The organism is Marinobacter manganoxydans MnI7-9, assembly GCF_000235625.1.
Taxonomy (GTDB): Bacteria; Pseudomonadota; Gammaproteobacteria; order Pseudomonadales; family Oleiphilaceae; genus Marinobacter; species Marinobacter manganoxydans.
Window position 1 is genome coordinate 1 of sequence record NZ_AGTR01000041.1, and the last position, 50,176, is coordinate 50,176.

At 58.1% G+C, this 50,176-nt stretch carries 40 protein-coding genes and 3 pseudogenes; 24 read left to right on the forward strand and 19 right to left on the reverse strand.

Annotated features, from left to right (window positions below; genetic code table 11):
- Positions 1-130: 130 nt before the first annotated feature.
- Positions 131-427, forward strand: a complete 297-nt coding sequence (locus KYE_RS10875; RefSeq protein ID WP_008173189.1) for a hypothetical protein — start codon at positions 131-133, stop codon at positions 425-427.
- 123 nt (positions 428-550) lie between these two features.
- Positions 551-1,120, forward strand: a complete 570-nt coding sequence (locus KYE_RS10880) for a hypothetical protein (protein ID WP_008173190.1) — start codon at positions 551-553, stop codon at positions 1,118-1,120.
- A gap of 139 nt (positions 1,121-1,259) precedes the next feature.
- On the opposite strand, the pseudogene KYE_RS10885 reads toward KYE_RS10880, so the two are convergent.
- From KYE_RS10885 to KYE_RS10905, 4 genes and pseudogenes are all read right to left on the reverse strand, one after another.
- A pseudogene (locus KYE_RS10885) lies at positions 1,260-2,830 on the reverse strand (IS3 family transposase).
- Positions 2,831-2,949: 119 nt separating this feature from the next.
- Positions 2,950-3,318 carry a hypothetical protein gene (locus tag KYE_RS21665; protein WP_193364074.1) on the reverse strand — a complete coding sequence of 123 codons (369 nt, stop codon included), beginning with the start codon at positions 3,316-3,318 and terminating at the stop codon, positions 2,950-2,952.
- A 162-nt stretch (positions 3,319-3,480) separates the two neighbouring features.
- On the reverse strand, positions 3,481-4,413 hold the full coding sequence (locus tag KYE_RS10900; protein WP_008173194.1) for a hypothetical protein: 933 nt from the start codon (positions 4,411-4,413) through the stop codon (positions 3,481-3,483).
- Positions 4,406-5,128, reverse strand: a complete 723-nt coding sequence (locus KYE_RS10905) for a TerB family tellurite resistance protein (RefSeq protein ID WP_008173197.1) — start codon at positions 5,126-5,128, stop codon at positions 4,406-4,408. Before KYE_RS10905 ends, KYE_RS10900 begins: the two co-directional genes overlap by 8 nt.
- Before the next feature lie 656 nt (positions 5,129-5,784).
- Here KYE_RS10905 and argH point away from each other — a divergent pair.
- Positions 5,785-7,194, forward strand: coding sequence for an argininosuccinate lyase (argH, locus tag KYE_RS10910; RefSeq protein WP_008173200.1), 1,410 nt, complete (start codon positions 5,785-5,787; stop codon positions 7,192-7,194).
- A gap of 27 nt (positions 7,195-7,221) precedes the next feature.
- Here argH and KYE_RS10915 read toward each other — a convergent pair whose 3' ends face one another.
- Complete coding sequence (locus KYE_RS10915) at positions 7,222-9,666, reverse strand: EAL domain-containing protein (protein ID WP_008173202.1); 2,445 nt, start codon at positions 9,664-9,666, stop codon at positions 7,222-7,224.
- A gap of 108 nt (positions 9,667-9,774) precedes the next feature.
- On the opposite strand from KYE_RS10915, the gene KYE_RS10920 reads away from it, so the two are divergent.
- The 7 genes from KYE_RS10920 (at position 9,775) to KYE_RS10945 (ending at position 18,368) form a co-directional block, all read left to right on the forward strand.
- Positions 9,775-12,633 carry a class I adenylate cyclase gene (locus KYE_RS10920; protein ID WP_008173203.1) on the forward strand — a complete coding sequence of 953 codons (2,859 nt, stop codon included), beginning with the start codon at positions 9,775-9,777 and terminating at the stop codon, positions 12,631-12,633.
- A gap of 66 nt (positions 12,634-12,699) precedes the next feature.
- Entirely contained in the window at positions 12,700-12,861 is a 162-nt protein-coding gene (gene lptM, locus KYE_RS21145; RefSeq protein WP_227497818.1) for an LPS translocon maturation chaperone LptM, read from the forward strand.
- A 41-nt stretch (positions 12,862-12,902) separates the two neighbouring features.
- A complete protein-coding gene (lysA, locus tag KYE_RS10925) occupies positions 12,903-14,153 on the forward strand; it encodes a diaminopimelate decarboxylase (protein WP_008173209.1) in 1,251 nt (416 codons plus the stop codon).
- Between the two features lie 14 nt (positions 14,154-14,167).
- The gene (gene dapF / locus KYE_RS10930; protein ID WP_008173211.1) at positions 14,168-15,082 is read left to right on the forward strand and encodes a diaminopimelate epimerase; all 915 of its coding nucleotides are present in this window, start codon (positions 14,168-14,170) and stop codon (positions 15,080-15,082) included.
- A gap of 16 nt (positions 15,083-15,098) precedes the next feature.
- Positions 15,099-15,845, forward strand: coding sequence for a DUF484 family protein (locus KYE_RS10935; RefSeq protein WP_008173212.1), 747 nt, complete (start codon positions 15,099-15,101; stop codon positions 15,843-15,845).
- Between the two features lie 28 nt (positions 15,846-15,873).
- The gene (gene xerC, locus KYE_RS10940) at positions 15,874-16,806 is read left to right on the forward strand and encodes a tyrosine recombinase XerC (RefSeq protein WP_008173215.1); all 933 of its coding nucleotides are present in this window, start codon (positions 15,874-15,876) and stop codon (positions 16,804-16,806) included.
- 68 nt (positions 16,807-16,874) lie between these two features.
- Complete coding sequence (locus KYE_RS10945) at positions 16,875-18,368, forward strand: GGDEF domain-containing protein (RefSeq protein WP_008173222.1); 1,494 nt, start codon at positions 16,875-16,877, stop codon at positions 18,366-18,368.
- Here the strand turns inward: KYE_RS10945 and KYE_RS10950 are convergent.
- Positions 18,362-18,595: a DUF2789 domain-containing protein gene (locus tag KYE_RS10950; RefSeq protein WP_008173223.1), complete on the reverse strand. Its 234-nt coding sequence runs from the start codon at positions 18,593-18,595 to the stop codon at positions 18,362-18,364. The two genes, KYE_RS10945 and KYE_RS10950, sit on opposite strands and share 7 nt — an antisense overlap.
- 96 nt (positions 18,596-18,691) lie before the next feature.
- Between KYE_RS10950 and KYE_RS10955 the strand changes: the two genes are divergently transcribed.
- Positions 18,692-21,493: an ATP-binding protein gene (locus tag KYE_RS10955; protein WP_008173225.1), complete on the forward strand. Its 2,802-nt coding sequence runs from the start codon at positions 18,692-18,694 to the stop codon at positions 21,491-21,493.
- Between the two features lie 12 nt (positions 21,494-21,505).
- Here KYE_RS10955 and KYE_RS10960 read toward each other — a convergent pair whose 3' ends face one another.
- Positions 21,506-21,871: a hypothetical protein gene (locus KYE_RS10960; protein ID WP_008173227.1), complete on the reverse strand. Its 366-nt coding sequence runs from the start codon at positions 21,869-21,871 to the stop codon at positions 21,506-21,508.
- A gap of 218 nt (positions 21,872-22,089) precedes the next feature.
- Here KYE_RS10960 and KYE_RS10965 point away from each other — a divergent pair, with 218 nt between their 5' ends.
- A complete protein-coding gene (locus KYE_RS10965; RefSeq protein WP_008173230.1) occupies positions 22,090-22,692 on the forward strand; it encodes a hypothetical protein in 603 nt (200 codons plus the stop codon).
- Between the two features lie 7 nt (positions 22,693-22,699).
- Positions 22,700-24,916, forward strand: a complete 2,217-nt coding sequence (locus tag KYE_RS10970; RefSeq protein WP_008173233.1) for a patatin-like phospholipase family protein — start codon at positions 22,700-22,702, stop codon at positions 24,914-24,916.
- Between the two features lie 6 nt (positions 24,917-24,922).
- Here KYE_RS10970 and KYE_RS10975 read toward each other — a convergent pair whose 3' ends face one another.
- From KYE_RS10975 to KYE_RS10985, 3 genes are all read right to left on the reverse strand, one after another.
- Positions 24,923-25,600, reverse strand: coding sequence for a GntR family transcriptional regulator (locus KYE_RS10975; protein WP_008173234.1), 678 nt, complete (start codon positions 25,598-25,600; stop codon positions 24,923-24,925).
- 83 nt (positions 25,601-25,683) lie between these two features.
- Complete coding sequence (gene cls / locus KYE_RS10980) at positions 25,684-27,114, reverse strand: cardiolipin synthase (protein ID WP_008173235.1); 1,431 nt, start codon at positions 27,112-27,114, stop codon at positions 25,684-25,686.
- A complete protein-coding gene (locus KYE_RS10985) occupies positions 27,114-28,190 on the reverse strand; it encodes an AraC family transcriptional regulator (protein WP_008173236.1) in 1,077 nt (358 codons plus the stop codon). Before KYE_RS10985 ends, cls begins: the two co-directional genes overlap by 1 nt.
- A 389-nt stretch (positions 28,191-28,579) precedes the next feature.
- Here KYE_RS10985 and KYE_RS10990 point away from each other — a divergent pair, with 389 nt between their 5' ends.
- From KYE_RS10990 to KYE_RS11005, 4 genes are all read left to right on the forward strand, one after another.
- Positions 28,580-29,377, forward strand: coding sequence for an alpha/beta fold hydrolase (locus KYE_RS10990; protein ID WP_008173240.1), 798 nt, complete (start codon positions 28,580-28,582; stop codon positions 29,375-29,377).
- 101 nt (positions 29,378-29,478) lie between these two features.
- Positions 29,479-30,564: an SMP-30/gluconolactonase/LRE family protein gene (locus KYE_RS10995; protein ID WP_008173243.1), complete on the forward strand. Its 1,086-nt coding sequence runs from the start codon at positions 29,479-29,481 to the stop codon at positions 30,562-30,564.
- Positions 30,564-31,025 carry an acyl-CoA thioesterase gene (locus KYE_RS11000; RefSeq protein WP_008173245.1) on the forward strand — a complete coding sequence of 154 codons (462 nt, stop codon included), beginning with the start codon at positions 30,564-30,566 and terminating at the stop codon, positions 31,023-31,025. Before KYE_RS10995 ends, KYE_RS11000 begins: the two co-directional genes overlap by 1 nt.
- A gap of 81 nt (positions 31,026-31,106) precedes the next feature.
- Positions 31,107-32,090 carry an NADP-dependent oxidoreductase gene (locus KYE_RS11005; protein ID WP_008173247.1) on the forward strand — a complete coding sequence of 328 codons (984 nt, stop codon included), beginning with the start codon at positions 31,107-31,109 and terminating at the stop codon, positions 32,088-32,090.
- On the opposite strand, the gene KYE_RS11010 is transcribed toward KYE_RS11005, so the two are convergent.
- The 3 genes from KYE_RS11010 to KYE_RS11020 form a co-directional block, all read right to left on the reverse strand.
- Entirely contained in the window at positions 32,076-33,953 is a 1,878-nt protein-coding gene (locus KYE_RS11010; protein ID WP_008173249.1) for a cation:proton antiporter, read from the reverse strand. The genes KYE_RS11005 and KYE_RS11010 overlap by 15 nt on opposite strands.
- A gap of 21 nt (positions 33,954-33,974) precedes the next feature.
- Positions 33,975-34,766 carry a tRNA cyclic N6-threonylcarbamoyladenosine(37) synthase TcdA gene (gene tcdA, locus KYE_RS11015; RefSeq protein WP_169702126.1) on the reverse strand — a complete coding sequence of 264 codons (792 nt, stop codon included), beginning with the start codon at positions 34,764-34,766 and terminating at the stop codon, positions 33,975-33,977.
- Positions 34,767-35,038: 272 nt separating this feature from the next.
- Positions 35,039-36,814 (reverse strand): acyl-CoA dehydrogenase C-terminal domain-containing protein, encoded by a 1,776-nt coding sequence (locus KYE_RS11020; protein ID WP_008173252.1) that lies wholly within the window; start codon positions 36,812-36,814, stop codon positions 35,039-35,041.
- 171 nt (positions 36,815-36,985) lie between these two features.
- Between KYE_RS11020 and KYE_RS11025 the strand changes: the two genes are divergently transcribed.
- Positions 36,986-37,729: an SDR family oxidoreductase gene (locus KYE_RS11025; RefSeq protein ID WP_008173254.1), complete on the forward strand. Its 744-nt coding sequence runs from the start codon at positions 36,986-36,988 to the stop codon at positions 37,727-37,729.
- Positions 37,730-37,808: 79 nt separating this feature from the next.
- Here KYE_RS11025 and KYE_RS11030 read toward each other — a convergent pair whose 3' ends face one another.
- Entirely contained in the window at positions 37,809-38,447 is a 639-nt protein-coding gene (locus tag KYE_RS11030; RefSeq protein ID WP_008173256.1) for a ChrR family anti-sigma-E factor, read from the reverse strand.
- Positions 38,444-39,043, reverse strand: coding sequence for a sigma-70 family RNA polymerase sigma factor (locus tag KYE_RS11035; protein ID WP_039881993.1), 600 nt, complete (start codon positions 39,041-39,043; stop codon positions 38,444-38,446). The genes KYE_RS11030 and KYE_RS11035 overlap by 4 nt, the downstream gene beginning before the upstream one ends.
- Positions 39,044-39,282: 239 nt before the next feature.
- On the opposite strand from KYE_RS11035, the gene KYE_RS11040 reads away from it, so the two are divergent.
- A complete protein-coding gene (locus KYE_RS11040; protein ID WP_008173262.1) occupies positions 39,283-40,314 on the forward strand; it encodes an AraC family transcriptional regulator in 1,032 nt (343 codons plus the stop codon).
- A gap of 12 nt (positions 40,315-40,326) precedes the next feature.
- On the opposite strand, the gene speA is transcribed toward KYE_RS11040, so the two are convergent.
- Positions 40,327-42,237 carry a biosynthetic arginine decarboxylase gene (gene speA, locus KYE_RS11045; RefSeq protein WP_008173263.1) on the reverse strand — a complete coding sequence of 637 codons (1,911 nt, stop codon included), beginning with the start codon at positions 42,235-42,237 and terminating at the stop codon, positions 40,327-40,329.
- Positions 42,238-42,415: 178 nt separating this feature from the next.
- On the opposite strand from speA, the gene speE reads away from it, so the two are divergent.
- Positions 42,416-43,297 (forward strand): polyamine aminopropyltransferase, encoded by an 882-nt coding sequence (speE, locus tag KYE_RS11050; protein WP_008173265.1) that lies wholly within the window; start codon positions 42,416-42,418, stop codon positions 43,295-43,297.
- Positions 43,298-43,371: 74 nt separating this feature from the next.
- On the opposite strand, the gene KYE_RS11055 is transcribed toward speE, so the two are convergent.
- On the reverse strand, positions 43,372-44,655 hold the full coding sequence (locus KYE_RS11055) for an ammonium transporter (protein WP_008173267.1): 1,284 nt from the start codon (positions 44,653-44,655) through the stop codon (positions 43,372-43,374).
- Between the two features lie 73 nt (positions 44,656-44,728).
- Positions 44,729-45,067 carry a P-II family nitrogen regulator gene (gene glnK, locus KYE_RS11060; RefSeq protein ID WP_008173268.1) on the reverse strand — a complete coding sequence of 113 codons (339 nt, stop codon included), beginning with the start codon at positions 45,065-45,067 and terminating at the stop codon, positions 44,729-44,731.
- A gap of 381 nt (positions 45,068-45,448) precedes the next feature.
- On the opposite strand from glnK, the gene KYE_RS11065 reads away from it, so the two are divergent.
- From KYE_RS11065 to KYE_RS11075, 3 genes and pseudogenes are all read left to right on the forward strand, one after another.
- Positions 45,449-45,703: an accessory factor UbiK family protein gene (locus KYE_RS11065; protein WP_008173270.1), complete on the forward strand. Its 255-nt coding sequence runs from the start codon at positions 45,449-45,451 to the stop codon at positions 45,701-45,703.
- A gap of 63 nt (positions 45,704-45,766) precedes the next feature.
- Positions 45,767-46,627, forward strand: a pseudogene (locus KYE_RS11070) (YifB family Mg chelatase-like AAA ATPase); the annotation flags it as partial.
- A 71-nt stretch (positions 46,628-46,698) separates the two neighbouring features.
- Positions 46,699-48,564: a hypothetical protein gene (locus KYE_RS11075; RefSeq protein ID WP_008173274.1), complete on the forward strand. Its 1,866-nt coding sequence runs from the start codon at positions 46,699-46,701 to the stop codon at positions 48,562-48,564.
- Positions 48,565-49,242: 678 nt separating this feature from the next.
- Here the strand turns inward: KYE_RS11075 and KYE_RS11080 are convergent.
- Positions 49,243-49,464, reverse strand: a complete 222-nt coding sequence (locus tag KYE_RS11080; protein ID WP_008173276.1) for a hypothetical protein — start codon at positions 49,462-49,464, stop codon at positions 49,243-49,245.
- Between KYE_RS11080 and KYE_RS11085 the strand changes: the two are divergent.
- Positions 49,463-50,176: pseudogene (locus tag KYE_RS11085) on the forward strand (hypothetical protein); the annotation flags it as partial. The gene KYE_RS11080 and the pseudogene KYE_RS11085 sit on opposite strands and share 2 nt — an antisense overlap.

Sequence of the window (50,176 nt, forward strand, 5' to 3'; positions counted from 1 at the left end):
TGACACATAGGGTTGGACATCAATCATCAGAGTTTTCCCCGCTGAGGGGAGAACGAATGCAGGGAAAATTGTGCGTGGTTATTATCCGGAGGTGTCCGGTGAGGGAACCCTCATAATTCGAGGGCCATCGATGGATGAGCGTATATATGAGGCAGCACTGGAAAAGTTCGAAGCAGTGGGAACAAGAGTAGGTGTGGAAAGGATTGAGCGCGGGGATTACCTTCTGGAAAGAGATGCGTTCCGGCTTCATGAAAAGGCCTCTCTCCGAGATGGCGGAACGATAAAAATTGAGGGTTTGGAATCACTCAACTCAGAGCCCGGCAGTATCGAAGAGAGGCTGCAAGCCCTTGAGGATCTGCGTTCTAAGAATCTGATCACCGAGGATGAGTATAAAAATGCTAGAAGCCAAATTTTGGAGGATATCTAATCATCGCAGGCACAGCGACGCCTATTACATTGCGCCTTCGGCTCCATTTCTTGGGCGCGCATACTGCAAGGGTAAGAAGTTTTGGCGTCAATGTCTGAGCTGGCCCTTTGAAGTAGAGGGACGATGAAAGAGGGGATTTCTAGGTTTGATGATTTTTGGGCACTCCACGTAAATGGGTATATTTTTCTACTCTCGGGAAAAGACTTTTCTGAAGCTACCCAGAGCGCCAAGAAAAAGTGCGGAGAGACTCTGTGGGCGCAATTTCTCGTGGCAGTTTCAAGCTATTCAAGACTGGCGGATGTGAAGCGCCATGCCAGCATTGAACGTGACGCCGTTAGAGCCATTCAAAACTTCTTTCAACAGAATCCAAGATCGATCCCGCAATACGAGTTCGTGGGCAAAGAGGCTGCAACCGTCGCATCCACATTCATCGAGGCTTGCACCAGATGTCCCGCATCCAACGGCTTGTTTACATGGGAAGAAATCCAGATCGATGGTAAAAACCAATGGATTCTCCGCGAATATTATTCGCAAGGCCTTGTTGAGCGCTTAAGCAACAAAAAAAGATTAGCGAAGACGGTGTCTATCACTCCATCAAAGATTGAAGAGCTGACCGGTAACTCAACTGATTTCAAAATCCGCGTAGCTGGGGATTGGCTCCGGATATGTCACGAAGGGGTTCGTGCTCCATGAGTAGACGCGTCAGTCGAGAGGATCAGAAGAGGTCTAACCAAGCCAGGAACCGGATGTCAAAACCTCCGCTTCGCTGCGGCTTCGTCACCGGTGATGGCGGGCGCGGCGATTTTCAACCTAGTTGTCCAAATGACCGCTTTTAAGCGGCCAGTTTATTGCGCTCAACTTCCTGCAATTTGCCAGGGTTGAGCGATACCGGTCCGGTCACTTCCCAGTTTCGGGTGGGGCCAGACCAGCGCCGCGGATTCCGGCGCTTTGCTCTTTCATAAACCATTTTCCGGTGTGCCAGGTGCTCATGATCAACACCACGGTGGCGATCCGCCGGTGTCACGAACCGGATACCGCTGTGCAGGTGCTGTTCGTTGTAGGCGTACTCGAACGCCAGCATCCAGTCACGCACAGCCGTGAGCGATTTAAAGCCTTTTGACGGCCACTCCGGACAGTATTTGACGGTCCGGAACAGCGACTCCGAGTAAGGATTATCGTTGCTGACTCTCGGCCGGCTGTGGGACATCAGCATGCCCAGATCGGCCAGCCTGGCTTTGAGCGTGTAAGACGTCATCGGCGCGCCATTGTCGGAGTGCAGTACCGGCGGATTGTGCCAGCAGCCCTCGCGCAGCAATGCACGCTCAACCAGCTTCTTGGCCAGTTCACCGGATTCTGCTTCATGGATTTCCCAGGCCACGATCTTGCGGCTATAAATGTCCATGATCAGGTACAGATACCAATGCTGGCCACGCACCGCTGACGGGCAATAGCTGATGTCCCAACTCCACACCTGGTTCGGGCCTGTCGCGGTAAAGCTGGTTGGCTCCGGCACCTTGCGAGGCGGCTTCATACGCCCTCTGTGGTTCTGTTGCTGATGCTTCTTCAGCACCCGGTAAAACGACGACTCAGAGGCCAGATAGACGCCTTTGTCAGCCAGCGACGGCACGATCTGCGACGGTGGCGAACTCCGATACTGAGGTTGATTACACGCACTCAGAATGGCCAGCTCCTCGGCTTGTGTGAGTTTATGGGGCTGCTCGATCGGCTCTGACTCAGGGCGCTGATCTTCAGCAACCAAACCGTCAACGCCTCGCCAGCGCTTCAATGTGCGCTCGCTGATATCGATGATCTGGGCCACCTTGTACCGGGCAGCACCACCGCTAACGGCTTCATCAAACAGCTCCAGAAGCCTTGCACGTTCGTCCAGTGGCGTTAGTTGTCCTCGCCGCTGTCCGGATCCTCGCCGTACAAGGCTTCGAGCTTTTTTGACAGCACCAGCAGCGAGGTGGTCTCAGCCAGAGCCTTGTCTTTGCGGCGCACTTCCGCTTTCAGTTTTTTGATGGTTTTTCGGGACTCTCGTTTCTCCTTCTGAGCCGCTTTATCCAGGCCTTCCTGCATGCCAGCGCCCTGGAGGCAGGCTTCTTTCCAGCGCTGTACCTGTTCTGGATACAAGCCTTTCTCGCGGCAATAAGCGCTGAGTTCAGCTTCAGACATAGAGGCCGTTTCCACTACAACGGCCAGCTTGGCTTCGGGGGACCAGTCTTCCCCGGTATTACGATTACCTGGCACGGGCATTCCTTGTTGTCGACACTGTTTCAACCAACTATACAGAGTCACATCGGATATGCCTTCCTCCACCGACACTGACAAGACACTGCGGTTCTGCGGTGGCAACAGCTTCTTCAGCACGGCAGCTTTTCGTTCTTCGGAATAACGTGGCATGAATGCTCCCATGCCGCCCCTGAATTATTAATTCAGGCTAAATCGCCAACTGGACAACTAGGCTGACAGAGGGGGGGCGTTAGGACGATATGGATTTTTTCTCACTAGTAGTCGGATTTTTAGTTGGCACTGCTACTGGCGCAGCCGGCAACTACATGGCTGATCGATTCACTGACTCGCGTCGCGAGAAAAAGCAGGTCAAGGAGAACGAAAGATTGTGGCGGGAGGTAGAGACCCGGTTTCCTGATCTCATCGAAGAGATGAAAGAGGATTTCTCCAACCCTGAGCACCGAGACACTCGGGCTTTTTTCGTCAAATCCAGCAAGACTTCGATTGGTTTCCTCACAGAGCCTTGTTTTCAATACCACACGGATAAGCTTCCGAATTTGCAGCCAGCAGTATTGTTTCTCGAAAGAGAGGGTTTCATTTCGGATATAACGCCCGGCAACTGTCCTATGTATCGAATGCACGAACACTTTGTCGATCATCTGATTAAGTCCTAACAAATTGTTCCACTACATCCAGGGCCTAGCGGCCGTCTACCGGACGCCCTAGTCGGGCGCGGCTTTAGCAGTTCGGTTTTTTCGAATTCAGGAGTTATCTTGGAGAAAAGCTACGCTGTGCTCCTGAGAGGGTGCTTTCGGAAGCAATCAGAACTGACCTGGATTAATCTTACTTGTCTGCAGATTGCCTCCCTGTACCTGATACAGAGTGACCGTGTAACCTCTGACTTGCTGTCCTTCGATGAAGAATCGGAAAGCAGTGTCGGCTTTGCTGTAGGTCGTTTCAGGTCCAAATAGGTGGGGCATTCCATACCATTTTTGGCCGGCAGCATACTTCAGTTCAAATGTTCCAAGAGGGACCTCGACCTCTACCGTCGTCCCGCCTCGCACGAAAATATCCATCACGTTTTCCCCTGAACTCATATCCTCAAGCCGAACAAGATAGTTCGCTCCGGAGCTGGTTTTGATCTGCAGAGGGGCCTCCCCCAATTGCCCGGTGTACCTTTCCATAGCACCAGTCTGTGGCAGCGGCATAACAGGCTCATTGAACTCGGGATATGAATTGCTGCTGTTAGTGTTCGAACTATTTTGATAAGGCGTTGTGGTGCTGCTTCCGGTTTGCTGTGTCGACTCTTCATAAGATCTGTCGGTGCCGGGCGAGTTGTCATTCGAAACAAGGATGAAAAAAACACCCACAGCGAGCGGAGCAATTATGAAAGGGGCCAGCGCCGATCCGAGCCGGCGAGTCAGGGACTGCTTTTGGGCTTTGATTGCACGATCGCGGAGTTTATTCTCCAGTGTCAGGCTGGCAGAGGATGGCGATTCGGCATGGTTGTTGAAATCTCCATTGCCGGAATCCCGCCAATTGTCTCCGCTACTTAGTCTGAGCTTCGCCCGGAGTTTGCCAATGTCTGACAGGGTAGAGTGCACCTGATCATAGGTTTTGCGCCTTCCTTCATTGAGCAAAGCTTCTGTCACATCGGCTTTAAGCTTTGTTTCCCCGATCGATTTTAGCGCTTTCTGGATTTCATCTGATGATGCTGTTGGCTTGATTCCGAGTCGACGATAGAGATCACGCATACTTCACCAAATACTCATACGCTTCGCGAATGCGAACAAAAGTTTGAGATGCAGCAGCGACAGATTCTTCACCAAGTGCGGTGAATCGGTCAGGGTGATGTATTTGCGCGAGTCTCCGATAGGATTGTTTTATGGCTTCTTTGCTAGCACCAGGCTCAAGCCCGAGCGTCGCATAGGCTGCAATTGCCTTACTGGGGTGGTCGGCTTTATCACTGGTGGAATGGTCCGACCTTCGATTGCCATTGTCGCGTTCACGCCAATACTCAGCTGAGCTTACATCGGATGGAAAGGGAATTGCCCGGCCAGTCACATTGATGAATATCTCATTCAAGCTACTATTGCTCACTCCAAGCAAATCGGCAAGGAACCGTAAAATGTGGTTTTCGCTGGGTAGCAATCGTCCATCCGCTATGGCCATACCAATAGCCATTTCCAGAAACCGGAGGGCTTTCTCATCAACAAAGTCTGAGGCAACGATTTCGCATGCAAGCTGTAATGCTTCGATGTCACGTTTCTGGGCAAGACGGATGATGGGCTGGACCGAGATGCCATGTTTGGATGCTGCAGAGATCTCAGATAGTTGTTTGGCTTCTTGTGTATCAATATGCCCGTCACTGGATGCAATCCAGGCAAGTACCAATAGAATTGATGTGCCGAGTTGATTCTTGCTGTTAAGAATCAGTTGTTCGAAATCCGTAAAAGCGTGATCCGTCACAAGTCGTCCCTTTTGCCCTTAAAGAAAACTACTGCCATTCGTTTGTCGCGGCCTTTTCGAGTATGGCACGTATCGCTAATTTTTCGACTGGAGACAATTTCAAAAGGTGCTTTGGCGGTAGGGTTGATTGGCGGTAGGGTTGACCGGGAATGGTAATGTTTGCCTGTCTAGCGCTGCCCGATCCATTCCCCATCAACATTGATGATTTTGCGAGGAAATTCTGCTTTGTGTTTTTTGTTTTGTTTCTGGCAGTCTGTTGAAGCGTTCCCGATCGCGTACTCTCTTGAGGTCCGATTAGATTTCTAGGGCTACGCACCACTATCAGTGGACTTACTCGGATACACATTAAACGCCCGATTCCAAAACGGAGGCCATTGCATAGGCCTTGACCGCCTTGCCCGAATGTTCGCTTTGCGACCTTTACGAACGATTTTAGGCTTTAGGAAAATTTTCCCCATGCCGAGTTCGAACAGCAACCACCCAAGATATGTTTGGCAACCCCCAGCCGTCCTACGATATTTAGCGCGATTCCAGAATCTTGAAGCGTTACAATGAGGACAAAATTACCCGAAAAATAGCAAAAAGTGTCACTTTTACAATTCCACGTGAAAACAGACGCTTAAGCAAAAGTTACATGTTACTATAGGACTAAAATCATGACGGATCAGAAAAAGTCTGACCAGACCACAAGCTCTGAAAAACCCTGGGGCGGGCGCTTCAGTGAACCCACCGATGCCTTTGTTGAAAAATTTACTGCATCTGTGGGATTTGACCAGCGCCTGTACCATCACGACATCACCGGTTCCATTGCCCATGCCACCATGCTGGCCGAGGTTGGCGTGCTTACCGCCGACGAGCGGGACCAGATCATTGAGGGCCTGAAAGGCGTCAAGGCAGACATCGAGGCCGGCAACTTCCAGTGGTCGGTCAGCCTTGAAGACGTGCACATGAACATTGAAGCACGCCTCACCGACCGTATCGGTATTACGGGCAAGAAGCTGCACACCGGCCGAAGCCGCAACGATCAGGTAGCCACCGATATCCGTCTGTACCTGCGGGACGAGATCGACGTGATTGCCGAGGAACTGAATCGCCTGAAATCTGGCCTGCTGGATCTCGCCGAGCGCGAGGCGGACACCATCATGCCCGGCTTCACCCATCTGCAGACTGCCCAGCCGGTGACCTTCGGGCACCACTTGCTGGCCTGGTACGAGATGCTGGTTCGGGATGCCGAGCGTCTGCAGGATTGCCGCAAGCGGGTGAACGTAATGCCCCTGGGCGCAGCGGCCCTGGCAGGCACTACCTATCCCATTGATCGGGCAATGACCGCCCGACTGCTGGGCTTCGACCGGCCCACCGAGAACAGCCTGGACTCTGTCAGCGACCGGGATTTTGCCATCGAGTTCTGCAGCTTTGCGGCACTGCTGATGACGCATCTTTCCAGATTCAGCGAGGAGCTTGTGCTATGGACCTCCGCCCAGTTCGACTTCATTGATCTGCCGGACCGGTTCTGCACCGGCTCGTCCATCATGCCCCAGAAAAAGAACCCCGACGTGCCGGAACTGGTCCGGGGCAAGACCGGTCGTGTCAATGGCCACCTGATCAGCCTGCTGACCCTGATGAAAAGCCAGCCGCTGGCCTACAACAAGGACAACCAGGAAGACAAGGAACCACTGTTCGACACGGTCGATACCATCAAGGGCTGCCTGAAAGCCTACGCCGACATGATTCCGGCCATTCGCTCCAAGGCCGATAACATGAGAGTGGCAGCCAAGCGCGGTTTCTCGACCGCTACCGATCTGGCGGATTACCTGGTCAAGAAAGGCGTGCCTTTCCGGGACGCCCACGAGATCGTGGGCAAGTCCGTGGCGTTCGGTGTGGCTGAAGGTCGTGACCTGTCTGATATGACCCTCGAAGAGCTGCAGCAGTTCTCCGATCATATCGGCCCCGATGTTTTCGATGTGCTGACCCTGGAAGGTTCGGTCCAGGCCCGTGATCATCTCGGTGGCACAGCGCCGGATCAGGTGCGTGCGGCGGTCGGTCGGGCCCGCAACCAGCTGGGTTGAGCCGGCGCACTCAGCGGGGCGAAACGGTTAACCGCCGATTCGCCCTGTAGCGAGGTCTACCGCCGCCGGCGTGAGTTCGTCCAGTGGCTCAGGTCGGCATAGCCGGTAGCCCTGTCCGTAGTGAATGCCCAGAGTCCGTACCTTGCGAAGGGCATCGTCGCTTTCGATAAACGTGGCCACCGTCACTTTGCCGGCGGCCTCGGCAATCCGGTGCAGTGCTTCCAGCATCACCTGCTGCACCGGGTCCTCCTCCAGCTGCTGAACCATTCTCCGGTCCAGTTTGATGATATCCACGGGTAATCTCGCCGCCAGGCTGTAGCTTTCCACCGATGCGCCGGCACCGTCCAGGGCGACGCGGAAGCCTGCCCGATGCAGGGCGTCGCAAAGCACGGCCACGTCGTCGGGATACTGGGTGGCGTGGGCCTCACGGATTTCCAGGCAGAAACAGTCCGGGGCAAACGGGGATTGGTTCAGGGCATCGGCCATGAAGTCGGCGAAGGTGTCATCCAACACAGTTGCCAGTGACAGGTTAAATCCACAGTACTTCAATCGGGGTTCCAGCAAGGGCTGGTTACCGAGCCATTCCAGGGTTTGCCGGATCACCTGGCGATCCAGGCGCTTTGCCAGGTCAAACCGTTCCGCAATGGGCAGGAAATCGTCGGGCAGGAGTGTCGTCTCATCATCCGACGTTGTTGGAATCCGACAGAGGATTTCGATGTGATCGCCCCAGGTGGGGCTGGCCACCGGCCTCATGGCCTGGTATTCCAGAATCAGCGACTGTTTGTCCAGCGCGTCGCGGATCTGCTCGACCCGTTTGCTGGCCACTGAATCGTCCGTCTGGTTGGCAATAGCGCTGGCCGCGTGAACCCGGTTGCGTCCGGAGGTTTTGGCGGTGTGGCACAGGTCCGCAGCCTGGACCAGAAGCTGCTCCGGATCCGCAGGGACGTCGTTGTCCAGAATCAACAGGCCGCCCGATGCGGTGGTCTGGAGGCTGTGACCCTGCCAGTCGAAGACAAAGTCGCCGATCAAATCAAGGGTTTCCTGGGCAATCTTGCGGGCCCGCGCTTCCGGGCAGTTCTCGATCAGAAGGGCGAAGGTGTCGCCAGCGAGGCGGGCGAGGGCGTCACGCTGCCGGACGCGCACGCCGAGGTTGCCGGCCAGCTCCCTGAGGTAGCGATCACAGGTGCCGCTGCCAGCAAGATCGTTAAAGCGTTCGAATTCATCCAGATCCAGGTAGAGCAGGCTGTCGCAGGATTCCCGATGGGTTTTCTGCTCCAGGGTTCTTAATACCCGAGCGATGAATGCCTTTCTGTTCATCAGGCCGGTAACCGGATCGTGACGTATCCGGTATTCCTCACTGGAGGCGTGATTCAGCCTGGGCTCAATGCGACGGGCCACGTGCACCGCGCCGGTGATTTCTCCCTGGTCGTTGGTCAGGCGCTGGTAATGGAATTCATGCACTGGTAGCTGGCGCGACTGCTGGGCCATGGGCATCTCGACCACGAAGTTGTCACGTTCGAAGGCCCGGTGCCAGAGCCGTTCCATCAGCCTGCGTTCGTTCGGGAACTCCTGAAGCAAGTCGCTCAGGTTGTCGCCTGCCTCCGGGCGCCCGCCAAAGGTTTCGGCAAACTGTCTGGCCCAGGCGTCATTGAAGTGGAGCAGGTTGAACGAGAGATCGACCGCCACAACCAGATCGGAGGTGGCGCTGGTGACCGCTGCGAGCATGGTGTTTGCGTGCTGGCGAGCCCTGTCGAGTTTCATATCGGCGGTCCGGTCTACCAGGGTGCCGCCGAGCCCGGTAATCCGGCCGCCCTGTTTCAGAGCCCGACAACTGAGCGTCACCCGCCGATGGTTCTGTTGCGAGGTAACGATATCGAGGTTGAGGGAGAATGCGTCTCCGGTTCGGAGGCAACGGCGGAACATGGCCCGGACCCTGGCCTGGCCGGTCTGGCAGTAGAAAAGCGCCTGTTCGGGCGTGATTTCGGCGCCCGGTCTCAGCTCGAGAAGCTGGAACATTCCCTCGGTCCAGGTCATTTCATTCGTGCGGGTGTCCAGTTCCCAGATCCCGAAACCGGCACTGCTCTCCGCTGCTCGCAACAGGCGGGAATCCCTGCTTGAGCTGTCGCACAAGGCAATCGTGGCACTCGCCGCCTTGTCGGAATCCCGAACGTCGAGTCGCAGGCTCAGGCAGGCGGTGTAGAAGAAACCTTCCTTGTGCCGGAAGGTCACCAGGACGTTCTGGCCACGCTCGATCCGGTGGCGGTTTGCCGGTGCAAAGGGATCATCCTGGCGAGATGCCAGGATCCGGTGCACCGGTTGGCCTTCCAGTTCGCTGCTCTCATAACCGAGCACCGCCTCGGCCTGGTGGTCAGCGAACAGAACTTTTCCTTCATCGTCGATGCGTAAAACGGTCTGGCGCCCGGAGGTCGCGGACTGGTCCGAACGGTAGCGGCGAATGATGAATTCTTTCACAGCGGGTAAGCCTCGCGTGTCCTGCAGCTTTTATTTTTTAAAGGTTTTGCCACGATGCCGACATCATACTCATACTGATGCTGAAAAGAACCTCTCTGCGGAGCCGCCTTGACCGCCCACGTTGCCCCGATTTCCCTCGACTTTGAGGAGGGAATAGATCGCAAGACCCTCCGTCGCCTGAGGGACCGGTTTCTGCTGGTCAATCAGCAGCGCTGGGACCGTGCCCATTCTGCGTTGTCCTATCGCCAGCAGATGGTGCTGGAAATTCTGCCGCTGGTGTTTCATCTCAACCATCCGGCCCTGCCCGGTTACCTGGACAGCGATTGCCCCTATGGCCTGAGCAACTATCAGCCGTCACCGGCCACCATCAATGCGGCTCGTCGACTGGCCCGGACTTTTTCGCTGAAGGATGAAGGCAAGCGCAAACCGGATCTGGACGCCATGTTCCTGATGGGCAGCCCGGGAACCCTTGGCCATTCCGTGGCCAGTGACCTCGACGTCTGGCTCTGTCACCGCAGTGACCTGCCCGAGCGGGGCATCCGCTGTCTTGAGCGCAAAGCCGAGAAGCTGGCCCACTGGGCGGAATCTTTCGGTGTCGAACTGCACGTATTCGTCTTCTGTGCTTCGGATTGGCGTGCCGGTCGGCAACGGGTAGAGGTGACCGGCGAGAACTGTGGCAGCGCCCAGCATTTCCTGCTGCTGGACGAGTTCTATCGGACCAGCATCCATCTGGCCGGTGCCTGGCCCATGTGGTGGCTGATTCCTGCGGAGCGGGAGGAAACCTACGATGACTGCATGCGCAAGCTGGTAGATTACCGGTTTGTGCGCGCCGAGGACTATATCGATTTTGGCCCGGTGCCGGCGATTCCGGAGGAAGAATTTCTTGGTGCGGGCGTCTGGCAGTTGTACAAGGGGATTGATGCGCCCTGGAAGTCGATTCTGAAACTCCTTCTGATCGAATGTTATGCGCGGACCACCGGTGAGGCTCTGTTGTCCAGCCAGTTCAAGCGGGCCGTTTTCCGCGGCGAAACCGATGCCGACCGTCTGGACCCTTACGTCATGCTCTACAATCGGCTGGAGGGCTGGCTGACCGGGCCGGAAGTGGCGTCGAGGCTGGACCTGATTCGCCGGAGCCTGTATCTGAAAGCCGGTTTGCCACTGACACGGTCCGAGGTCTCCGGTGAGCAGTGGCGTGCCCGCCTGCTGCGCCAGCTGGTGACAGGTTGGGGCTGGAGTGAAAACACGCTGGCGGAGCTGGATGATCGTCAACGCTGGCGGGCAGAGGATGTCACCACCCTGCGTCGCACCATCGTCAACGAATTGACCCACGGTTACCGCCTGCTGTCGAAAATGGCCAGGGAGCATGGCCAACGCGCCGCCATCAGCGCCAACGATATCAATCTCCTCGGCCGCAAGCTTTATGCCGCGTTTCAGCGCAAGGCGGGCAAGATCGAGCAGATCAATCCCGGGCTGGCCCCGTCGCTGGCGGAGGAAAACCTGGCATTTCATCATCAGTCGGAGCAGGGCGGCGACGCCGACGGCTGGCTGCTTTACCGGGACCTCGAAGACCCGGCAGACGCTTTCTGGCAGCCGGTTATCCGTCGCTCTGGCAATCTGGCGGAACTGATGGTCTGGTGCTATTGCAACGGTCTGCTGACCCGCTCGACTCGGCTGAATGTGCGGTCGGGCAACAGTATTGCGTCCGTCAGCGAGTTGCGTGAAATGCTTGATGCCCTGTCTGCGTTCCTGCCATTTCCGATTGCCCCGGCGGAACGGGAAGCGTTGTCCCGGGGCGTCCGGCCATTGAGGAATCTGCTGTTGGTGAACGTCGGCATTGACCCTCAGGCCCACCTCACGGAAAAGGGCCTTCACAAGCTCAGTTCCCGGCACGATTCCCTGGGCTTTAGCGGCGGGCGGGAGAATCTGGTCATCAGCATCGACCAGATTACCTTCAACAGCTGGCATGAAGTCAGTCTCCAGCATTACGCAGCGGGCGATACACTGATCCAGTGCCTGAAGAATGTTCTCGCCTCGGTGGCAGCCAATCCCGACGAATTGCCGGCCGTTCAGGTGCACTGCCACAACCGTGGTCATGGCTCTGCCATTGCCCGCCGGGTTCAGGAGCTGTTTGCCGATGTCCTCCGGCCCTTTTTTGCCGGAGGTACCGGCCCGCATCCGCTGCGCTATGTGATTGAAATGGATCGTCGCTACTTCCTGCTCCAGTTCAACGGCCTGGAACCGGGGTTTGTGGCACTCGACAGCTTTGAGGCGCTGATGGAGCATCTGGCGCTGCCCCAGGAGCGGTACCTGCCGGTGGTGTTCGATCGTTACGCGTTGCAGGACGAGCCGGCCTTGCGGGCGGTTTGCCTGGCCAGCGAACCGGACAACATCCAGGTGTTTTATCGTATTCTCGGCGATCAGGCCCGGCTCTGGGTCGTTGACGAACTGGGTTCTGTGTTCAGCTGGGAACAGGCGGTGACCAGTCGACGGCATTTGCTGGTGCCGGTACTGCGTTTCCTGGATAACCTGATCGAGCGGCGATTGCTGCGCCATACCGATTCCGCCGGCGTTGTGGCCGGCGTCCAGTGCTACGAAATTGTCCGGCGGGACGGGGCCTGGCGGGCCGAGTACCGGCCGGAGTCGGATTCGGGAGTGCCTCTGCCCGGATTTGAGGTGCAGGCCGTGGGCATCCACGAGGGCGACAGTCGCCTGCGCTTCGACATTTTCTGTGGTGACCAGGAATTCAGCGTCCAGGAGTACGGCGACCAGTTGATTCCGGCAGTGGCCCACTACATCCGCTCCCTCCGACATAGCGATGAGGTCTACCCGGTGTACCTGACCGATATCCACCTGCCCCACGACCTCGACCCCCGGGTGTATCAGCAGGATATCCAGACCAGCCAATACCTGTATTACCGGTCTGTGCTGGAAGATTCCCTGAACCGCCACCTCGCGAGGACTCGCTGACCTCGCGGCCCGGGGCGGGTGTCAGGTATACTGCGCCCATAGTGAACTCAGGGGTAGGTAGCCGATATGCGAGCGTGGACTCTGTCGATCATGACGTTGATGCTGGCTCTGGTTGTGAGCGGTTGCGGTCAGAAAGGTCCGTTGTACCGTGACAGTCAGGCCGCTTCGATAACGTCCGGGCCGGATTCGGCCCAGGAGCAGCCCGATCGCGAAGAAACCCGCGACTAGCGCCATGGCCTCCCGGCCCCGTTAAACGAATCAGGAAACTCATGGATCATTTCAACTACCGCGACGGCGAGCTGTACGCCGAGGATATCCCTGTCTCTGCCATTGCCGATCGTTTTGGCACACCGGCCTACGTGTATTCGCGCGCCACGCTTGAGCGACATTACCGGGCCTATGATGACGCCCTTCGGGATCACCCGCATCTGGTGTGCTACGCCGTTAAAGCCAATAGCAATCTGGCGGTGCTGAACGTTCTCGCGCGGCTCGGTGCCGGCTTTGATATCGTGTCGGCCGGCGAGCTGGAGCGGGTACTGCGGGCCGGTGGTGATCCGTCGCGGGTGGTCTTCTCCGGCGTTGGCAAGCAGGAGTGGGAAATGAAGCGGGCCCTTGAAGTGGGCGTGCGCTGCTTCAACGTCGAATCCGATACCGAACTGGACAGGCTCAATGCGGTGGCGGGAGAACTCGGCGTAAAGGCGCCGATCTCTCTGCGGGTGAACCCGGATGTTGATGCCGGTACCCATCCCTATATTTCCACGGGTCTGAAAGAGAACAAGTTCGGGATTGATATTGCCGAAGCGTCGCAGGTCTATGCCCGTGCGGCAGGTATGCCGAATCTCGACGTGAAGGGTGTGGATTGTCACATCGGCTCACAGCTGACGAGCGTGTCACCGTTCCTCGACGCACTGGACCGAGTGCTGGCCCTGATTGATTCCCTGGCGGACCAGGGCATCCACATTCATCACCTGGATATGGGCGGTGGCCTGGGCGTCACCTACAACCATGAGCAGCCACCACAGCCGTCGGATTACGTGAAAGCGCTGGCCGAGCGCCTGGGTGACCGCAAACTGGAGCTGATTCTGGAGCCCGGCCGATCCATTGCCGCCAACGCTGGCATCCTGGTTACCAGAGTCGAATTCCTGAAGTGCACCGAGCACCGGAATTTTGCCATCATTGATGCCGCCATGAATGATCTGATCCGGCCGGCCCTGTACAGCGCCTGGCAGGCGATTATCCCGGTCAAGCCACACCAGGATGGTGAGGAAAAGGCCTGGGATCTGGTTGGTCCGGTCTGTGAAACCGGCGATTTCCTGGGCAAGGACCGTCACCTGCGCCTGCAGGCCGGGGATCTGCTGGCGGTTCGCTCTGCGGGAGCCTATGGCTTTGTCATGAGCTCAAACTACAACACGCGGAACCGGCCGCCGGAACTCATGGTCGATGGCGACCAGGTGCATGTGGTCCGCCGCCGTGAAACTCTCGAAGACCAGCTCGCACCCGAGAGCTGCCTTCCGGAATGAGCGGGAGCGAGGAGATGACACAGCAACGCCGGACCCAGGGCCCCATGCTTCGATTCACCAAGATGCATGGGCTGGGTAATGATTTTATGGTGGTGGATGCCATCAGCCAGCCTTTTCGTCTGCGCCCCGAGATGATCCGCGAACTGGCCAACAGGAATTTCGGAATTGGCTTCGATCAGTTGCTGGTGGTGGAGCCGCCCGGGCTGCCGGATGTCGATTTCCGCTACCGCATTTTCAATGCGGACGGGTCCGAGGTGGAGCAGTGCGGCAACGGTGCCCGCTGCTTCGCCCGGTTTGTCCGGGACCAGCGACTGACCAACAAAAAGGTCATCCGCGTCCAGACCGCCAAGGGCGTGATCGAGCTCCGTGTCGGCCGGGAAGGCATGGTGATGGTCAATATGGGCGTGCCCGAGTTCAATCCGCCGGCCATTCCGTTCGCCGCCGACCGTCGAAAGGATGTCTACACCGTGGATGTGGACGGCCAGACAGTGGAACTGAGCGCCTTGTCCATGGGTAACCCCCATGGTGTGCTGCTGGTTGAGGATGTAGACCAGGCGCCGGTGGAAACGCTGGGGCCCAAGCTCGAGCGGCATCCCCGCTTCCCGGCACGGGCCAACATCGGGTTTCTCCAGATTCTGGATCGTACCCATGTCCGCCTGCGGGTGTTTGAGCGTGGCTCGGGCGAGACCCTCGCCTGCGGTAGTGGTGCCTGTGCCGCCGTGGTGGCCGGCTGCCTGCGAGGCCTGCTGGATGCCCGCGTGGAAGTGGAATTGCGGGGTGGCCCTCTGGTCATTGAATGGCAGGGTGAAGGGACCCCTGTTATGATGGAAGGGCCTGCAACCAGCGTATTTGAGGGGCAGTTGAGGCTGCCGGGTGATTCTGGTGGTCGTCGACGCAGGAGCGCTCGCCCCCATAAACAACGATCCTGACAGCCAGGAGTACTCCATGACAGAACAAACGGCCCGCCAGAAGGCCGGTGAGCTCACCCGGGAAGAGGTGGCGGATTACCTGCGCGCCAACCCCGATTTCTTCATCGACCAGGACGAGCTGCTGCGCAGCCTGACCCTGCCCCACGACAGTGGCCGGGCCATTTCGCTGGTCGAACGCCAGGTGCATCTGTTCCGGGAGCAGCGGGACACCCTGCGCAGGGAGTTGGTAGAGCTTGTATCCATCGCCCGCCATAACGACCGGTTGTTCGAGAAGAGCAAGCGTTTGCTGATGCAGGTGATTGAAGCGCGGACGCTCAACGATATGGCTGCTGCCATTGATGACAGTATCCGTGGTGATTTCGGTCTCGACGCCGCTTCCGTGTTGTTGTTTACCGATGTTGAGCTGCCTGAGGCCTCTCAAGGCGCCCTGCATGTGGTCAGTCCTTCTGCGGCCCGTGAGCGCCTGGGCAGCCTGCTGGAAGGTGAGCGGGCTGTGTGCGGTCAGTTCCGTGAAAGCGAACGGGAGTTCCTGTTTCCGGACCGTGAAGAACCCATTGCCTCGGTCGCCCTGGTGCCGCTGAGGCATGACGAGCTGGTGGGCGTGTTTGCGGTCGGTAGCTGCCAGCCGGGGTACTTTGACCAGAGCATGGGTTCCCTGTTCCTGAGCTACATCAGCGACACACTAAGCCGCCTGCTGCCGCCCATGGTGCAGCGCCACACAGCGGCTGCTCCGGTCACCGACATGGCGACGGAGTCCCGCTAAAGTGTCAGAAGCCCCGGAGAGTCCGACAGTGCCCAATGAGCTGACCGGGCCGCTGGCGGAATTTATCCGGCACCTGGCTTCTGAAAAACGCCATTCTCCGAGAACCTGCGACAGCTACCAGCGCGACCTTTTGCGTCTGGCGGACTGGTTGGGCCGCAGTGGATTCGTTGCCTGGCAACGGGTGACCAACCACGACCTGCGCCGCTACGTCGCGACGCTCAGCCGGGAGGGGTTGTCAGGCCGGAGCATTGCCAGACATCTCTCGGCGACCCGCCGTTTCTACCAGTTCCTGCTCAGGGAGAAGCTGGCATCGGATAATCCGGCGCTGGATATCCGGGCCCCCAAGAGTGGCCGCCGTCTGCCTCGCGTTGCAGATGTGGATCAACTGAATCATCTACTGGACGGACAGCCGGACGATCCCCTGGAAGTGCGGGATCTATGTATGTTCGAGCTGATGTATTCTTCCGGGTTGCGGCTGGCGGAGCTGGCAAGCCTGGATCTGGATACCGTCGATCTGCGCAGTGGTGAGGTTCGCGTGATGGGTAAGGGTGACAAGGAACGGCTGCTGCCCGTCGGACGAAAAGCCATTTCAGCCATACAGGCCTGGCTACCGTACAGAGCGGCGCTGGCCAATGACGGTGAGGCTGCTCTGTTCGTCAGCCAGCGGGGCGAAAGACTCAGCCACCGAAGTATCCAGGCCCGCCTTAGCCGTTGGGGAATCAGCCGTGGTGCCGACCAGAAGCTCCATCCGCACCTGCTGCGACACTCGTTTGCCAGCCACATGCTTGAATCCAGTGGTGACCTTCGTGCCGTACAGGAACTTCTGGGCCATGCCGACATTGCCACGACCCAGGTCTATACTCATCTTGATTTTCAACATTTGGCCCGGGTTTATGACCAGAGTCACCCCAGAGCACGACGCGATCGGTATCATGGTAAAACCAGTGACGAGAGTTCCTGAGACCAGCACGGGTCATCTAGGGGTTTTTCACACATCAACAGTACAGCAAGGATAGGCGGGAGCGCTCCATGGCATCGGATCAGTCCTGGAAGGAAAAATACCTTCAGGAACTCGAGTCTGCAGACAATCGGGAAAAGCAGTGGAAGGCGGAGCGGAATACCCTTGAACGCATGCTGGTGCGCACCAGTCTCGCCTCCGAAGGCCAGACCCCGGAGCTGGATCGGTTGCTGGCTCGCATCCGGAAGGACCTGCGGAAGAACCGGGTAGATGTGGACGCCTGGAAGGACTTGCAGGATCAGATTGATCGCCAGGTCGCCTTGCTCGATGAGCGCCAGTCGGCCAACGACAGGAAGCCTTCCTTTTTCTCCCGTCTGGCGCGAGAGCCAGAGCAAGAGTCCCAGCAACAGCAGCAACAGGTCAGCGCGGAACCTTTACCGGAAAGCAGCGAGCAGCCTGAGTCCCTCCCGGGCAATGAACAGGATATCGAGGACAACGTCCAGCGGTTGCGCATTGCCCGCCGTGTGGGCCAGCTGTTGGGTCAGATGCTTACCCAGGTCTCCCTTGAGCCCGCCGCCGAGGCCCGGGCACGGGCGCTGCAGCAATCTCTGCTTGCCAGTAACGACTGGAACGAATTGCGCGAAGGCCTGAACCACGTGGCTGAGCTGGTCATCGCTGCAGTTACCCGGAGCAAGCGAGAATTCGAAGCCTTTCTCAAACGCCTTGATGAACGTCTGGAGCTGTTGAAGGAACACTTCTCGGCCCAGTCCTCGGCCCAGTGCGGCCGGCTGGATGCCTCAGAGCACCTTGATCGCGAGATCCGCGAGGAAATTGAGCGGGTCGGGCAACGTTTGCAGGAGAGCGATGACCTTCAGGATCTCAAACAGTCGGTCAGTCGTCATCTTGAGTCCATTGGTCAGGCGGTAGGCCGTTTCCGTACCCAGGAATCCGAGCGCGAGCGTGCGCTCTCCGAGCAGCTTGAGGCCATGCAGGAGAAAGTGGCGGCCATGGAGGCCCACTCCGAGCAGATGCAGGAACAGGTCCGTAAGGAGAGGCTCCGGGCCATGACCGACCTGCTTACCGAGTTGCCCAACCGTGAAGCCTGGCAGGAGCGACTGTCATTCGAGTACAACCGCTGGCAACGCTACAGCCATCCGTTGACCATCGGTGTGCTGGATATCGATCTTTTCAAACGGATCAACGACTCCTATGGTCACAAGGCCGGCGACAGGGTGTTGCAGCTGGTTGCGAGAGAGTTCAGGGATCGCTTGCGCACCACGGACTTTGTGGCTCGTTTTGGCGGCGAGGAATTCGTGGTGTTGTTCCCGGAAACCGAACCTTCGGACGCGCGAGCAGTGGTGGACAAGTTGCGGGAACATGTCGGCAAGCTGCCGTTCCACTTCCGCGGCGAGCCGGTCACTGTGACCTTCTCAGCCGGCCTCGCGGGATTCATTGCCGGCGACACCGAGGAGTCGGTGTTCGACCGGGCCGACCGGGCCCTCTATCAGGCCAAGGACGCCGGCCGGGACCAGGTGATGATCAGCGACAGTGCCGACGTTCAGTGACGCATCATTGCGTCCAGCTCGTCGATCACCTCCGCCCAGTCGCTGTCTTCCTCCAGGCCTTCTTCCAGGAAGTGAGACTGGCTTTCGGACCAGATGGGAGCATCCTGGATGGCAACTTCGCTCGGCAGGGGCGAGTACCTGGCGACAAAATCCTCAATGCTTTTGGCGTCGGACGCCAGGCCTAGTTGCTCGAACAGAGTACTGAGGGTGTGTTTGCTGGTGTCCATGGACATTCGTCTCCCGTTGGCCGTTTGCCTGAATGAAATCAATGGCGTTTGCAGGTATTGTTCCCTGAAATGTAGCGGAACCCTTAAGGATATCCAGTGAAGGTTACCCTTGCCTTTCTACTATGCTGCCTGTTGGCGCTGTTTCAATCCCCCCTGCGGGCGGAACCGCCGCAAGCATCGCCGGCCCCCGTGCTAGGCAAAGAGGAGTTGACCTGGCTGGAAGGGCAGGACCGGTTTCGTATCGGTCTCCGCAGCGATCAGGTGCCGCTGGTTTTCGATACCGGCAATGGCGTGCTTGCGGGCACCTACATTGACTACCTTGCCCGGCTCTCCGACAAACTGGGCGTCGCCATGGAGCCAATCGTCCTCGAGACCGGGCAGGATAGCGGCCCGGTCAGGAGTGAGCTGGCAACCGATGCGGTTCTGACCACAAGAATGCCGGGGATGCCGGTGGTGCCCGGCAAGCGTTTCACCGATCCCCTGATGTCTCTTACCTATGGCGTGTTCGTCAGCGCCGGCGATGCGGCTATCCGGACCCTTGCCGATCTTGAGGGCAGCCGGATTGCGGTTATTGCCGGTGACCCCAACCAGTATCCCATGCTGGACCCCGTCGAGGAGTTTACGCCGGTGCCGGTCAGCAACGTCAGCGAAGCCGTCGGCCAGATTCTTTCGGGGCAGGCCGATGCGTTTCTGGCGCCGGTGCCCGTGGTGTCCGATTACCTCCAGTCGGCGATGGTGAATGGGATCGGTCTGTCGGTACTGCTCGATAACAGCCCGGTAGATGTGGTGTTGCGGGTGGATACCGATCGGGACCTGCTTTACCAGGTGCTGAACAAGGCCATTGCCGCAATCGGCCATAACGAACACCGCACCATCCGCCAGTCATGGCTGCAGGCCGATCAGCCGTCCCTTGAACGAAGTGGCCTGGAATTGTCCGGATCGGATATGGAGTGGCTCAAACAGCATCCGGATCTGAAAGTCGCGTTTCGCGCGGACTGGCCGCCGTTTGAATACACCCAGGACGGCCGGCCCACCGGCCTGGTTCCAGATTTGCTGACCCGGCTGGAAACCGAGCTGAACGTGCGGTTTACGCGCACTGTCGCTGGAAGCCGCATGGATGCTGAAGAAAAGCTGCGTTCGGGCGAGGTGGATATTCTTCCCGGGTTGTCCCGGACGCCGCGCACCGAAGAGGCATTTCTGTTTACCCGGGCCTATCTGACCGTGCCCATCGCCCTTGCCATCCGGGACGACGGTCGCTTTATCGGCGATCTCCGGGAACTCCGCACGGAACGGGTGGGTGTGGTGAACCGGCATGCGGCCCACGATTACCTGTTGATCAATCATCCGAACCTGGATCTTTACCCGATGGATACGGTGGAGGAGGGGCTTCTGGCGCTATCCAACGGCGACCTGGATGTCATGGTTACCCATATTCCGGCGGTCAGCTACACAGTCGCCCGGCTGGGACTGTCAAACCTAAGGATTACCAGCATCACTCCCTACCAGTACGACCTGCGACTGGCCGTACGCAAGGACAACCCTGAGCTGCACCGGGTGCTGAACAAGGCGCTGGGCAGTCTCGAAGCCAGCGAGACAGAATCCATCTACAACAGGTGGATTCATCTGGATATCGAGCAGGAGACCGATTACACCGTGGTGCGGCGGGTGGTGCTGATCGCCATCCTGGTCGTGCTGATCTTCCTGTACTGGAACCGCAAGTTGTCGCGGGAGGTGGATGAGCGTATCCGTTCGGAGAATGCCCTGCGCCGGAGCGAAGACGAGTTGCGGGCCGCCAAGCTCGAAGCCGAGAGGTTGGCCCGGGAGGCGGAGGCCGCCAGCCTGGCCAAGAGTGAGTTCCTGGCCAATATGTCCCACGAAATACGAACGCCGATGAACGCGGTGATCGGCTATAGCGATCTGCTCAGCAACAGTGTTACCGACCCGCAGCAGCGCAATTACCTGGACGCCATCCGGGCGGGAAGTCGAAGTCTGCTGATGCTGATCAACGACATTCTGGACCTGTCCCGAATCGAGGCGGGAAAAATGCGGTTGGACTATTCCGCCGTATCGGTCCGTCGTCTCCTGGATGATGTTCGCCACATTTTCGATCTGCGGGCCCGGGAGCAGGGCATAACCCTGGAAGTGAGTGTCGACTCGCGAATGCCCGGCGCCATGATGCTGGATGAAACCCGTCTTCGGCAGGTTCTGTTCAATCTGGTCGGCAACGCCATCAAGTTCACCCACGATGGTGGTGTCACAGTTCGGGCAACCGCGAAGCCGCTCAAGAAGCGGTCGGCAGAAGCGGAACAGAACCCGGAAGCGCCGGAACGCCAGTATTACAAGTTGATCGTCACGGTCAGCGATAGCGGTATCGGTATCCCGCCAGATCAGGTGGAGCGTATTTTCGATGCCTTTGAGCAGCAGGAGGGGCAGAATACGCGGCGCTATGGTGGAACCGGTCTCGGGTTGGCCATCAGCCGGAAGCTGGCCCGTATGATGGGCGGTGAGCTGGAAGTTGAGAGTGAGCAAGGTTCCGGTTCGGTCTTTACGGTGACCTTGCCCCGGGTTGAGGCGACGGTGGAACAGGCGGAAGACGAGGGCGTTCCCAAGGAATCCGACCGGCTGCTGGCCCAGACTCTCAGCATGCAGGAGCGGGGCTGGCTCAGGGAACAGCTCGCGGCGGATTTTGGTGACGAGTGGGAAGCTGTGAGAGAGAGTGGCGATCCGGAGCAGATGAAAGACTTTGCACGCCGGGTGCTGGCCTGGGGCCAGCGATTCCGGTCACGCTCCGTTACCCGTTACGGGGAGAAGCTGCTTGCGGATGTCGAGGCATTCAATCTGGACGCGGTCAACAGTGCTCTTGAGGCCTTCCCGAAGCTGCTCGGCCGCGAAGAGTAAGAGCCGGGTGGGTTACAGACAATCGAACTGCGAGCGACGGTCGAAAGCGACCGAGACCATGTCGTAACCGGAATCCGAGAGTTGGCGGATCAGGTCGCGGTCTTTCAGCAGAGTCATGCAGACCTTGTGCACGCTGGCCTGAAGCTGTTCAGAGGCCATGTCGTTAGAAGCCAGGCGGAAATCCACAATCAGGTATTTGCGCTCGACCGCCGCGCTGGCGGGGATATCCTGTCGTTCAACGCTCTCGTACCCGATATAGGTCGCCTGGGCTTCCGGAAACACCTGGCTCATGAGTACATCAAGATTTTCGGCATGAACAAGCGGTGCCGACAGCAAAAGGGCTGTGGCAGCGAGGCGAAGTGAGCGTGTGATCGTCATTGGAGGCCACTCCCTGGTGACATTCCGGTTAATCTGTAACCAAGTGTAAAGTTTGGTTACCGTTGATTATTGCAGAGTCTGTCGCATTTTGCGTGATATGTGACATTAATTTTTCAATTGTTTGCAGTCTCGATACAGTGACGACCGGGCTTTCGGGCTCCCGGTCCGGTGCACGATCAACTATGATGTGGGTAAGACGGACTTAGAGAGGAAAACGCATGTTTCAGCTTGTCTTTAAAGGGGAATGCGTTCCCGGAACGGATCTGGAAACTGCGCGCAACAATGCCAGAACCCTGTTCAAGGCGTCTCTTGATCAGGTTGATCGCATGTTCAGTGGTCAGCCGGTGGTTATTCGCAACAAGCTGGAAGAGGTTCAGGCTGAAAAATACCGGGCGGTGTTGAAAAAGCACGGCATGGTAGCTTATGTCCAGCCGATGGCTGACGCCCGGCCTGCTGCCAGTGCGGCACCACAGCCAGCCCCGTCGGCCCCCGCAAGTCAGCCCCGTCCGCAGCCGGCGCCCTCTGCCCCGCCGGCGGAAGGGCAGCGCCGTGGGGTTCCTGAAACCGAGCCTGGCGATCGTTTGCCGGTGGCGGGCGAGAAGGTGGATACGATACTTTCCGGCTCCGGTCTGAGTCTGGATCCGGTCGGGGTCAACCTGACAGAGAAGACCGAAGTGGAGCCACCGATGTTTCAGCATCTGGACGAGTGGAGCCTTGCTCCGGCTGGCAGTGATCTGGGTGTCGAGCGTGACCTGCCGCCGCCGATGATACCTGACGTATCCCACCTGTCACTGGCGGACGACTCCTCCGAGCGGAAATAACCCAATTGTGAGCCAGTGCAACCCCTGGGGCCGGAATGCCCCTCGACTGATCGCCGTCATCATGATTCTCCTGGCACCACTGGCTTCGGCTGAGGAGCGTCCCAAGGTAGGGCTGGTTCTGAGTGGCGGCGGCGCCAAGGGTATGGCCCATGTTGGCGTGCTGCGGGTTCTGGAGGAAATGCGGGTTCCTGTTGATCTGGTGGTGGGCACCAGCGCGGGTTCCGCAGTCGGTGCCCTGTATGCCAGTGGTATGCCGGTCAGTGACATCGAGCAGCGCTTTATCGAGATGGACTGGCTTTCCAGCTTTCGCGACGATCCCGGCCGGGTCTACAAGCCGGTTCGGCGCAAGCAGGATGACTGGCGGTTTCCGGTGGTCCCGGGCATCGGTGTTCGCGCCGATGGCCTGCGTGTCGGCGGCGGGCTGATTGCCGGGCAGAATCTAGGTTTTATCCTCAACGAGCTGACCCACAACGCCGCCCTGGTTGAAGACTTCGACCGGCTCCCCATTCCCTTCCGGGCGGTTGCCACCGATCTCGAGACCGGTGAGCAGGTGGTCATCGGTGACGGTAACCTCTCCGAGGCCATCCGTGCCAGCATGAGTATTCCCGGGGTATACGCGCCGGTGGAACGTGATGGCCAGTTGCTGGTGGATGGGGGCGTCGCCAACAACCTGCCCATCAGCGTTGCCAGGGATTTGGGCGCCGACATCATCATCGCAGTGGATATTACCGACAGTCTGATGGAAACCGACGAGCTGCGGGGCGCGTTTTCCGTTGTCGGTCAACTCACAACCATCATGACCCGTCGGAACACCGACCAGCAGCTGGATCTGCTCGCCGAAGACGATGTTCTGATCCGCCCCGACCTCGAAGGCTACACCTCCGCTGACTTTTACGATGCGCCGGTTCTGTTTGAGCTGGGCGCCAGCTCGGCCCGGGAACACGGCGTCGAACTGCGTCCGTTGGCATTATCCCGCAAGGCCTGGGCCGATTGGCGGGACAGCGTGTCAGCGCAGGACGCGGGTGCGCGTATCGTGTCACGCATCGAGATCGAAGACAGTCGTCGGTTGGCCCGGGACTTCCTCAAGGAACGAATCCGGCAGAGAATCGGAGAGCCACTGGACACCGCCCGCCTGGAAGCCGACCTCAAACGGATCTACGGGCTTGGCTATTACGAGATTGTGTCTTATTCGACCTCGTCTTTGCCCGAGGGAACCGTTCTGACCATCCGCGTCCAGGAGAAGAGCTGGGGGCCGAACTACCTGTCTTTCGGTTTGAGTTATGAGGATAACTTTGACGGGGAAACCCGGTTCAATCTTGCCTCTTCCCTTCGAATGACCGAGCTCAATGCCCTGGGCGGGGAGTGGCAGACCGGTGTTCAGCTGGGCACCGAGCCCTGGGTTCGCAGCCAGTGGTATCAGCCGCTGGATTACGGCTATGAGCGGTTTCTGGTGCTCGGTGGCGAGTACTCCCGGGATACCTTCAGCCTGTTTGATGCCGTCGGAACCCGCGTTACGGAGGTGGATGTGACCTTCCGGAAAGCGGATCTGGCACTGGGCATGGAAATCGGCGGCAATGCCGAAGTTCGCCTGATCTATGCGCGGGGCTATGCCACGGTTGACGAGCAGATCGGACAACCGGTAGCGCCGGAGGGGTCGGTGCACCAGGGTGGGCTGGCCGTGCAACTGGTACACGACTCTCTGGACGATACTTTCTATCCTCGCGACGGTGGCTTTGCCGGCCTTCGTGGACGTTTTGAACGGGAGGGCCTGGGATCCGACCGGGAGTTCGATTCGGTAACCGGCCTGGCGCTGGGAACCGGAAGCTGGAAAGGCCTGACCCTGACCGGACTGGTCTTCGGCCATGCGGTAACCCGGGGCACTCCCGGAATTGAAAATGCCGTCCGCCTGGGTGGATTCCGCCGGCTATCGGCATACGCGCCGGGTGAGATTACCGGAGACAACGCGTTAATGGTTTCAGCCTATGCCAGCCAGACCTTTGGCGGCCCGCTGCTGCCCTGGTTCGTTGGCGCCGGGTTCGAGGCGGGTAATGCCTGGCCCTCTCTGGATGAGGCGAGCTGGGACAGTTCGGTGAAATCGTCCAGCGTATTCGCCGGCGTGGATACCTTCCTCGGCCCGGTTCAGGTGGCCGCAGCCTACAACAACGAAGACAACTGGACGGCCTACCTGAACATTGGTTTCTCGTTCACCCAGCTCTTTTACTGAGTGCCTTCAGGCCGTTCTGCTGCCGGTCTTTTCAATGGCAGTGAGAACCTGCTGGCATTGTTGCAGGGCATAGCGGTGCAGGATGTCTGCCAGGCGATCCTCATCCCGATCCTTGATGGCACTGATTGACTGTTCCATGTGGGACAGGTTGTCCTCAATGACACGATTGCCTCCTTCCTGGAAGGCGACGAAGGCACAGCGCTTTGCCGAAGGCCAGAGGTCATCAATGGCAGAGACAATGAAGTAGTTGTCGGCATAGGCCAGCGATGCCTTGGTGTACTCAATGCCCAGCTCCAGAAACGCCATAAGATCGTTTTTCCTGTAGCAGGCCTGCATCTGCTCATACAGGCTCTCCAGCCGGGCCATGTCCTCGGGCTGCCAGTGACGCACCAGCTTGCGACCGGTGTGGGTGAGGTAGAGCTCCAGAGTCTCGTACAGGCTGCGAACGAAGTATTCATCCAGCGGAGTCACGAACGCGCCTTTGCGGGGTACGTTGCGGACCAGATGCCGCTTCTCCAGCAGCAGCAAGCCTTCCCGTATGGATCCATGACTGACGTCCATCTGTTTCGCCATGGCGCCCTCGTAGATCCGTTCACCGGAGCGCAGCTGGCCAAAGGCAATCAGGTTTTCGATGTGGCGTGCGACCTGTTCGGTCAGTGTTTCTCTGGGCTTGAAGGCATTCATGGTGATCTGTCGCTACTGCATACTGGCTGAATCGTCCTGGCATAGTCGCACATCGGCTATTCCGGAGCCAGTGGACGGATGGCCTATAGCAGTGGCGCCAGCAGGCGGACGGCCCGGCAACACAGGCGGAACAGGATCGACCGATCCTTGTAGTCGCTCTCGATCATCAGGCGGGAATTGTCCAGATCGTGTTCCAGCATGGATTCCACACTCCGGATGAAATGCCTTGCGGTGGTTATGGCGGTGATCTCGAAATTCAGTCGCATCGAGCGGTTGTCCATGTTGGCGGTTCCCACCGCCGCGTATCGATCATCCACCAGGATCACTTTCTGATGCATGAAGCCAGGCTGGTAGCGATAGATGCCGATGCCGGTCTTGCAGGCCTGGACGAGGTAAGAGTAAGCCGCCAGGCCAATCAGGCGGCTGTCCGATTTCTCCGGAATCAGGATTCGTACGTCCACGCCCCGGAGCGCCGCCAGTTGAAGGGCGTTCATGATCTGGAAATCCGGAACAAAATAGGGCGAGGCGATCCAGAGCCGGGTGCGGGCATTATTGATGCAATTGAGGAAAAACAGTGTGCAGGTTTCCCCGCTGTCCGCAGGTCCTGTTGGCAGCATCAGCACCTCGTCGTCGCCGGGCTGGTTGTCGACCGGCGCCCAGTCGAGGCTGGGAAAATCGTTGCTGGCCCAGTTCCAGTCTTCCAGCCATGCCAGCTGCAGGCCGGTGACGGCCGGACCCTCAATCCGGCAGTGGGTATCGCGCCAGGGTTCCTGGTCCATGGCAGTGCCCAGGTATTCGTCCCCCAGGTTGATGCCACCCACAAAGCCGATCTTGCCGTCGCAGACCAGCAGTTTCCGGTGGTTCCGGAAATTGATCTGGAACCGCCTCCGGCGGATGTTGCCGTTACCGAACGAGGCCACGCGGGCGCCGGCGGCGGCGAGCTGGTTCAGGTATTTGCGCGGCAGCCAGACGCTGCCAATGTCGTCATACAGAAACCAGACTTCCACACCCTGGGCCAGTTTGCGCTCGAGAATTGACTTGATCCGGCGGCCAACCCGGTCTGACCGCACGATGTAGAATTCCAGCAGGATATAGTGCTCGGCGTCTTCCATGGCTTCGAACAGGGCCTCGAACGTGGCCTCACCGTCCCTGAGCAGGGTACATCGGTTGCCATCGGTGAACGGCTGCCGGCCCAGTCGGCAGAGCACCTGAAGTTCGTCGGTGAACCGTTCGCTGGCGGGGATGGGTATGGAGGTTGTTTGCTGCTCGAACCGGTTCAGCAGATTGGTCAGGGATTCGTCGCCAAGCCGTCGGGCTTTCACGTAGCCGCCAAACCGATGCCGCCCGAACAGCACGAACATGGGCACAGCCAGGTAGGGCAGGCCGATCAGGGCAATGACCCAGGCAATGGCACCCTGTGATGTCCGATAGGTCAGAAGAATACGGTAAATACAGGCAAATGCGCCCAGGTAAACGGCCCCGACCACCAGTGCAACGAGAGACAGCTCGTCCATCATTGCGCTCCCTCATCTGCCTGGTGGCCGTAGGGCCCCGATGTGGCCAGATGCCTTGCCCGGTACTCTGCCGGTGAGGTGCCGGTCCAGCGCTTGAACGCCCGGCTGAAGGCGCTGAGCTCTGAAAAACCCAGCAGAAAAGCAATTTCACCCAGAGCGTACTGGTCGGCCGCAACATACCTGAGCGCCTTGTCCTGGCGAACCTGCTCAACCAGGCCATGGAAGCTCAGGCCTTCCTTCTTGAGCTTGCGGTAGAGCGTCTGGCGGCTCATATGGCATTGCCGGGCAAGGCTGTCGGCATCGATTCTTTCGGTCGCCATCTGCTTCGAGATCAGTCGGCGAATCCTGCGGCCGAACGAGCGGCGGCTCTGAAGCCTCGCCAGCAGCGTATTGACCTGCTTCAGTACTGCCGAATACACGTAGGGATTGCGGCGTGGTATCGGGTGCCCCAGATGCCGGCTGTTGAACGCCAGCCGGGTAATACCGCAATCAAACCGCACCGGGCCACCGAGAAGCTTTTCGTACTCGTCGGCGTACACCGGCGCCGGATGGGCGATCTCTACCCATTCCGCCCGGATGCCCGGATGAATGAAGTGGCGGGTGCGGGTGATGGCCGCAGCCAGGGTCCGGTCCATATCCTGCCGGCAGTAATGTTCGGCCATGTCCGGTTGCCAGCAGAGAATGGCCTGGTCGGCGGTCTGTTCGAAGCTTAGGAATACCGACTCGTTGATCAGCCGATGCAGGCGCACGTACTGGGTAACGGCTTCACCCAGGGTGTCACAGTTGAAAAACACATGCCCGACCAGTCCCATCCGCTCGGGATCCACCACTTTTCCGGCGTGCAGCCCGACAGCCGGATCGCCCGTTACCAGCTCGGCGTGTTCCCACAGCCGGTAATGGGCATCGGCGGGCACGCGCCGGTCCGGGTCGGTGAGCTCCGACATGGCCAGCCCGGTCAGCTGTTCCACCCTTGGCGCATTGAGAACACCCTGGCGTTCCAGATAGTGAACCAGCGCCAGCGTGCTGGAGGCAGCGACCAGGGGTGCGCTGGTGGAGTCTGATTGGGCAGATGTCACGTTGATAGTTAACGACCTGTCATGATGACTGATACAAAATGTCAAGTGGGTGCAACGGCCTGTCAAGGGTTACCCGTGGCTTTAACGATAGCATCAACGTATCAGGTTGAAGCAATGGAAAAGCAATCAGGAGGTGTTTTATGGAACAGGAAATTTTCGTACCTCATACCGAGCTTGAGCGTAAAAACGTGATTGAGCTTGCCGAGTATCTGAACAGCATCTTCTATTGCTGATCCTTCAGACGTCACGTCTATGACCTTCAAGCCGGGCTTTGCCCGGCTTTTTTTCGTCCACGGAAAATGACCGCTAATACCGGCACTTGCTCGCAAGACTGGCAGTGGTAATGTATCCGGTCTGAGAACGCAGACCAATCCGGAGACTGACTGCCCATGACTGTTGCGCTGAACCACCGCATTACCGGCGAAGGCCCGCCCCTGATACTGCTGCACGGGCTGTTCGGCTCCCTGGACAACCTGGGGGGTATCGCCCGCCGTCTGGAAGACCAGTGGCAGATTCACGCACTGGACGAGCGCAACCACGGGAGTTCGCCCCACACGGATACCATGGACTATCCGGCCATGGCCGCCGACGTCATCGCCTACATGGACGCCCAGGCGCTGGACAAGGTGAGCCTGCTGGGTCATTCCATGGGTGGCAAGGTGGCGATGCAGGTTGCCCTCCAGGCTCCGGAGCGCGTGGAAAAACTGATCGTGGCCGACATTGCCCCGGTAAACTACAAACCCCGGCACGATGCTATTCTGGACGGGTTGACCAGCATGGATCTGACCGGTGTGCGTTCCCGTCAGGACGCAGACAGGCTGATGGCAGATTTTGTCGAAGAGCCGGGTGTTCGCCAGTTCCTGCTGAAAAACCTGGAACGGATTCCCCGCGAAGACCAGCAGGAGGGCGGGCCAATGTTCCGGTGGCGGCTCAATCTGCCGGTTATCGATGCCTGCTATGAACATCTGGCCAGGGCGCCGGAGGGTGATGGCCCGTTTGATGGTCCTGTGCTGTTTCTGAAGGGCGCGGATTCGGCCTACATCCAGGAAAAACACCGGGATGATATCCAGCGACTGTTCCCGCAGGCACAGCTGCGTATTATCCAGGGGACCGGCCACTGGCTGCACGCTGAGAAAGCCGACTCCTTTGCTGCCCTGTGCCGCCGTTTCCTCAGCGCCGATGAATGATGGTGTCCTGCGTAGGGCATTTTCCTGCTCACCGGCCCGTCTGCTAAGGTGGGCCAATCGCTGACACACGGAATGGACACAACAACAGGCGGGCAGAGTGTATGAAATGGCTGATGGTGGGTTTGCTGGTTGTCTTCCTGCTGCTTGGCAGTTTCCTGCTGACTCCCTCGCCCGTCGACAGCAAAGCCTGGAACCCCCCATCGCCGCCTCCGCTGACCGGTGAGGTTGCGCCAAATGAGCGCCTGAGGCTTGCGGACCTGATCGCCAGGGGCCAGGTATACGGCCCCGAGGACACAGCCGTGAGCGAGGATGGTGTGCTTTATACCGGCACCCAGGATGGCTTCATCGTGCGGGTGTTCCCGGATGGCCGGGTTGAAAACTGGTTGTCCACCGATGGTCGGCCCCTGGGCGTGGTGTTTGACAGCCAGGGCAATCTCATCGTTGCAGACTCCTGGCGGGGGCTGCTGTCTATCAGTCCTGAGGGCGAGATCACCGTACTGGCCCGCGAGGCGGAGGGAACGCTGTTCCGCTTCACCGATGACGTCGACATTGCCGATGACGGGCGCATTTATTTCACCGACGCCAGCTCCAAGTTCCATCAGCCGGAATACATGCTGGATCTTCTGGAAATGCGTCCCCATGGCCGCCTGCTCCGCTACTCTCCAAAAACCGGCAAGGCCGAGGTTCTCCTGGCCAACCTGCATTTTGCCAATGGTGTTGCGGTATCTCCGGAGGGCGACTATGTGCTGGTTAACGAAACCTGGAAATATCGCATCCTCCGATACTGGATTCACGGGCCCAAAGCCGGCCAGGCGGAAGTCTTTGCCGACAATCTGCCCGGTTTTCCCGATAACCTCGCGGTGGATGATCAGGGGCGCTACTGGGTGGCGTTTCCTACCCTTAGAGATTCGAGGATGGACGCCATGCACCCCCGGCCCTGGCTCAAGGATCTGGTGGCTAAACTCCCGAGCAGCCTGAAACCTGCGCCACAAGAATATGGTCTTGTGATTGCGTTCGACCGGGACGGTGAGGTTATTACCAGTCTCCACGACACTCGGGGGACCCATTTGCAGGAAATCACCTCAGTGAATCCTCACGATGGCAACCTGTACTTTGGTTCACTTCACAATGATCGTATTGGTCGGCTACCGTTGCAGGCCATTCCGGGTCTGGGGGACAGCAACTGATGCAGCAACACGATATTGACTGGGATCTGCCGGCGCCTTTCACGATCGAGATAGCGGTACGGCCCGAGGATACCGATCGGCTTGGGCACGCCAACAACGTTGTTTACGTACGGTGGCTGGAAGACGTCAGTTGGGCCCACATAGAAAGCCTGGGTATGACCTGGGAATTGCACGAGAAAACCGGCAAGGCGATGGCCATTACCCGAACGGAAATCGATTACCTGGCCTCGGCGAACGCCGGCGATCAACTGGTTCTTGGGACCTGGCTCACCGATTACGATGGTCGGTTCCGGTCTGCACGGCAGTTCCAGCTCGTTCGTCCCTCGGATGGCAGAACCCTGGTCAGGGCCGTTTCCACTCACGCCTGTGTTGATCTGAAAAGCCAGCGGCCTGCCCGTGCGCCCAAAGAGTTCGCCGAGATTCTCGGTTCCGCTGTGGTAGCCGGAGGCAAAGGGCTGTAGGTCACCCGAGGTCTTTTGTGCTTTACTTCAGCTAATCTTGTTCAAAGCCAATCCCGTTTAACCTGTTGTCCGGAGATCTTCATGGAAAATACTGCCGATCAGAACGCTGAAGCCACGATGCGCCATGTGATCTACGATCGCTTTGGTGAGCGTGACGTCCTGCAAGTGGTCTCGGCCGATGTGCCAGTCCCCGGAGACGATCAGGTGCTCGTCAGGGTGCACGGTGCCGGGCTCAATCCGATCGACTGGAAAACCCGGAAGGGGCTTGGTTTCGCGGCGCGGCAGATCGAGAATTCGTTGCCGTGGACGCCCGGTTACGATGTCGCCGGAGAGGTTGTCGGAGTAGGTGCCAACGTGACCACCCTGGCGCCCGGTGACCGGGTCATGGGCATGGTCGGATTCCCGGCCGGCGGTGGCGGTTATGCGCAGTATGCCCTGGCCGCGGCCGATGAACTGGCCATCGTGCCGGAAGAACTGGACCTGGTGTCTGCAGGTGCCTTGCCCCTGGCGGCACTGACCGCATGGCAGGCTCTGTTCGAGATGGCGAAACTTGAGTCGGGGCAGAAAATCCTGATCCACGCCGGCGCCGGTGGCGTGGGGCATTTTGCGGTGCAGTTTGCATTGGAGCGCGGTGCCCATGTCATTGCAACGGCCTCGGCCGGTAACCGGGATTTCCTGGCGGAACTCGGGGTCCACGAGGTGATTGACTACCGCAACACGGATATCGCCGAAGAGTGCTATGGTCTGGACGTGGTACTGGACCTTGTTGGCGGTGATACCGGCAAACGCTCCCTGCACACGCTCGGCGAACATGGAGTCCTCGTGACCATCCCGACGGTTACCGCCGACGAAATCATCAGTGCTGCCGAGGAAATGGGTTTACGCGCCCATGGCATGACTGTGCGTCCCGACGTGTTTCACCTGGATGAGATTGCCGAGCTGATTGAGGACGGCGACGTCAAGGTGCACATCGAAAAGGCGTTCGCGCTGGACGATGTCGCGCAGGCCCACGAACTGCTGGAAGGCGGGCACGTGCGCGGCAAGCTGGTGCTAGATTGTCGATGAGGGTTCCTGATCGGCCGGTTGATCCTGGCTGGCCGATGGTTCTCCTCCCTCTTTCTCCTTGCGCTCCTTGCGGGCCTGGGGCGGTACCAGGCTGATCAGGATCCAGTCGTTTTCCGGTTTCAGGTCTTTCATGCTGCAAACCGGGGCGACGTGTTCCTTGCTGTCGAACGTGAACAGCACCAGGGCCTGGTTCTGGTATTTGTTCAGGAACTCCTCGTAACCGAATTCCTCACTCAACTGGGTGGTCTTTACGGTGTAGCCCTGGCTCACCAGACTGGCCAGCTTGGCGTAGCTGACGCCATCGAACAGGCCCCGGGTCATCTGTATTTTTTCAGCCGTCTGATGCCGGGCCTTCTGGTCCTGATCACCTTCGGCCAGGCTGAACACGCACTTGTTTCCGAACCAGTCCAGGAAGTGGTACGTGGCCAGTGAGTTCATGTGCTTGTACGGGGAGATCACCAGCAGCTTACCGATGCCTGTCAGGTCCAGATGGGTCGATGCATGCTCGGAAACCGGGTTGCCGAAGTACACCTGCAGGTTCTCCATGCGGGCCTGACGGACGTTTTCCCAGTTGGTGTCCGCCAGGGTCACGGGCACCTCATACTTTTTCAGGGCCATGCCAATCATACGGGCCACCGGATTGGCGCCCAGGATCAGGAAGCCGTATTCCGCTGGTTCCGCGACCTTCAATAGGCGGGCAACCGGCCGTGCGGTGAGGCTCTGCAGAGTAACGGTGGCGATAATCAGCATAAACACCAGGGGTACCAGGGCGCCGGCACTCTCATAACCCAACTTCTGCAGCTGGAAAGCGAACAGCGCTGACACCGCGGCCGCGACGATGCCCCGGGGGGCGATCCAGCTCAGAAATAGCTTTTCCCGCAAGTTCAGGTTGGTGCCGATGGCCGACAGGAAAATACTCAGGGGGCGGGCTACCAGCATCAGCAGGGCCAGCACAGCCACCAGGCCCCAACCCAATTCGGCAATCGCCGCAAACTCAACTCGCGCCGCCAGAATAATGAACAGGGCGGATATCAGCAGAACGCTCAGGGATTCCTTGAACTCGAGGATGCTCTCTATAGGCACCTGCTTCATGTTGGCCATCCAGATGCCCATGATGGTCACGGTCAGCAGGCCAGACTCATGGGCCAGTTCGTTCGAAATGGCATAGACGCCGAGCATGAAAGTGAGTGTGCCAGCGTTATGCAGGTACTGCGGAATCCAGTGCTTGCGCAATACGATGCCGTTGAGATACCCGGCCACGGCACCGATCACAAAACCCACAGCCAGGGTTTTTCCAAAGATATACAACGAGTGGCCAAACACGTTGCCCTGGCCCCAGGAGACAATCCCCTCGAATACCAGAACCGCCAGCAGAGCGCCAACGGGGTCAATGATGATGCCTTCCCAGCGCAGTATGTTGGCCAGTTTCGAATCGGGTCGCACGGAGCGCAGCAGCGGCGCGATAACCGTCGGGCCGGTGACAATCGAGATGGCGCCAAACAGCAGGGCGACTGCCCAGGAGACATCCAGAAGCCAGCGGGCAGCCAGGGTGCCGATGATGCAGGTGACGATAGAACCGACCGGAATGAGGTTGCGGACCATTTTGCCATGGCCCCGTATCTCCTCGTAGCGCAGGGTCAGGCTGCCCTCAAACAGGATGATGGCAACGGCCAGGGAAATGACCGGGAACAGCAGGTCCCCGAAAACCACTTCCGGGGACAGGAAGCCGAGAACAGGCCCGGCGGCAATGCCGCCAGCCAGCAGGAACAGGATGGCGGGCATACGCACGCGCCAGGCAAGCCACTGGCAGAACAATGATAAAACGCCAATGCTGGCAAGAAGCAGGACAGTGCTGACTGGCATAATGGTTTCAGTTCCGTTGATCTATTGGTTGGCGCGCCGGGCAATCCGGTTCAGGAGTCGGGAAGCCGCAAATAAACCGAAGCTGGCGGTCACCGGGCTGGCGGCGCCAAAGCCGGAGGCGCAATCCAGGCGCACCGGACCGTCGGTGGCCGGTTTCTGCAGGCACACTTCCCCGTCTCCGGCAGGATACGTCAGCTGCTCGAGGGAGTATACGGCCTCAATGCCAAAGCGCCGCTTTGGATTCCGGGAAAAGCCATATTCCCGCCGCAGAAGGTTTCGAACCTTGGCCAGCAGTGGGTCCTGGGTTGTTTTGCTGAGGTCTGCCACCTGGATCTGAGTGGGGTCGATCTGTCCGCCTGCGCCGCCGGCACAGACCAGAGGAATTTTCCGGCGCTGGCAGTGGGCAATCAGGGCGGCCTTGGCTTTGACGCTGTCGATGGCGTCGATCACCCCGGTCATGTCTTCGGTGATCAGCTCGCTGACGTTCTTCGTGGTCAGGAAGCCGAAATGCACCCGAATGTCGGCTTCCGGGTTGATCGCCCGCAACCGGTCTGCCATGGCGTCGGTTTTGGTACGGCCGTACTGGCCTTCCAGGGCGTGGAGCTGGCGGTTGGTGTTGGACACACAGACATCGTCCATGTCGATCAGGGTGATGGTACCAACGCCACTTCGGGCCAGGGCTTCAGCGGCCCAGGACCCGACCCCGCCAAGACCGACCACAGCAATATTGGCGTGACGAAAGGCTTCCAGGGCCCGGCGCCCGTAGAGTCGTTCGATGCCACCAAAGCGGAAAGCGTAATCGTCGGCGTTCATGGTGTCCCCGTGCAGGTCCGGTCGCAGACCGGACAGAATCAAAGATCGCAATTGTAACCCAGTGACCGCACAGACAAAAAAGGACCATAAAAAAAGCCACGCAGGGCGTGGCTTTCAAAGTGCCCAGTCCGACGGGGAGCTGGGCGGGACTAGTTCAGAGACACTAATCAACGTGATCATTATCAATGGCCAGTGCATTCACCTGAAGGTCACAAGCTGTCATTGATCGGTCATTTCCGGCCAGGCCTTGGGAGCACTGGCCGGATAGCGGATCACGCGGCCCAGTGGTCGTCCGAGAACGCCATCAGGCTGTCCTTGCCACTCTGAATGTCACCCAGCAGCCAGTCGACTTCCGGAAGCAGCCTTTCAAAGTAGAAGCGGGCAGAGACAACCTTGCTCTCGAGCAGGGGCTTGTTGCCTTCGCCGGCGGCAAGCTGTTCGTTGGCAACGTTTGCCATCCTGGACCAGAGGTAACCGATGACCGTCAGCGCCATCAGGCGCAGATACGGTGTCGCGGCGGCGCCCGCCTGCTCCGGATCTTTCGGTGCGTTGCTGGCCAGCCACATGGTGGCTGTCTCAAGCGCCTTCATGGCGTTTTTCAGCTCTTCACGGTGCGGCGCTTCCGGATTGTCCTTCAGATATCCGCTCAGGGTGCCAAAGAGGGTGCGCACCAGCTGGCCGCCTTTCAGACTCAGCTTGCGGCCCACGAGGTCCATGGCCTGAATGCCGTTGGTGCCCTCGTAGATCCTGGCGATCCGGCCGTCACGAACCAGCTGCTCCAGCGGCCAGTCGGTGGTGAAGCCCGAGCCACCCAGTACCTGCAGCCCGGTGTTGGCGTTGTTGAAGCCTTCGTCTGTCAGGAACGACTTCACCACCGGGGTAAGCAGTTGAACCAGATCGTCCGCGGATTCCCGAACGGTCTCGTCTGGATGGGCGACAGAGAGATCCAGTTGGTGGCCAGCAAACAGGGCCAGAGCACGCATGCCCTCGTTCAGAACTTTCTGGCGCATCAGCATTCGGCGTACATCCGGATGCACGATGATCGGGTCTGCGGGACCATCGGGGTTCTTCGGGCCGCTCAGTGAACGGCTCTGCAGGCGCTCACGGGCAAAGCCGAGGCTTTCCTGGTAGGCCATTTCGGCCAGGCCCAGGCCCTGCATACCAACCATCAGGCGCGCCTCGTTCATCATGGTGAACATGGCACGCATACCATCGTTCGGCTCGCCGACAAGCCAGCCTTTGGCGCCCTCGAAGTTCATGACGCAGGTTGCAGAACCCTTGATGCCCATTTTGTGCTCAAGGCCGCCACAGAAGGCCGGGTTTCGCTCCCCGGATTCCGGCAGGAACTTGGGTACCACAAACAGGGAAATGCCCTTGGTGGTATCCGGCGCGCCGGGCAGCTTGGCCAGAACCAGATGCACGATGTTGTCCACCAGGTCGTGTTCGCCCCCGGTAATCCAGATCTTGGTACCTTCGATGGCGTAGCTGCCGTCATCGTTCGGGTTGGCGCGGGTGCGAATCAGGCCAAGATCTGTGCCGCATTGGGGTTCGGTCAGGCACATGGTGCCGGTCCACTCGCCGGAGATCAGTTTTTCCAGATAGATGTTTTTCAGTTCGTCCGACCCGTGTGCGTGCAGGGCACTGATGGCGCCATGGGTCAGGCCCGGATACATGCCCAGGGAGAGGTTGGTGGAGCAGACCATTTCGTCCACCACGAACTTCAGGGTGTGGGGCAGGCCCTGGCCGCCGTATTCAAGCGGTGCGTCCAGCGCTGTCCAGCCGCCCTCAACGAACTTCTTGTAGGCATCCTTGAATCCTTCGGGCGTTTTCACCGAGCGGGTCTCGGGATCGTAGGTACAGCCTTCCCGGTCGCCGACCTGGTTGGTGGGCTGGATGACTTCTGCGGCGAGCTTGCCAGCCTCGTCAATAACCGCGGAAATCAGATCCGGGGTGGCATCTGCGTATTTTTCCAGCTCATGCAGCCGGTCTGCGCCCAATACATCAAACAACAGAAAGCGAAGGTCATTCGCCGGAGCCTGGTATTGCATGGATACTCTCCTACGTGCGCTTTTTTTACTGGAGTTCTGCCCGGAACGGCAGGACCCCGAAGATGATTTGAACACTGGTTTCATACGCCTGTTTTAATGCGCTGGTTCACCGTTTTGGGCAGTCCGGACGATAGAATTTTCGTATGTCCTCCTGAACCAAGGAGGTATCAAATGAAACAAGTGTTGATAGCCGGGGTTTCCGGCGCAATCGGTGGCGCTTTGGCAAGCCGGTTGCTTGAGCGTGATTCCCAAACCAGGGTGATCGGGTTGTGCCGTGATCCGGAGAATGCGCCGGACGCTTTGCGCAGCCATCAGCGCATCACTTTGCTGCCCTGGGATGCCGAAAGCAGTGCCGCGCCCGGTGCGATTGCCGAGGCACTGGAATCGCTGCTAAACAGGGAGGATGGGATTGATAGCTTTATTTATGCCGCGGGGCTGCTTCACGGGCCGGATATGTTCCCGGAGAAGCGCCTTGAAGACCTCGATCCGCAGAGTATGGCGCGTGCGTTTGCTGTCAACGCAACCGGTTTCGGATTGCTGACCCAGGCGCTATTGCCATGGCTGCGACATCGGGCATTCAAACGGGTGGTGGCTATTTCCGCCAAGGTTGGCTCGATAACCGACAACGGGTTTGGCGGCTGGTATGCCTATCGTAGTTCAAAAGCGGCGCTGAATATGCTCGTTCGCAACCTGTCCATTGAGTTGCCGCGCCGGTGCAAGCCGCTAGCCTGCGTATCCCTGCATCCTGGCACGACCGAATCGGCGTTGAGCGAACCGTTCAGCCAATCTCTCGCCAAGCTTAACGTGCATACTCCAGAGGAGACGGCTACCAACCTTCTGGAGGTGCTCGATGGACTGGGGGAAGACGATAACGGAAAGTTTCTGAGCTGGGATGGTACAGAGCTGCCCTGGTAGTTCGGGCAACCCTGGTGTCGGCTACAAAAAAGGGGCGATTTCCATCGCCCCTTTTTCGTGTCCGTCATTCGGCGGAAGGTTACCGAATAAAGGGATTGAGCATCCGGGTAAAGGTGCCCGTGAGCTTCACCGGAGCACTCAACACGGAGAGTGTTATACAGTCCTCGCAACCAACCGCTACGGGCTTGTGTTCGTCCTCATCGTTCAGGACCACGAAATCCCACTGGTTAAACACCCCTTTCTGGTCTGCAAACGCACCCTGAAGGACGATGGTCGTTTCCTCGCCGCGATGCGTGTGGGCAGGCGCTTTGCCGCCGGCAGCGAGTTTCTGGAGTACAACCTGTTCTTTCTGACCGGGGAACCGGTCGGTGATGTCCAGGACGCTCACATCACCCAGCTGGCGCTTCCACGGCAAGCTGTTGAGATCTTCGCCCAGTAGCTTCTGCAGGGCGCTGACCCTCGGGGCAGCCGCTGCTGCCGGCTCAGCTGCCGGCTCGCTGTCGATCTTTGAAAGAATGCTGTCGAACATGCTTTCAGAGACACTCACCTTTGGCTGCTGCTCCATCATCACAGCCCCAAGGCTATCAAGCGTGTCCACACGGCTGCGGCAGTGGGAACACTTGTCCAGGTGGAGCTTGATGCACAGGGCATGGGGCTCGCTCAGGTTACCTGCGCTGTACTCCATCAGGCTCAGGCTGTCGGGATGGTGCCGTGTCATACGTTCTGGTCCTGCAAAATCACTTTCAGTTTATTCAATGCCAGGCGAACCCGGCTTTTCACCGTGCCAAGAGGAATGTCCAACTCGTCCGCAACCATCTGGTGCGACTTGTTTTCCATGTACACTTTGGCAATGACCGTAATCTGTTCTTCCGGCAGATGACTCAGGGATTCCCTGATTCGCCGTTCGGACATGAGACGGTGCAAAGAAGTGACCGGCTCGTTTTCGTTCTCACCCGGAATCTGCCAAAGGTCTTCTGTCTCGACCGGCATTTCAGCACTGGTACGCTGCATCTTTCTCAGCATATCGATTCGCTGGTTCCGGGCGATGGTGAAAATCCAGGTTGATGCCGCCGCCTTGCGCCAGTCGTAGAGGCATGAGCGTCTCCAGATCGACACGAATACTTCCTGCACGAGCTCTTCCGCATGACTCGCCAGACCGTTCGCCATGGCGTAGTACTTGATTTGCGGGCCAAAATGCTCGAACAGCGCGTGGTACGCTTCGCGGTCCTGGTTCTTGCCCACTTTCTGCAGCATTTGGCTCCATTGGTCCTTGCGGCCCTCGGAACTTGCTGGCTTTTGATCCAGTGTGGTCACCGGACGCTCCTTGACAGTCGCATGATTTGAGCTTGTTCTGGTCATCATTCTATGCACTCGTCCCGGGTTTGTCAGTGTCTAGGTTTACGGATCGGTGAATCAGGTGGATCAGCCTGTGTGGAAAAAAACACAGAAAGCTGGCACCAGCGACGGTTTTTGATCGTCTCGCAGGTGATTGCCGGAATCGGCAGAGCGGTCTAGTCTGAGCAATAAATCGACTCCGGACGACAAACACCTCCATGAATGCTCCCGGCTTTACCGGAAACCTGCCCGTTATCCGGGCGCACTATGCGGATATCCTCTGCCAGTTGGCGGAGGACCGTGGCCTGCAGCGGTCCCGGCTATTGTCGGCTTCCGGTATTCGCCCATCCATGCTTGGTCATCCGGACAATTTCATTACTGTCGAGCAGTTCAGTGCCCTGTGTCGCGAAACGCTTGTCCAGAGTGGTGATCCAGCCCTCGGGCTTGAGTTTGGAAAGCGGCTGAAGTTTACGACCCACGGCTCGCTGGCCCAGGCAGCCATTAGTTGCGATACCCTTGAGCAGGCGCTTACGGTACTGATCAAATATTTCCAGATCCGCTTTGTCTACATGAGCCTTTCGTTCTTCGTGGAGGAACATGAGGCCGTGATCCAGCTGGACCTGGCGCACAGCATTGAGGACCTGTACCGGTTCAATGTTGATGTGGTGATGGCGTCACTGATGGATGTGAATCTCCTGCTTTTCGGCCATCGGCTACTGGATGGCGGGCGATGCCTGCTGGATTTTCCTGAGCCTGACGATCTCTCGGCCTATAGACAGCTGTTTGGAAGCCAGATTGCGTTTGGCAGTGGCGTGAACCAGCTGCGGTTCAAACGGGTTTTTCTCGACTCCCCCATGTCACTGTCGAATCCGGTGACCCGTCGGATTGCCGAAGCCCAGTGTCAGGAGGAAATGCGATTCATAGAGGGTTCCACGTCGGTTTCGGACCGGGTGGTGCGCCTGCTCGAGACGGGGCGAAGCCAGCGGTTACCGGCCCTGGAGGATGTGGCGGAACACCTGAAAATGTCCACCAGGACGCTGCGCAGACAGTTGGCCTCCGAAGGGGTGCGATTCCAGCAATTGCAGGATTCCATTCGCCACCGCCGAGCCCTTGAACTGCTGCGCCGCAATGAGCTGAGCATTGATGAGATGGCCGACGCTCTGGGCTACAGTGACCCCTCCAACTTTGGCCGTGCCTTCCGCAAGTGGGAAGGCGTTTCTCCCAGTGCCTGGCGTCGGGAGCATCAGTAACTCTGACGAGAACTATTCCTCGAGGTAGGTATAACCATCCAGGCCGGCGGCCAGCTCTGCCATAAGCGCGGCCTGGGTTTCCGCTGCCAGGGCGGAGGCGGCAAACTTGCCCCTGTAGGCCTCCATCAGGGCCTCGGGTTCAAAGTTCACATAGCGCAACACCTTGGCGACGGTGTCCCCGGTGATGGGGGCGCTGATCTCGTAACCGCCTTCTGGCGTCAGGCGGACATCCACGGAATGGGTGTCGCCGAACAGGTTGTGCATATCGCCAAGAATTTCCTGATACGCGCCGGTCATGAAAAAGCCCATCAGCAAAGGCTCGCCCGACCGTTCTTCGGGTAAGGGCAGGGTTGTTTCGGTGCCCTGGCCATCGACGTAGCGGTCGATACGCCCGTCTGAATCGCAGGTAATGTCCTGGATAACTGCCCGCCGGTTCAGGGGGCGATCCAGGCCGTTGATCGGCATAACCGGGAAGATCTGATCAATGCCCCAGACATCGGGCAGTGACTGGAACAGGGAAAAATTAACGAAGAGTTTTTCCGCCAGTTTCTCATTGAGTTCGTCGATAATTTCCCGGTGAGCCCGGTTGCTGCTGTCCAGCTGATCCCGGAGCAGTCGGCAGCAGCGGGTGTACAGAGTTTCAGCATCCGCCCGCTCCTGGAGCGACAGAACGCCGTGGGCGAACTGGGCGTGAACATCGGCCATGGCGTGGAGTACGTCATGGTAGATCTCAGCCAGTGAGCGGGGGGTGTTTGTGTCCTGCAGGCTTTCAAGGTCGCGCCAGAGATCGTGCAGCGGCGCAGAGGCGGTGGCCCCCGGTTGTTGCGGTGTCCGGTTTTCCGGTGCTTCGTGGTCGATCACGTTGGTCACAAGCACGGAGTGATGCGCGGTCAGGGCTCTGCCGGATTCGCTGATCAGATCCGGGTGAGGCGTACCGTGGCGATCACACTCTGCCTGCAAAACATGCACGACATTGTAGGCATATTCGTAAACGCTGTAGTTCATGGAGCAGCTACTGCGTGAGCGAGTGCCCTCGTAATCCACGCCCAGGCCACCGCCGATGTCCACCGTGCCAATTGGGGCCCCCATCTGGCGCAACTCGCTGTAGAAGCGTGCACATTCCCGGAGACCGGTCTGGATGTCACGGATGTTGGCAATCTGGGAGCCAAGATGGAAGTGCAAAAGTTGCAGGGTGTCCAGGGCACCCGCCTCGCGCAGGGTGTCGACGACATCCAGGACCTGGCTGGCAGACAGTCCGAATTTCGACTTTTCACCACCTGTGTTCTGCCAGTTGCCTTTGCCGATGGTGGCCAGCCGGGCCCGAACTCCGATCAGCGGTGAAACGCCCAGGCTTTTTGCCTCTTCCAGGATGAGTGGCAGTTCCGATTTTTTCTCGACCACGATGAACACCCGGTGGCCGAGAGTCTGCCCAATCAGGGCCAGACGGATGTACTCCCGGTCCTTGTAACCATTGCAGACAATCACCGATCCGGGTTGCTGGGACATTGCCAGCACCGCCATCAGCTCTGGCTTGCTGCCTGCTTCAAGCCCGATCTGGCCGTTGGAGGCGGCGGGCTCGGCAGCCAGCAGCTCTTCGACCACGCGGCGCTGCTGATTGACCTTGATGGGGTAAACCGCCGTGTAGCCGCCCTGGTAGGCGTGCTCCTCTGCAACCTTGTTGAAGGCATTGCAGAGTTTGTTAACGCGGTCGTGCAGGATGTCAACGAAGCGCACAAGTACCGGCAACTGGACCCCGGACTCGGTCAGCGTCCGGGTCAGTTCGGGCAGATTGATGCGGGCCGGGCTGTGGCCACGATCCGGGCGGATGAGCACCTGGCCCTTATCATTGACACCAATGTAGCCATCGCTCCAGTGGGCAATGTTGTAGACCTTGTGGGCCGGTGTGGCGCTGGCTTCGCTCATGCTTGCTATCCTGTCAGGAAACACTGGCCGCCATTGTATGGATTCCCATCCCCGGCTAAAAGCATCGGCTGCGGAAAATACATGGCGTTTCACCGCGATTATCGCTTTAGCTCACGGTAGGGCATCCCTACAATACGCCCTTTCAATTCAGCCCATGGCCCACAGCGGGAGGCAAGACATGACAGCACTCAATGACGGCTGGTTTACCGAGGTATTCCAGGATCAGGGAACCGCGTTCTCCCTGCAGGTGAAAAAGAAGCTCCATGAGGAACAGACGCCGTTCCAGAAACTGGAAATCTACGAGACCGAGACCTTTGGCAACCTGATGGTTCTGGATGGCTGCGTGATGCTGACCACCCGCGATAACTTCCTGTACCACGAAATGATGACCCATCCGGCCCTGTTCACCCACCGGGACCCCAAAAAGGTGGTGATTGTCGGCGGCGGTGACTGTGGCACCCTGAAAGAGGTGCTCAAGCATCCGGGCGTTGAGGAAGCCTGGCAGGTGGAAATCGACGAGCGGGTAACCCGCATGTCGGAAAAATATTTTCCGGAGCTTTGCGAAGCGAACAGTGACCCGCGCGCCAATTTCTTCTTCGGAGATGGTATCCAGTGGATGCGGGACATTGAGCCGAACAGTGTCGACCTCATTATTATCGACAGCACCGATCCTGTCGGCCCGGCCGAAGGCCTGTTTGCCCTGGATTTTTACCGGGATGCCATGTTGGCGCTTCGAGAAGGCGGCATTATTGTCCAGCAGAGCGAATCACCGCTGCTGCACACCGACAGCATCATCAAGGGCATTCACGAGGACATGCGTAAGGCCGGATTCGAGCATGTGCAGACCATGCCATTCCCGCAACCGGTCTACCCCACCGGCTGGTGGAGCTGCACCATGGCCAGCAAGGAAAACCCGATCAAATACTTCCGCGAGGAAGATGCCAACAACCGGCCGTTCGTGACCCGATACTATAATTCCGGGGTTCATCACGGTGCCCTGGCGATGCCCCAGTTCATGGTGGATGCACTGGAAGATGAGGTCCGTCCGGAAGAAGGTTAAGGGGAAAGCGGGCAGACAAAGCAGACAAAAAAAGGGCGCCAGATGGCGCCCTTTTTCGTTGCTCGTGTCAACGATTACTGCTTGCCGCTGACAAACTCCGGATAGGCTTCCATGCCGCACTCGGACAGATCCACACCTTCGTACTCGTCTTCCTCGGAAACCCTGATGCCCATGACGGCTTTCAGGATGCCCCAGACGATCAGGCTGGTGACGAACACCCAGATGAAGATGGTGAGCATGCCGACCAGCTGACCCATGAAGGTAGCGTCTGCGTCGGACAGGAGAACCGCGAAGATACCCCAGATACCCACCACGCCGTGGACAGAGATGGCACCGACCGGGTCGTCAATGCGCAGCTTGTCCATGGTTACGATGGAGAAGACAACCAGGGTGCCGCCAATGGCGCCGATGATGGTGGCCAGCAGGGGAGAAGGATCCGCCGGCTCTGCAGTGATGGCAACCAGGCCAGCCAGGGCACCGTTCAGGGCCATGGTCAGGTCCGCTTTGCCGAACATCAGGCGTGCCACGATCAGGGCGGCAATCAGGCCACCGGCTGCAGCTGCGTTGGTGTTCAGGAACACGTTGGCAACTTCGTTGGCGACACCGATGCCACCCAGCTTCAGGGTGGAGCCGCCGTTAAAGCCGAACCAGCCCATCCAGAGGATGAAGGTACCAAGCGTTGCCAGGGGCAGGTTGGCGCCCGGGAAGGCACGGATTTCGCCTTTGGCGCCGTACTTGCCTTTACGGGCACCGAGGAGAAGAACGCCTGCCAGGGCCGCTGCTGCGCCTGCCATGTGAACGATACCGGAACCGGCGTAGTCGCTGTAGCTCAGCTCGTACATGCCGAATACCGCGTCGCCGTTCCAGGTCCAGGAACCCTGCATCGGGTAGATGAAGCCACACATAACGATGGCGAAAGCCAGGAAGGCCCAGAGCTTCATGCGCTCAGCCACGGCGCCGGAAACGATGGACATGGCGGTTGCAACGAAAACAACCTGGAAGAAGAAGTCAGAAGCGCCACTGTATTCGCCCATGTCGCCGAAGCCGGCTTCAGTGGAGGCTGCAATAACGCCCGCGATCGCTGCGTCGTCCATCTCGGCAACGGTTGTTACACCGCTCAGGAAGATACCGCCGTCGTACATGATGTCGTAGCCGACAATCAGGTACATGGTACAGGCGACCGCAAACAGGGCCACGTTCTTGGTCAGGATTTCAGTGGTGTTCTTGGCACGCACCAGGCCGGCTTCCAGCATGGCAAAGCCAGCGGCCATCCACATGACCAGGGCACCGCAAATCAGGAAGTAAAAGGTATCCAGCGCATACTGGAGTTCAAAAATGTGATTAAGATTGCTTTCCATATGAAGCCCTCCGCACGAGGCTTTTCAGGTTATAAATTTTTTTGCGTTGGCTGATCGAAAAATCAGAGCTGGTTCAGACCGCTTCTTCGCCGGTTTCGCCAGTCCGGATCCGGATGGCTTGAGCCAGTTCAGTCACGAAGATCTTGCCGTCACCGATCTTGCCGGTGTTGGCCGCCTTGGTGATGGACTCGATAACTTGGTCCAGAAGGTTGTCGCCGATAGCAACTTCCACCTTCACCTTGGGCAGGAAATCCACCACGTATTCCGCGCCACGATAGAGTTCTGTGTGGCCTTTTTGCCGACCGAAGCCTTTGACTTCAGTGACGGTTACGCCTTGAACGCCAATCTCGGATAATGCCTCACGGACATCGTCCAATTTGAAAGGCTTGATGATCGCTGTCACAAGTTTCATTGCTTTCTCCTTGGTAAAGCCGTCTCAACAGTGAGGGCCCGTCGGCCGGTTGTTGAGCTCGGGATGCTGCCACCTCGCACACCAATCGTGCGGATTGCGTACGAGAGCTTTAGCATCGGGTATGCCAACGCAAAAAAATATATTTAAAACAACAGGCTACGATATCCGCGTACCAGAATGGCGCAAAGTTGTGCACCAAAATGAAGCGGGTAGCCGGCCAGTGAGCCAAATTGGAGCGGGCTGCCTGACCGTTCGACCGCTATTATAGGGCCGACCGCCTACAGTATGGCAGGGGCTGCGGTGTGATACACTCCTGCAAACCGGTAACAGGCCCTCTCTTTTAGTCGAAGCCGGATATTTCAGAAATGTGTGAGGTGATGTGTGAAAGGTCCACAGGATATTTTTGCTCAGCTGCAGGGCCAGTTTGGCCAGTTTGTACCGGACATGGCCCGCGCTGCACGGGAAGATTTTGAAACCCAGGCCCGGGCCACCGTGATGTCCGTCCTGTCCCGCCTGGAGTTGGTAACGAGGGAAGAGTTCGACGCCCAGCAGGCGGTCCTGCTGAAGACCCGTGAAAAGGTGGACGCACTCGAGAAGCGGGTAGCCGAACTGGAAAATTCCCTGCCAAAACAGTAAACCACGGACACGCCCGGCAGGACGCCGGGCAAGCAGTTCCGGTCATTACCATGGAAGGTTGTCATGCTTGCTATCGTTCATTCCCGCGCCACCATTGGCGTGTCGGCGCCCGCCGTTACCGTTGAAGTCCATCTCTCAGGCGGCTTGCCTGCGCTCTCGATTGTGGGGCTGCCGGAAACCGGTGTAAGGGAGAGCAAAGAGCGTGTTCGCAGTGCCCTTCTGAACGCCGGGTTCGAGTTCCCCGCCCGGAGAATCACCATTAATCTTGCCCCTGCCGACTTGCCCAAAGAGGGTGGTCGCTTTGATCTGCCTATTGCCCTGGGCATTCTGGCGGCCTCGGGCCAGATTCCGGCCGAGAGCCTTTCGGACTGCGAATTTCTCGGCGAATTGTCCCTTGATGGTGCATTGAGGCCGCTTAAAGGCGTGCTGCCGGCGGTATTAGCCGCCCGGCAGGAGCAACGAAACCTGCTGGTTCCCCAGGGCAATGCCGAGGAGGCGGCCCTGGCCAGCCAGGGTGACGTTCTGGCTTCCGGCCACCTGCTGGCCGTGTGCGAGCACCTGAGTGGCCGCGCCCGCCTGGTGCCGGTGCCCAGGTCCTCGCTGGAACAGGCGCCGGGCAGCAACAGGGAAGTGCCGGACCTGTCGGATGTCCGTGGTCAGCGAGTTCCCCGCCGTGCACTGGAAGTGGCTGCGGCAGGCAGCCACAATCTGCTGTTCTTCGGCCCACCGGGAACCGGCAAGAGTATGCTGGCCAGTCGTTTGCCCGGCATTCTTCCGGGGCTGGATGATGGCTCCGCCATGGAAGTCGCCAGCGTGCATTCGGTGGCCGGGCTGCCGATTCGGGCCGGGGGCTGGCGCCAGCCGCCTTTCCGGGCGCCCCATCATACCGCTTCAGCGGTGGCCCTGGTGGGCGGCGGCTGTAAGAAACACGAATAGTTTAGAATATTTATGAATAGATTAGACTGGTGTAGACCTTGTTCGCATCGGCCTAATCTATGTCACCAAAAATCAAACACTTTCCTTCTGGAAAATGGCGGGTTCTGTTTGGCGGCTACGTCCAGCTTGGCACCGCCCCAATTCCTGAGCACACTTACTACGTACCTCTCGGAAAAATTCCTGAAGAAGGATCTACCTCTGACATAGGCTTTAGGTATGCAAAGGCAGGTTTGGGAGATCTTCCATTAATTACGCCAGGCACCGTTTTTGAGGATGGAGTAAGGACGGAGGCTGATGTTCATCAGTCCTTCAGTCTGGATATTCGGACTGGTCAAGAAGCACACAAGCAGGAACGCACGCTGAGCCAGTTTCTGGACGCCTTCACGGTCGAGAACGATCCTTTCGGCTATTTCGAGTCGCTGAGGTTGGCTGCAAAAAGTTTGAAACCACTAGCCGACGCCCCAGTAGTCGTCTTCAGAGCAACAGCTCCGGATTGTTGGGTCGTAGCCGCTGCCGCTGAGTGGTACCGGTATATGTATGGCCAATCAGATTACCTTGCCCACACCTTCTTGATGCCTACTTTTCAGGACTTAGAAAACAGGCTGGTTGTGAGTGATCGAACCGGAATGGTTCCAAGAGTAAAGGTCGACCATCCGTTACTTCCAGAGGTTGATGAGGTGTTGGCCCTAGTGCCGAGAACCAAAGTTCCCGACAGATTCGCTCCGCTGTACACATCGATAAAACTAGCATCCGAAGGAACGGGTGATTTAGCTCAACGCAACGCGCTTTATGCGGCACAATCCATTCGGGCGTCTGTTTCCGATGGTCGCTCCAGACCTTGTTGGCTTCGTTTTGGTCATCCCTATCCGAATAAGGTAAGGCCAGTTAAAGGCAAGGGCCTCAAGGGAACGCTCAAGGCAGTAGATAATGACTGTGAAGAAATGCCATGTGTTATCTTTTTAACTTCGATCGAACGGCATCCGCACCCACCGGAACTTCCTTACTGCATTTTGGAACGGGAGAATGATGGCAACTCTCTAGCCAAAACTGGAGGAGATAAGCCTCTGCCCTGCGATGATTCCGAGATACAGATAGCACCCAGTTATGAGGCGGTTGCAGATGGCGACACGGAATCTAAGACTATTACGCCAGATACCAACCCAAGGGCTGGGCAGGTTGCTGCAAGATACGAAGGCGCACTGTTTGACGACACTGGCGCTCCGCCCATCATAAAGCTTGAGCGCACGGGGCATCCGGACCCATCATTGATTAGGCGCGTCCAAAAGCATGATTTTATTATTGACTCTGGAGAGAAAACAACAAACCAGATTGAATCAAAAAATGGCGAAGCAGGGTCGGCATCGGTCGAGTCCAAGACCGATCTCGAGCGAGAAGATGCTGAGAGCTTGGTTGCTCTGATGGCCACGTTGAATAGTCTTGAAGTTGATGGAGAAATTCATGGGTTGAGGCCAGTCAATTACTTCCCTTCGGAATTAGCCATCAATGGCATAACCTTACAGCAATTCCCTCCGAGCACATGCTCTGAGCGTTGGTTACAGATGCCGGATCGTGATAACAAGAGACTCATTCTGGCAGTTCGTTTCGAGTACCGAAACAGCCTCTTTGTTATTTTGGACGCAGAACGCAAGGGAAGCGAATCATTCAGTTTCCTGCTTGCAAGATGCGACTTAGGTAAGACTGATAATGACAAAACCCTGGAGACCATCGTATGTGCTGCCGTCGAAAAGCTTCGCGAGGCCAAGGGAATACTCGGGAGCGCGAGAATTGAAGGCGGATTCATTAATGCGCAACCCCTTAAACATCAAAAGGAAGTTCACGACAGCATCGTCCGTGTTCGTTGCTCTTACGTTTTGAGCAAATTGGATTCGTTAATTAGTGCTCACCCGAAAGGCATAGTTAATTGATTTATCACTAAGAAGTTAGGTTAGACATCAAAAATACTCCTTGATATGGCACATTTATAGCAAGCACCAAAACCACCCGCTCAAAAACATTCCGCCTATGAGAGAGCCGGAATGCTAGCCCGTATTTCTCTTGAGGCCCCATCAAGTCTCGCAGACGGGGCAGATTACCGCCATGACCGCTCATTTTTGGCCACAAACGCTTAAAAATCGATCAATTCCTGTTGTCCAGGCGAACCACCCCGTTCCCCCATTGAGTCGGGCCGGGGGAGCCCGAGCATCTAGCCCGGAACCACTCGGCGCACCAGGTCAGAGAGTTCGTCTTTGTAAGGGTAGGCGTCACTTGTAAACATCCCTGTTTCAGTTGCACCGCTGATTAGGGTTTTCCGTCAGAAAAACAACGTGTCAACAAATAGCAAAATGTTTCGATACGTTAAAGATGTGTTGTTTTGTAAGCTTGCTTGCATGGCAAACTAATCGTGGTCTAGCTTGGATTGAACAGGAATTAACCAGTTCTCCAAGGAGCGGTTTTATGACTCGCACATCCCTTATTTTTGTTTGCTTCACGCTCATCTCGCCTGCCGTCCTCGCCGATAGGCCGCACGCAGTGCCTGACCGCGCATCATCCATTGAGCAGTTCTCCGGGGCAGTCAACGCCCGACAGGCAGATCCATCTTCAGTTCAGTCCCGACAGTCGGTGACAAACGAGAGATCAAAGCAACCAAAGGTTCCGCTGCCGGCTTCGTCAGCAAGAGCAACAGCGCCTGACAAGTCTATTGAGAAACGCAAAGCGCCAAAGATCAAAGCGCGAGCCGTCATCGCCAACCCGAACTCCTGAAGCTCGCGCCCGTCACGACGGACGCTTTTTTGTGAATAAGCCCAAAACACAAGGAGGTGACTCATGTCATTCCGCACTCAGGTTTTGTCTTGTCTGATCGCAAGTACTGCGCTTGCATCAGCTGCCCAGGCCAACATCCGGGATTATTACGAAGAGCCTGGACTGAATCCGTTCAAGGAAACCATCAACCAGAATTTTGGGGAAGAGATCGACCCATTCTCTGGTCAACTGCAACTGAGCTATACGGATCTCGTCGTGCCCGGTAATGGTGGCTTCGATATCCGCATCAATCGAATTTACAACAACCCTCAAGACGCCTTTTTGCCCTACAGCCCTTATGGCTATGGTTGGAGCATGCATTTTGGCCGCATTGCCGTTTCAGACAGCAACGCTGATAAGGTTTGCAGTCAGAACCTGTTTTCAGTGGATGTGCTCGACAACCCCTCTCTGGAGCTGGCCGACGGTAGCCGCCAGTTGCTGGTACTCGCGGATCAACACGGCCCTGAGCTAATCACCAAACAGTGGTGGAGTGCTAATTGCAACGGCAACAACGATGTGATCGTGAAGTCACCGGATGGCACCACCTACACCATGGATTACCGGGCCAACGACTCTGAGGGCCTGAAGATCTACGCGACCCGCATCGAGGATGCCAACGGCAACTGGATGACCATTGACTACAACACCAATGCGTTCAGCATCACCTACATTGAGTCGATTTCGACCAGTGACGGGCGCTCGGTCAATTACAGTTATGCGAATACCGGAAGCGACAAC

Bases quoted from the DNA above. Each gene is read 5' to 3' on its own strand.
- KYE_RS11020 (WP_008173252.1), bottom strand. From the start codon at position 36,814: ATGCAATACCAGGCTCCGGCGAATGACCTTCGCTTTCTGTTGTTTGAT.
- KYE_RS11000 (WP_008173245.1), top strand. From the start codon at position 30,564: ATGCAGCAACACGATATTGACTGGGATCTGCCGGCGCCTTTCACGATC.
- KYE_RS11055 (WP_008173267.1), bottom strand. From the start codon at position 44,655: ATGGAAAGCAATCTTAATCACATTTTTGAACTCCAGTATGCGCTGGAT.
- KYE_RS10995 (WP_008173243.1), top strand. From the start codon at position 29,479: ATGAAATGGCTGATGGTGGGTTTGCTGGTTGTCTTCCTGCTGCTTGGC.
- KYE_RS11025 (WP_008173254.1), top strand. From the start codon at position 36,986: ATGAAACAAGTGTTGATAGCCGGGGTTTCCGGCGCAATCGGTGGCGCT.
- lptM (WP_227497818.1), top strand. From the start codon at position 12,700: ATGCGAGCGTGGACTCTGTCGATCATGACGTTGATGCTGGCTCTGGTT.
- dapF (WP_008173211.1), top strand. From the start codon at position 14,168: ATGACACAGCAACGCCGGACCCAGGGCCCCATGCTTCGATTCACCAAG.
- glnK (WP_008173268.1), bottom strand. From the start codon at position 45,067: ATGAAACTTGTGACAGCGATCATCAAGCCTTTCAAATTGGACGATGTC.
- KYE_RS11080 (WP_008173276.1), bottom strand. From the start codon at position 49,464: ATGAGTCACCTCCTTGTGTTTTGGGCTTATTCACAAAAAAGCGTCCGT.
- KYE_RS11040 (WP_008173262.1), top strand. From the start codon at position 39,283: ATGAATGCTCCCGGCTTTACCGGAAACCTGCCCGTTATCCGGGCGCAC.
- KYE_RS11075 (WP_008173274.1), top strand. From the start codon at position 46,699: ATGTCACCAAAAATCAAACACTTTCCTTCTGGAAAATGGCGGGTTCTG.
- KYE_RS10975 (WP_008173234.1), bottom strand. From the start codon at position 25,600: ATGAATGCCTTCAAGCCCAGAGAAACACTGACCGAACAGGTCGCACGC.
- argH (WP_008173200.1), top strand. From the start codon at position 5,785: ATGACGGATCAGAAAAAGTCTGACCAGACCACAAGCTCTGAAAAACCC.
- KYE_RS11005 (WP_008173247.1), top strand. From the start codon at position 31,107: ATGGAAAATACTGCCGATCAGAACGCTGAAGCCACGATGCGCCATGTG.
- KYE_RS10960 (WP_008173227.1), bottom strand. From the start codon at position 21,871: ATGACGATCACACGCTCACTTCGCCTCGCTGCCACAGCCCTTTTGCTG.
- speE (WP_008173265.1), top strand. From the start codon at position 42,416: ATGACAGCACTCAATGACGGCTGGTTTACCGAGGTATTCCAGGATCAG.
- KYE_RS10935 (WP_008173212.1), top strand. From the start codon at position 15,099: ATGACAGAACAAACGGCCCGCCAGAAGGCCGGTGAGCTCACCCGGGAA.
- KYE_RS10880 (WP_008173190.1), top strand. From the start codon at position 551: ATGAAAGAGGGGATTTCTAGGTTTGATGATTTTTGGGCACTCCACGTA.
- KYE_RS10900 (WP_008173194.1), bottom strand. From the start codon at position 4,413: ATGCGTGATCTCTATCGTCGACTCGGAATCAAGCCAACAGCATCATCA.
- KYE_RS10875 (WP_008173189.1), top strand. From the start codon at position 131: ATGGATGAGCGTATATATGAGGCAGCACTGGAAAAGTTCGAAGCAGTG.
- speA (WP_008173263.1), bottom strand. From the start codon at position 42,237: ATGAGCGAAGCCAGCGCCACACCGGCCCACAAGGTCTACAACATTGCC.
- KYE_RS11010 (WP_008173249.1), bottom strand. From the start codon at position 33,953: ATGCCAGTCAGCACTGTCCTGCTTCTTGCCAGCATTGGCGTTTTATCA.
- tcdA (WP_169702126.1), bottom strand. From the start codon at position 34,766: ATGAACGCCGACGATTACGCTTTCCGCTTTGGTGGCATCGAACGACTC.
- KYE_RS10950 (WP_008173223.1), bottom strand. From the start codon at position 18,595: ATGGACACCAGCAAACACACCCTCAGTACTCTGTTCGAGCAACTAGGC.
- KYE_RS10945 (WP_008173222.1), top strand. From the start codon at position 16,875: ATGGCATCGGATCAGTCCTGGAAGGAAAAATACCTTCAGGAACTCGAG.
- KYE_RS21665 (WP_193364074.1), bottom strand. From the start codon at position 3,318: ATGATCGACAAAGTGTTCGTGCATTCGATACATAGGACAGTTGCCGGG.
- cls (WP_008173235.1), bottom strand. From the start codon at position 27,114: ATGGACGAGCTGTCTCTCGTTGCACTGGTGGTCGGGGCCGTTTACCTG.
- KYE_RS11030 (WP_008173256.1), bottom strand. From the start codon at position 38,447: ATGACACGGCACCATCCCGACAGCCTGAGCCTGATGGAGTACAGCGCA.
- KYE_RS10990 (WP_008173240.1), top strand. From the start codon at position 28,580: ATGACTGTTGCGCTGAACCACCGCATTACCGGCGAAGGCCCGCCCCTG.
- lysA (WP_008173209.1), top strand. From the start codon at position 12,903: ATGGATCATTTCAACTACCGCGACGGCGAGCTGTACGCCGAGGATATC.
- KYE_RS10965 (WP_008173230.1), top strand. From the start codon at position 22,090: ATGTTTCAGCTTGTCTTTAAAGGGGAATGCGTTCCCGGAACGGATCTG.